The 49,305-nt window shown below is 67.5% G+C and carries 50 protein-coding genes, 1 tRNA gene and 1 pseudogene; 16 read left to right on the top strand and 36 right to left on the bottom strand.

Annotation, left to right across the window (positions count from 1 at the left end):
* Positions 1–75, bottom strand: a pseudogene (locus ACFWP0_RS28460) (type VI secretion system tube protein Hcp); the annotation flags it as partial.
* A 594-nt stretch (positions 76–669) separates the two neighbouring features.
* Here ACFWP0_RS28460 and ACFWP0_RS28465 point away from each other — a divergent pair.
* The 4 genes from ACFWP0_RS28465 to ACFWP0_RS28480 all read left to right on the top strand — a co-directional run bounded on the left by ACFWP0_RS28465 (position 670) and on the right by ACFWP0_RS28480 (position 5,280).
* Entirely contained in the window at positions 670–2,685 is a 2,016-nt protein-coding gene (locus tag ACFWP0_RS28465; protein WP_377848051.1) for a TonB-dependent receptor domain-containing protein, read from the top strand.
* Positions 2,686–2,768: 83 nt separating this feature from the next.
* A complete protein-coding gene (gene otnI, locus ACFWP0_RS28470; RefSeq protein ID WP_377847974.1) occupies positions 2,769–3,554 on the top strand; it encodes a 2-oxo-tetronate isomerase in 786 nt (261 codons plus the stop codon).
* Positions 3,555–3,612: 58 nt separating this feature from the next.
* Entirely contained in the window at positions 3,613–4,590 is a 978-nt protein-coding gene (locus tag ACFWP0_RS28475) for a Bug family tripartite tricarboxylate transporter substrate binding protein (protein ID WP_377847976.1), read from the top strand.
* A 114-nt stretch (positions 4,591–4,704) separates the two neighbouring features.
* Positions 4,705–5,280, top strand: a complete 576-nt coding sequence (locus ACFWP0_RS28480; protein WP_377847978.1) for a hypothetical protein — start codon at positions 4,705–4,707, stop codon at positions 5,278–5,280.
* A gap of 52 nt (positions 5,281–5,332) precedes the next feature.
* Here the strand turns inward: ACFWP0_RS28480 and ACFWP0_RS28485 are convergent, their stop codons facing one another.
* Positions 5,333–6,232, bottom strand: coding sequence for an EamA family transporter (locus ACFWP0_RS28485; protein ID WP_377847980.1), 900 nt, complete (start codon positions 6,230–6,232; stop codon positions 5,333–5,335).
* 64 nt (positions 6,233–6,296) lie between these two features.
* On the bottom strand, positions 6,297–6,941 hold the full coding sequence (locus ACFWP0_RS28490; RefSeq protein WP_377847981.1) for a LysE family translocator: 645 nt from the start codon (positions 6,939–6,941) through the stop codon (positions 6,297–6,299).
* A 192-nt stretch (positions 6,942–7,133) separates the two neighbouring features.
* On the opposite strand from ACFWP0_RS28490, the gene ACFWP0_RS28495 reads away from it, so the two are divergent.
* Entirely contained in the window at positions 7,134–7,604 is a 471-nt protein-coding gene (locus tag ACFWP0_RS28495) for an Lrp/AsnC family transcriptional regulator (protein ID WP_377847983.1), read from the top strand.
* Positions 7,605–7,655: 51 nt separating this feature from the next.
* On the opposite strand, the gene ACFWP0_RS28500 is transcribed toward ACFWP0_RS28495, so the two are convergent.
* Together ACFWP0_RS28500 and ACFWP0_RS28505 are read right to left on the bottom strand one after the other, a co-directional pair.
* The gene (locus tag ACFWP0_RS28500) at positions 7,656–10,097 is read right to left on the bottom strand and encodes a mechanosensitive ion channel domain-containing protein (RefSeq protein WP_377847984.1); all 2,442 of its coding nucleotides are present in this window, start codon (positions 10,095–10,097) and stop codon (positions 7,656–7,658) included.
* Between the two features lie 277 nt (positions 10,098–10,374).
* Positions 10,375–10,450: transfer RNA gene (locus ACFWP0_RS28505), tRNA-Phe, on the bottom strand.
* A 328-nt stretch (positions 10,451–10,778) separates the two neighbouring features.
* Between ACFWP0_RS28505 and hemA the strand changes: the two genes are divergently transcribed.
* The 5 genes from hemA to ACFWP0_RS28530 all read left to right on the top strand — a co-directional run bounded on the left by hemA (position 10,779) and on the right by ACFWP0_RS28530 (position 15,224).
* Entirely contained in the window at positions 10,779–12,053 is a 1,275-nt protein-coding gene (gene hemA / locus ACFWP0_RS28510) for a glutamyl-tRNA reductase (protein ID WP_377847986.1), read from the top strand.
* A gap of 85 nt (positions 12,054–12,138) precedes the next feature.
* Positions 12,139–13,221 carry a peptide chain release factor 1 gene (gene prfA / locus ACFWP0_RS28515; RefSeq protein WP_377847987.1) on the top strand — a complete coding sequence of 361 codons (1,083 nt, stop codon included), beginning with the start codon at positions 12,139–12,141 and terminating at the stop codon, positions 13,219–13,221.
* A 16-nt stretch (positions 13,222–13,237) separates the two neighbouring features.
* The gene (prmC, locus tag ACFWP0_RS28520; RefSeq protein WP_377848053.1) at positions 13,238–14,053 is read left to right on the top strand and encodes a peptide chain release factor N(5)-glutamine methyltransferase; all 816 of its coding nucleotides are present in this window, start codon (positions 13,238–13,240) and stop codon (positions 14,051–14,053) included.
* A 276-nt stretch (positions 14,054–14,329) separates the two neighbouring features.
* Complete coding sequence (grxD, locus tag ACFWP0_RS28525) at positions 14,330–14,656, top strand: Grx4 family monothiol glutaredoxin (RefSeq protein WP_006391696.1); 327 nt, start codon at positions 14,330–14,332, stop codon at positions 14,654–14,656.
* A gap of 7 nt (positions 14,657–14,663) precedes the next feature.
* A complete protein-coding gene (locus tag ACFWP0_RS28530) occupies positions 14,664–15,224 on the top strand; it encodes a UbiX family flavin prenyltransferase (RefSeq protein WP_377847989.1) in 561 nt (186 codons plus the stop codon).
* 56 nt (positions 15,225–15,280) lie between these two features.
* On the opposite strand, the gene ACFWP0_RS28535 is transcribed toward ACFWP0_RS28530, so the two are convergent.
* A complete protein-coding gene (locus ACFWP0_RS28535) occupies positions 15,281–16,354 on the bottom strand; it encodes a DUF6817 domain-containing protein (RefSeq protein WP_377847991.1) in 1,074 nt (357 codons plus the stop codon).
* A gap of 177 nt (positions 16,355–16,531) precedes the next feature.
* On the opposite strand from ACFWP0_RS28535, the gene ACFWP0_RS28540 reads away from it, so the two are divergent.
* Entirely contained in the window at positions 16,532–17,326 is a 795-nt protein-coding gene (locus tag ACFWP0_RS28540) for a MetQ/NlpA family ABC transporter substrate-binding protein (protein ID WP_377847993.1), read from the top strand.
* Between the two features lie 12 nt (positions 17,327–17,338).
* Here the strand turns inward: ACFWP0_RS28540 and ACFWP0_RS28545 are convergent, their stop codons facing one another.
* From ACFWP0_RS28545 to ACFWP0_RS28560, 4 genes are read right to left on the bottom strand one after another with little or no spacing between them, the layout of a single operon-like run.
* Positions 17,339–18,145, bottom strand: coding sequence for an SDR family NAD(P)-dependent oxidoreductase (locus ACFWP0_RS28545; RefSeq protein ID WP_377847994.1), 807 nt, complete (start codon positions 18,143–18,145; stop codon positions 17,339–17,341).
* Positions 18,142–18,927: a citryl-CoA lyase gene (locus ACFWP0_RS28550; protein WP_377847996.1), complete on the bottom strand. Its 786-nt coding sequence runs from the start codon at positions 18,925–18,927 to the stop codon at positions 18,142–18,144. The genes ACFWP0_RS28545 and ACFWP0_RS28550 overlap by 4 nt, the downstream gene beginning before the upstream one ends.
* Positions 18,924–20,429: a class I adenylate-forming enzyme family protein gene (locus ACFWP0_RS28555; RefSeq protein WP_377847998.1), complete on the bottom strand. Its 1,506-nt coding sequence runs from the start codon at positions 20,427–20,429 to the stop codon at positions 18,924–18,926. Before ACFWP0_RS28555 ends, ACFWP0_RS28550 begins: the two co-directional genes overlap by 4 nt.
* A gap of 11 nt (positions 20,430–20,440) precedes the next feature.
* Complete coding sequence (locus ACFWP0_RS28560) at positions 20,441–21,430, bottom strand: Bug family tripartite tricarboxylate transporter substrate binding protein (protein WP_377848000.1); 990 nt, start codon at positions 21,428–21,430, stop codon at positions 20,441–20,443.
* 103 nt (positions 21,431–21,533) lie between these two features.
* On the opposite strand from ACFWP0_RS28560, the gene ACFWP0_RS28565 reads away from it, so the two are divergent.
* Positions 21,534–22,331 carry an IclR family transcriptional regulator gene (locus ACFWP0_RS28565; RefSeq protein WP_377848001.1) on the top strand — a complete coding sequence of 266 codons (798 nt, stop codon included), beginning with the start codon at positions 21,534–21,536 and terminating at the stop codon, positions 22,329–22,331.
* Here the strand turns inward: ACFWP0_RS28565 and ACFWP0_RS28570 are convergent.
* The 4 genes from ACFWP0_RS28570 to ACFWP0_RS28585 all read right to left on the bottom strand — a co-directional run bounded on the left by ACFWP0_RS28570 (position 22,328) and on the right by ACFWP0_RS28585 (position 26,061).
* A complete protein-coding gene (locus tag ACFWP0_RS28570) occupies positions 22,328–22,873 on the bottom strand; it encodes a DUF934 domain-containing protein (RefSeq protein ID WP_377848003.1) in 546 nt (181 codons plus the stop codon). The genes ACFWP0_RS28565 and ACFWP0_RS28570 overlap by 4 nt on opposite strands.
* Entirely contained in the window at positions 22,866–24,608 is a 1,743-nt protein-coding gene (locus tag ACFWP0_RS28575; RefSeq protein WP_377848004.1) for a nitrite/sulfite reductase, read from the bottom strand. The genes ACFWP0_RS28570 and ACFWP0_RS28575 overlap by 8 nt, the downstream gene beginning before the upstream one ends.
* Positions 24,609–24,858: 250 nt before the next feature.
* Entirely contained in the window at positions 24,859–25,050 is a 192-nt protein-coding gene (locus tag ACFWP0_RS28580) for a DUF2970 domain-containing protein (protein WP_377848006.1), read from the bottom strand.
* Between the two features lie 75 nt (positions 25,051–25,125).
* Positions 25,126–26,061: a LysR family transcriptional regulator gene (locus ACFWP0_RS28585; protein ID WP_377848008.1), complete on the bottom strand. Its 936-nt coding sequence runs from the start codon at positions 26,059–26,061 to the stop codon at positions 25,126–25,128.
* A gap of 306 nt (positions 26,062–26,367) precedes the next feature.
* Here ACFWP0_RS28585 and ACFWP0_RS28590 point away from each other — a divergent pair, with 306 nt between their 5' ends.
* The gene (locus ACFWP0_RS28590; RefSeq protein ID WP_377848009.1) at positions 26,368–27,705 is read left to right on the top strand and encodes a DUF3100 domain-containing protein; all 1,338 of its coding nucleotides are present in this window, start codon (positions 26,368–26,370) and stop codon (positions 27,703–27,705) included.
* Between the two features lie 60 nt (positions 27,706–27,765).
* On the opposite strand, the gene ACFWP0_RS28595 is transcribed toward ACFWP0_RS28590, so the two are convergent.
* The 11 genes from ACFWP0_RS28595 to ACFWP0_RS28645 form a co-directional block, all read right to left on the bottom strand.
* Positions 27,766–28,350 (bottom strand): hypothetical protein, encoded by a 585-nt coding sequence (locus tag ACFWP0_RS28595; protein WP_377848011.1) that lies wholly within the window; start codon positions 28,348–28,350, stop codon positions 27,766–27,768.
* Between the two features lie 347 nt (positions 28,351–28,697).
* Complete coding sequence (locus ACFWP0_RS28600) at positions 28,698–29,297, bottom strand: glutathione S-transferase (RefSeq protein WP_377848013.1); 600 nt, start codon at positions 29,295–29,297, stop codon at positions 28,698–28,700.
* 26 nt (positions 29,298–29,323) lie between these two features.
* A complete protein-coding gene (locus tag ACFWP0_RS28605) occupies positions 29,324–31,030 on the bottom strand; it encodes an FAD-binding protein (RefSeq protein WP_377848015.1) in 1,707 nt (568 codons plus the stop codon).
* A 5-nt stretch (positions 31,031–31,035) separates the two neighbouring features.
* Entirely contained in the window at positions 31,036–31,764 is a 729-nt protein-coding gene (locus ACFWP0_RS28610) for an SDR family NAD(P)-dependent oxidoreductase (protein ID WP_377848016.1), read from the bottom strand.
* Between the two features lie 9 nt (positions 31,765–31,773).
* Positions 31,774–32,526 (bottom strand): SDR family NAD(P)-dependent oxidoreductase, encoded by a 753-nt coding sequence (locus ACFWP0_RS28615; RefSeq protein ID WP_377848018.1) that lies wholly within the window; start codon positions 32,524–32,526, stop codon positions 31,774–31,776.
* Between the two features lie 19 nt (positions 32,527–32,545).
* Positions 32,546–33,265: an ABC transporter ATP-binding protein gene (locus ACFWP0_RS28620; RefSeq protein ID WP_377848020.1), complete on the bottom strand. Its 720-nt coding sequence runs from the start codon at positions 33,263–33,265 to the stop codon at positions 32,546–32,548.
* Entirely contained in the window at positions 33,258–34,022 is a 765-nt protein-coding gene (locus ACFWP0_RS28625; RefSeq protein ID WP_377848022.1) for an ABC transporter ATP-binding protein, read from the bottom strand. Before ACFWP0_RS28625 ends, ACFWP0_RS28620 begins: the two co-directional genes overlap by 8 nt.
* Positions 34,019–35,023: a branched-chain amino acid ABC transporter permease gene (locus tag ACFWP0_RS28630; RefSeq protein WP_377848023.1), complete on the bottom strand. Its 1,005-nt coding sequence runs from the start codon at positions 35,021–35,023 to the stop codon at positions 34,019–34,021. The genes ACFWP0_RS28625 and ACFWP0_RS28630 overlap by 4 nt, the downstream gene beginning before the upstream one ends.
* The gene (locus ACFWP0_RS28635) at positions 35,020–35,922 is read right to left on the bottom strand and encodes a branched-chain amino acid ABC transporter permease (protein WP_377848025.1); all 903 of its coding nucleotides are present in this window, start codon (positions 35,920–35,922) and stop codon (positions 35,020–35,022) included. Before ACFWP0_RS28635 ends, ACFWP0_RS28630 begins: the two co-directional genes overlap by 4 nt.
* Before the next feature lie 67 nt (positions 35,923–35,989).
* Entirely contained in the window at positions 35,990–37,204 is a 1,215-nt protein-coding gene (locus tag ACFWP0_RS28640; RefSeq protein WP_377848026.1) for an ABC transporter substrate-binding protein, read from the bottom strand.
* A gap of 79 nt (positions 37,205–37,283) precedes the next feature.
* The gene (locus tag ACFWP0_RS28645; protein WP_377848028.1) at positions 37,284–38,078 is read right to left on the bottom strand and encodes an SDR family NAD(P)-dependent oxidoreductase; all 795 of its coding nucleotides are present in this window, start codon (positions 38,076–38,078) and stop codon (positions 37,284–37,286) included.
* Positions 38,079–38,284: 206 nt separating this feature from the next.
* Between ACFWP0_RS28645 and ACFWP0_RS28650 the strand changes: the two genes are divergently transcribed.
* Positions 38,285–38,962, top strand: a complete 678-nt coding sequence (locus tag ACFWP0_RS28650; RefSeq protein ID WP_377848030.1) for a GntR family transcriptional regulator — start codon at positions 38,285–38,287, stop codon at positions 38,960–38,962.
* Between the two features lie 21 nt (positions 38,963–38,983).
* Here the strand turns inward: ACFWP0_RS28650 and ACFWP0_RS28655 are convergent, their stop codons facing one another.
* Together ACFWP0_RS28655 and ACFWP0_RS28660 are read right to left on the bottom strand one after the other, a co-directional pair.
* Entirely contained in the window at positions 38,984–39,634 is a 651-nt protein-coding gene (locus tag ACFWP0_RS28655) for a carbonic anhydrase (protein WP_377848032.1), read from the bottom strand.
* 185 nt (positions 39,635–39,819) lie between these two features.
* On the bottom strand, positions 39,820–40,161 hold the full coding sequence (locus ACFWP0_RS28660) for an FxLYD domain-containing protein (protein WP_377848033.1): 342 nt from the start codon (positions 40,159–40,161) through the stop codon (positions 39,820–39,822).
* Between the two features lie 269 nt (positions 40,162–40,430).
* On the opposite strand from ACFWP0_RS28660, the gene ACFWP0_RS28665 reads away from it, so the two are divergent.
* Positions 40,431–40,757 carry a PsiF family protein gene (locus tag ACFWP0_RS28665; protein WP_377848035.1) on the top strand — a complete coding sequence of 109 codons (327 nt, stop codon included), beginning with the start codon at positions 40,431–40,433 and terminating at the stop codon, positions 40,755–40,757.
* Between the two features lie 64 nt (positions 40,758–40,821).
* Here ACFWP0_RS28665 and ACFWP0_RS28670 read toward each other — a convergent pair whose 3' ends face one another.
* The 6 genes from ACFWP0_RS28670 to ACFWP0_RS28695 are packed head-to-tail and all read right to left on the bottom strand — an operon-like array spanning position 40,822 to position 44,673.
* Positions 40,822–41,862: a cyclase family protein gene (locus ACFWP0_RS28670; RefSeq protein WP_377848036.1), complete on the bottom strand. Its 1,041-nt coding sequence runs from the start codon at positions 41,860–41,862 to the stop codon at positions 40,822–40,824.
* Positions 41,863–41,867: 5 nt separating this feature from the next.
* On the bottom strand, positions 41,868–42,647 hold the full coding sequence (pcaD, locus tag ACFWP0_RS28675) for a 3-oxoadipate enol-lactonase (RefSeq protein WP_377848038.1): 780 nt from the start codon (positions 42,645–42,647) through the stop codon (positions 41,868–41,870).
* Positions 42,648–42,699: 52 nt separating this feature from the next.
* Positions 42,700–42,996: a YciI family protein gene (locus ACFWP0_RS28680; RefSeq protein ID WP_377848040.1), complete on the bottom strand. Its 297-nt coding sequence runs from the start codon at positions 42,994–42,996 to the stop codon at positions 42,700–42,702.
* Positions 42,997–43,008: 12 nt separating this feature from the next.
* Positions 43,009–43,284, bottom strand: a complete 276-nt coding sequence (catC, locus tag ACFWP0_RS28685) for a muconolactone Delta-isomerase (RefSeq protein ID WP_171667756.1) — start codon at positions 43,282–43,284, stop codon at positions 43,009–43,011.
* Positions 43,285–43,342: 58 nt separating this feature from the next.
* On the bottom strand, positions 43,343–43,987 hold the full coding sequence (locus ACFWP0_RS28690; RefSeq protein WP_377848041.1) for a 3-oxoacid CoA-transferase subunit B: 645 nt from the start codon (positions 43,985–43,987) through the stop codon (positions 43,343–43,345).
* Positions 43,984–44,673 carry a 3-oxoacid CoA-transferase subunit A gene (locus ACFWP0_RS28695; protein WP_171667754.1) on the bottom strand — a complete coding sequence of 230 codons (690 nt, stop codon included), beginning with the start codon at positions 44,671–44,673 and terminating at the stop codon, positions 43,984–43,986. Before ACFWP0_RS28695 ends, ACFWP0_RS28690 begins: the two co-directional genes overlap by 4 nt.
* 194 nt (positions 44,674–44,867) lie before the next feature.
* Here ACFWP0_RS28695 and ACFWP0_RS28700 point away from each other — a divergent pair, with 194 nt between their 5' ends.
* Positions 44,868–45,650 (top strand): IclR family transcriptional regulator, encoded by a 783-nt coding sequence (locus ACFWP0_RS28700; RefSeq protein ID WP_377848043.1) that lies wholly within the window; start codon positions 44,868–44,870, stop codon positions 45,648–45,650.
* A 53-nt stretch (positions 45,651–45,703) separates the two neighbouring features.
* Here ACFWP0_RS28700 and ACFWP0_RS28705 read toward each other — a convergent pair whose 3' ends face one another.
* The 3 genes from ACFWP0_RS28705 to ACFWP0_RS28715 all read right to left on the bottom strand — a co-directional run bounded on the left by ACFWP0_RS28705 (position 45,704) and on the right by ACFWP0_RS28715 (position 48,933).
* Entirely contained in the window at positions 45,704–46,432 is a 729-nt protein-coding gene (locus ACFWP0_RS28705; RefSeq protein WP_377848045.1) for an SDR family NAD(P)-dependent oxidoreductase, read from the bottom strand.
* Between the two features lie 37 nt (positions 46,433–46,469).
* The gene (locus ACFWP0_RS28710; protein WP_377848047.1) at positions 46,470–47,810 is read right to left on the bottom strand and encodes a short-chain fatty acid transporter; all 1,341 of its coding nucleotides are present in this window, start codon (positions 47,808–47,810) and stop codon (positions 46,470–46,472) included.
* Between the two features lie 187 nt (positions 47,811–47,997).
* The gene (locus tag ACFWP0_RS28715; RefSeq protein WP_377848049.1) at positions 47,998–48,933 is read right to left on the bottom strand and encodes a 3-hydroxyacyl-CoA dehydrogenase family protein; all 936 of its coding nucleotides are present in this window, start codon (positions 48,931–48,933) and stop codon (positions 47,998–48,000) included.
* Between the last annotated feature and the right edge of the window lie 372 nt (positions 48,934–49,305).

The following is a 49,305-nucleotide window of genomic DNA, read 5'->3' on the forward strand; positions in this document are numbered from 1 at the left end:
GTCGGCGGTGAAGGCGCCCTGGGTGATGTTGCCCTGGGTTTTACCGGTGATGCTGATGTAGGCGGGGGTAGGCATGACGGACTCCGTTGTCGTCGAAATGGCCCCGAAGGGCCGGAAAGCTTCCCGAAGGAGGCGATGCGACGACATATGCAAAATCCATGCCAAGTTAATGAATAAAAAATAACTCCATTAAAATCAATGGCTTAAACACCATCAAACGGATTTCTAGTTTCTTATCAAAACCAGAGCATCAAAAAACCCGAGATTTTCACGAAAAATCGGGCCAAATTTGACCCGCTTTTTTCTAAGTGCTTGATAAATAAGGAATCACATCGGGTCAAAATTGGCCCGGGCGGGTCAAATTTGGCCCGCTCTATCTTTTGGAACGATCTGGACGGCGAATTGCGCATCGCTATATTGCGACGCCCCGCCGTGGCGTCAGGCCTGTGGAAGCGGGCCAGAAACCTTGCCGCCGGTCGCGCCGCGTGGCCTCGGACCTCCTTGCGCTAGTTATGAAATGTTATATCATTCGTGAATTGTTTGTAATGATATAACATCCAAGAGGGCAAGATGAAAGGCAAGAAGCAGGGGATCAACAGGGAAAGCGGCAAGTCAATTTCCTGGCGGGCGAGCCGCCGGGCCACATTGAAGCCTCTGGTGTGCTCGCTGATGCTGATGGCGCCCGTCGCGCAGGCGGAGACCGAGGCGGATGCCCCGCGCGCCAGGACGCTGGCGCCGATCACGGTGTCCGCCAATCCTCTCGGCCTGGACCTGAACAGCACCACGCAGCCGGCCTCGGTGCTGGAGGGCGATGCGCTGATCGAGCAGCGCAGCGGCACGCTGGGCGAGACGCTGAAGAACCTCCCCGGCGTCAATAGCGACACCTTTGGCGGCGGCGCCAGCCGTCCGGTGATACGCGGCCAGACCGCTCCGCGCGTGAAGGTGCTGTCCGACGGCTCCGAAGTGATGGACGCCTCGGGCATCTCCCCCGACCATGCGGTGACCGTCGAACCGCTGCTGGCCGAGCGCATCGAGGTGCTGCGCGGTCCGGCCACCCTGCTGTACGGCGGCGGCGCGATCGGCGGCGTCGTGAACGTGGTGGACAAGAAGATCCCGACCGAGGTGCCCGAGAAAGGCATTGCCGCCGAGGCCGAGCTGCGCGGCGCGACGGGCACGCGGGAGCGCGCCGGCGCGGTCGGCATCACGGCGGGCGAAGGCCAGTTCGCGGTGCGCGTGGAAGGCATGAAGCGCCGCACCAGCGATTACGACGTGCCCGACTGGCCGGGCGGCAAGCTCGAAGGCTCATACAGCGAATCGTCGCAGGGCTCGGTCGGCATGTCGTGGATCACGCCGCGCGGCTACGTCGGCCTGGCGTTCACGCATCTGGAAAGCGAGTACGGCCTGCCGGGGCACAATCACGAATACGAAGGCTGCCACCCCCACGGCACCCACCTGCATTGCGGCGGTCACGATCATGGCGACGAAGGCGAGGAGGGGCACGATCACGACCATGAGCACGAGCATGGCGGCGTGCCCTATGTGAAGCTGCGCAGCAACCGCCTGGACCTGCGCGCCGAATATCAGGATCCGTTCGCCGGGTTCGAGAAGATCCGCGTGCGCGGCGGCCTGACCGACTACCAGCATGATGAGATCGAGGGTGGCGAGGTCGGCACCCGCTTCAAGAACAAGGGCTACGACCTGCGGGTGGAGCTGCAGCACAAGCCCATCGCCGGCTGGCGCGGCGTGGTGGGCCTGCAGAATGCCTACAGCGACTTCCGCGCCGATGGCGAAGAGGCCTTTTTGCCGCGCAGCAAGACGCGCGCAAACGGCCTGTTCGTGCTTGAGGAATACCAGTTGAACGACTGGCGCTTCGAGCTGGGCGCGCGCCAGGACTGGCAGCGCATCTCGCCTTCGGGCGGCGCGTCGCGCAGCAGCCTGTCGGGCACCTCCTTGTCGGCCGCGGCCATCTGGGACTTCGCGCCGCAGTACTCGGTGGCCCTGTCGCTGTCGCGCTCGCAGCGTCTGCCGACCGCCCAGGAGCTGTATGCCGATGGCGTCCACCTGGCCACCAATACGTATGAACTGGGCAATTCGGACCTGACCCGCGAAACGTCGCACAACATCGACCTGACGCTGCGCAAGCACTCGGGCGACACGACGTTCTCCGCCAGCGTGTTCCACAACCGCGTGAAGAACTATATCTATGCCAACACGCTGGACCGCTACGAGAACTTCCGCCTGATCGAGTACACGCAGCGCGATGCGGAATTCACTGGCGTGGAAGGGGAGATCCGGCACCAGTTCACGCCGGTGTTCTCGGCGGCCGTGTTCGGCGACTACGTGCGCGGCAAGCTGACCGGCGGCGACGGCAATCTGCCGCGCATCCCGGCCGCCCGGGCGGGCTTGCGGGGCAACGTGAAGTGGGACCAGTGGTCGGGCGGCGTCGAATACGCCCGCGTGTTCGCGCAGAAGGACATTGCCGCCTATGAGGAAAGCACGCCGGGCTACAACATGGTCAACGCCGTGGTGGCCTATCGCGGCCAGTACGGCGAGACGGGCTATGAGGTCTACCTGCGGGGCACCAATCTGCTGAACAAGCTGGCGTACAACCACGCCTCGTTCATCTCGTCGGTGGCGCCCTTGCCGGGGCGCAGCGTGATGCTGGGCGTGCGCATGACGTATTGATCCTGGTTGGGGGGCGGCGCCGGGCTGTGATATTTTCCCCGGAGGCCGCCGTGGGCGGCGGCTGAATGCGCCAGGAGCCCGCCATGCTGAAGTTCGCCGCCAATCTGTCGATGATGTACACGGAACATGCGTTCCTGGACCGCTATGCGGCGGCCGCCGCGGACGGCTATGCGGGGGTGGAATGCATGTTTCCCTACGAGGCGCCCGCCGCCTTCGTGCGCGAGCGCATGGACGCGGCCGGCGTCGCGCAGGTGCTCTTCAATGCGCCGCCCGGCGTCACCGCGCGCGGCGAGCGCGGCCTGGCCGCCTTGCCGGGCCGGCAGGCGGAATTCCAGGCGGGCATCGAGCAGGCGCTGTGCTACGCGACGGCGCTGTCCTGCGCCAATGTCCATGTGATGGCGGGCCTGGTCCCGGCGGGCGCTTCGCGCCAGGCCATGCTGGACTGCTACCAGGACAACCTGGACTGGGCGGCCCGCGAGGCCCGCTCGGCCGGCGTCACCCTGCTGATCGAGCCCATCAATACGCGAGACATCCCCGGCTACTTCCTGAACCGCCAGGACGAAGCGCATGCGGTCGTGCAGGCGGTCAACGCGCCCAACCTGAAAGTGCAGATGGACCTGTACCACTGCCAGATCGTGGAGGGCGATGTCACCATGAAGCTCCGGCAGTATCTGCCCACCGGGCGGGTCGGCCATCTGCAGATCGCCGGGGTGCCCCTGCGGCAGGAACCCGATCGCGGCGAACTGGACTACGGCTGGGTGTTCGGGGTGCTGCGCGAATTGCAGTATGGCGGATGGATCGGCTGCGAGTACCGGCCGGCGGGTTCGACCTCCGCCGGCCTGCGCTGGCTGGGCGCCGCCCGCGCCTGAGCGCCGCCGATATATAGTCTGCATCTCAATTACATCGAGTAGGGCAGGAGACAACATCATGTTCACAGGCATGCGGCGCGCGCTGTTGGCGGTGGCGTTGACCGGCGCGGCCGCCGCTCCGTTCGCCTCGCCGGCCGCCGGCTATCCCGACCACCCCATACGCTGGCTGGTGCCGTTCAGCGCGGGCGGGGGCAGCGACATTGCCACCCGCATCGTCGCCAAGCATGTGGGCGAGACCCTGGGGCAGCCGGTGGTGGTCGAGAACCGGCCGGGCGCCGCCACCATTGTTGCGGCGCAGGAAACCGCCCGGGCCGCCCCTGACGGGTACACGCTGCTGACGGCGGGCATGAGCACGCTGGCGCTCAACCCCTGGCTGTACAGCAAGCTGCCCTACGATCCGCAAAAGAGCCTGACGCCGGTTTCCACCCTGGTGGCCCTGCCCATCGTCCTGGTCGTCGCCCCGGATTCCGGGCTGCACAGCCTGGCGGACGTGACCGCCTACCTGAAGCGCGACAAGCCGGGCAGCTATGCGTCCCTGGGCGTCGGCAGCCCGCATCATCTGGCGATGGAACTGTTCCTGGAAACCATCAAGGGCCAAGCCATGGCCATTCCCTACAAGGGCACGCCGCCCGCCTTGCAGGATGTGGCCGCCGGCGTGTTGCCGATGATGATGGCCGACCTGGCCGCCGCCCGTCCGCTGATCCAGGCGGGCAAGCTGCGCGCCATTGCCGTGCCGGCGGCGCGGCGTTCGGAACAGCTGCCCGACGTGCCGACCTTCGCCCAGGCGGGCGGTCCGGCCTTCGAAGCGGCGGCGTGGCAGGGCGTGGTGGCGCCGGCCGGCACGCCGGCTCCCATCGTCGAAAAACTGAGCCAGGCGATCGTGCAGGCGCTGCAATCGCCCGACGTGGTCAAGCAACTGACCTTGCAGGGCATGGAGCCCACCGGCAGCACGCCCGAGGCATTCGCCGCCTATGCCCGCCAGGAGCACGAGCGCTGGGGCGCGGTCATCCGCCACAAGGGCATTTCGGCGGAGTGAACCCGGCGGCGGTAACAGCCGCCGCAAGGTGTAACCGGCGCTGCCTTGCACGCGAGGCGGGCGTACGATAAAGCCATGTCGATCCTGCCCGGATGCCCGGGCGAGGAGATTGCCATGTCTCTGATCGTAGCAGCCCGATTCGAGGGCTTCGAGGCGGCGCAGGGCGCGGTCCAGCGCCTGGGCCTCAGCGGCTTTCCCGACTGGGATATCCATACCTTCTACGTGAATCCCGCCGGCGAGCACGGCCGCTACCCCTTTGGGGGCGACCGCCGTTCCGATCCGGACTCGGGGCGCGCCGACATGGGCGCGTACCTGGGCGCGGGCGGGGTAGGCGCGGTGTTTGCCGTCGTGGGCGGTTTCGTGGCGTCGGAGTTCAGCGATTCGATCGCCGCGATCCTGGCAGCCGCGGGTGTGGGGGCCTATCTGGGATCGCTTTTTGGCGCGCTCTGGGTGACGGGCCACGGCAGCACTCAGCACGGCCACTTCAACCCGGATGCCCATGCCGAAATCCGCCAGGCGGGCGTGATGGTCGCCGTGCGGACCCGCCCGCAACGCGAAATGCTGGCTTGCCGCATCCTGCGCGATGCAGGCGGCGCGGACGTGGAACACGCCAACGGCCGATGGCGCAACAACCACTGGGAAGACTTCGATGCGCTGGCGCCGCCGCAGCGCGAGCCCGGCTTTGGTTGAACGCGTAAAGCGCTAGTGGCGTGCCTGGCGGCGCCGGACGCCGCCAGAACGGCTAGCCGGCCGCCGGACGCTTGCGGCCGCGCTGCGCCGTCGCCGCGCAACCCGCGGAGGCGACGATGATGCCGCCGATGGCCAGCCACTGCGTCTGGGTCAGGTGTTCGTTCAGCACGATCACGCCGGCCAGCGCGCCCATGGCGGGTTCCATGCTGAGCAGCACGCCGAAGGTCTTTTGCGGCAGGCGGCGCAGCGCCACCATTTCCAGCGAGTAGGGCAGCGCGCTGGACAGCACGCCGACGGCAATGCCGGCCAGGATCAGCTTGGGGTCAAGCAGCGCCATGCCCGCGTGGGCCGCGCCCACGGGCAGGACGACCATGGTGGCCGCCAGCAGCCCCAGCGACGTCGCCTGTCCGCCATGGACATGGCCCGCCATCTTGCCGAAGATGATGTAGAGCGCCCAGCAGACGGCGGCGCCCAGCGCATAGGCGATGCCCTCCGGATCCAGGTCGTGGATGGATTGGCCGGTCGGAATCATCAGCACCAGCCCGGCCAGCGCGCAGGCGATCCAGACAAAGTCGATTGCGCGCCGCGACAGCACGACGGCCAGCGTCAGCGGCCCGGTGAACTCGATGGCGATGGCCACGCCCAGCGGCAGGGTGCGCAGCGCCATGTAGAACAGCAGGTTCATGCAGGCCAGGGTGACGCCGTACAGGGCGATCCTGGCCGCGTTGCCGCGCGTCAGCGGAAAGCGCCACGGGCGCCAGAAGGCCAGCAGGATGATGGCGCCGATGACGATGCGATAGGCCGTCGTGCCCTGCGCGCCCACTTCGGGAAACAGCGACTTGGCGAACGAGGTGCCGATGCACAGGGATGCCATCGCGCCGATCAGCGACAGCGTGGGAAGCAGCATGGAGGACGAGGCGTTGTGCCTGTTGTTCAAGGTCGCGGCGGTCATGAGGACGGGGTGTGGCTCGATGCGTGGGGCGGTTCGGGAAAAGCGACGGAGGCGCCGGCGGGGCTCAAGGCGCCGGATTGACGGCCGTGGAGTAGAGCACATACAGCGCCAGCCCGAGCATGATGGCGCCCAGCAGGCCTTGCTGCATGCGCAAGAACCACGGGTTTCGCCCGACCCAGCCGCGGATGCGCGACGCGCCGTAGGCGAAGAAGCTGCCATAGGGCAGGCTGAGCGCTTTCATGGTGATGCCCAGCACCAGCATCTGGACCCAGACCGGCCCGTTGTCCGGACTGGTGAACTGCGGCAGGAAGGCGATCATGAACAGCAGCACCTTCGGGTTCAGCAGGTTCGTCGTGAAGCCTTGCCAGAAGGCATCGCGGGCGTCGCCCGGGCGGGCCGCCAGCGACACGTCGGCGGACTGCGCGCAGCGGATCATCGCCTTGATGCCCAGGTAGCCCAGGTACAGGCCGCCCGCCGCCTTGATGCCGACGAACAGCGTCGGAAAGGTGCGCAGCACGGACGCCAGACCCAGCACCACGGCGGGCACCTGGATGAAGCCGGCCGCCACATTGCCCAGCACGCTATGGAAGGCGGGCCGGAATCCCTGTGTCATGCCCCGCGACAGCGTCAGCGCCATGTCCGGGCCGGGCGTGAGCTTGAGCGCCGCGTCGGCGGCAAGAAATAGCAGGAAAAGCTGGAGCGAGGGCATTGCGCGATACGGCGGAGGGTCCCGCGGCGCGGGGTGAAGGCTCCCAGTGTAAGCAAGCGGCCTGAATATTTCCTGCGTCGGGGGCGGCCGAAATGAAGTTTCCAGTCGAAATGGGGCCGGATTCCGTCGCGGCCGAGATTAGAATCTGCCGATAGCCGTGCCGCCCCGATCCCCAAGCGTTCCGAGACCTCCATGGAACTAGACGATTTCGACCTCCAGATCCTGCAAAGCCTGCAGGAAGACAACCAGCGCACCAGCCAGGAAGTCGCTCAGCGCGTGAACCTGTCGCCCGTGTCCTGCCTGCGCCGCATGAAGCGGCTGCGCGAGGCCAAGGTGGTGACGGCGGACGTGTCGGTGGTGGATCCCGCCGCCCTGGGGCGGGGAATCACGATGGTGGTGCTGGTGACGCTGGAGAGCGAGCGGGCCGACAAACTGGACCAGTTCAAGCGCGCCATGCTGGGCGCGCCCGAGATCATGCAATGCCTGTCGGTCACGGGCGAGGTCGATTTCGTGTTGACCCTGACCATGCGCGACATGGCCGAATACGAGGTATTCGCCCAGCGCCATTTCTGGGGCAATCCCAACGTCAAGCGCTTCTCCACGCTGGTGGTGATGAACCGGGTGAAGTACGGGATGGCGGTGCCGGTGACCACATCGGCTTGAGCGGCGCGGGGCCGTCTTCGGCCCGTTGCAGCCGCCGCGCCGGCATGCCGGTCAGCCGGGCTCGGGCGGGGCCGGGCGAGAGGGCTGGCTTGCGGCCAGCGCATGGCTTGCTTCCTCCGAAATGCTGCGCAAGTGCAGGTCCCGCTGCGGGAAGGGGATCTCGATGCCAGCCTCCCTCAGCGCGTCGTACATCCGCGTCAGCAGGTCGCTGCGGATGTCGATCCAGCGGTCGAAGTCATACGTCCAGGCGCGCACGCTGAAATCCAGCGTGCCGGGGCCGAAGCCCATGAACAGCACCGCCGGCGCGGGCTCGGTCACGATGCCCGCCGTCTGCCGCGCCAAGCCGTCCAGCAGTTCGATCACCTGCCGGGGTTCCGTGCCGTAGGCCAGGCCGATGCTGATCTCGATGCGGCGGCTGCGGTCCAGCATCGTCCAGTTCGTCAGCTTGTCCGACAGCAGGGTGCCATTGGGTACGATCACGTCCGCGCCCTCGAAGGTCTTGATCCGGGTGGCGCGCATCCCGATGTCGCGCACTTGCCCCGAGGTGCCGCCGATGTCCACCACGTCGCCCGGCTGGATGGGACGCTCGAACATCAGAATCAGGCCGGACACGAAATTGTTCACCACGTTCTGCAGGCCGAAGCCGATGCCCACGCCCAGGGCGCCGAACACGATGGTCAGCTGGCTGGTCTGGAAGCCGGCCGCCGACAGGGCGACCGCCAGGCCGAGCAGCAGCACCAGGTAGTACGTCAGCGAGGCGATGCTGTTGCCCACGCCGCGCGGCAGCGACATGCGGGTCATGACCTCGTCGCGCAGGATCAGGCGTATGGTGCGCGCGGCCCAGAACGCGATCACCACCGAGATCACGAACACCAGAATATTGCCCAGGCTGATCGAGATCTGGCCGAAGGCCAGTGTGTAGGACAGCACCTGCGCCGCGAATGCGTAGGTCGAGCGCAGCACGCGGAAGCGGTCCATCGCGTAGACGGCCCAGCCGACAACGGCGGCGGCCGTCAGCAGGCGGATCAGCAGCTGCACCAGGGGCGGCGCGTGTTCGCGCGCCAGGCGGAAGCGCGAAATACCCTGGCGCGCCAGCAGCAACTGCAGCAAGGTGATGATGACCGTCACGCCGGCATACAGCACCAGCCCGAAGTACCCGCTGCCGATGACGCCGCTGGTCAGCATCTCGGACAGGGAGACGTTGCCGAACAGATTGGCGACCAGCGACACGCACAGCAGGACGACCGCGGCCCACGCCACGGCGCGCAGCGCCCGGACCAGCCGCGCGGACGCGACGGGGTGCTCCTGGCGCCTGCCGCGGGCCAGGAGCCAGAGGATGGCGGTCAGGGCCAGCGCAGCCAGGGCGACGGTGGAAAGCCGGTAGAACAGGGTATTGGCCAGGAAGAGGAACCCCAGCCGCTCCGCCAGGAACAGGCCGGTGATGGCATGGGGCCACTGGTCGAGCTGCCGGCGGCTGGACGGCGGAAGCAGGCGCAGCACGGGGATGGCCGCCAGCACCAGCGCGACCTGCTGCACCATCAGCGGAGCATCCGGCTCCAGGGCCAGGACGCCCAGCATGGACAGCAGCAGCCAGGTGGAAATGGGCCGCCCCAGCACGCCCGCGGCCGTCTCGCTCATGACGCCCGCGCGGATCGCGTGGCGGCTCTTGTGGGCCAGCCAAAGCAGCAGCGGCAGCAGCAGCACCTGCAGCGCGTGCAGGGCGCGCTGGTTGCCGCTGTCGGCCGCGCCATACTCCCGCGCGAAGCGGACTTCGATGTCCAGCCCGGTGCGCAGCAGGGTCAGCGTGTCTTCGCCGGAGCCGGCCGCCTGTCCCAGCGCCCACAGCGGCGGCGAATCCACGCGCAGCAGGCGCGCGTCGACATAGTTGATCGCCTCGGCCACCGAGCGCTCGCCGGCCCTGATCTGCTCCTCGATGGCGCTGGCGCGCTGCTCGAGTTCAACCTGGCGGGACAGCGGGCCGGACAGGGCCTCGCCCGCGGCCGTCAGTTGCGCCACCACCGCGTTCACCCGGTCGGCCAGGGCGGGCGGCAGGCCGACGGCGCCGGGCGCGTCCTTGATCGCCTGCCATGCCGTGCGCCGCCGCAGCAGCTCCGCCGCGTCGCTGGCGTACCAGGCGGTCGCCTGCCGCATGTCGGCGTGCCAGTGCGCCAGCCGACGGGCGTCGAAGAGCCAATGCCGCTCCAGGCTTTCCAGCCGCATGATGGGCAGGTTGCGAAGCTGGGCCGGCTGGAATTCATATAGCTTTTCGTCGGCGGACTTGGCGATCGCGTCAAGGGTGGGCGTGAACGCGGCCGCGGGATCGGCCGTGGCGGCGCGCTGGAGCACCCCTTCGGCATAGCGCAAGTCGGTGTCCGCCCGCAGGGGAATGTCCGCCATCTGTATGGCCGGGATCGGCTGCTCCGTGGGCGCGGCAGGCGTGGGCGTGTCCGCCGCGTGCGCCAGGCGCGCCAACCCCAGGGCCATCGCAAGCATGCAGAAGAGAACTCGTGCGCGAACGCGCATATCGCGACTCCGTGAGGGGTACGGACGGGCTACGGGCTACGGACTGCGGCTAAGGACTTGCTGCTGGGGACAGGGACGGACCGCAGCGGCGGCATCTCACAATATCGCGAAATGCTGCGCGCTTGAAGGGGGATGGAAAACGGCAGGCGCGTGCCGATGCGGCATTGCGCGAAGAGGAAGGCGCGTTCGTTGCGCCGCAAAGCAAAAAGCCCAGCCGTATTTTGTACGGGCTGGGCTTTTTTAATTCTGGTGGCCTGGGGCGGAATCGAACCACCGACACAAGGATTTTCAATCCTCTGCTCTACCGACTGAGCTACCAGGCCAACGAAGTCCGCAACTATACACAGTTTTTCAGACTTGCGCCAGCCGGCGCGAAAAAAGTTGAATATTTTTCGCATCGGATCCGAAGAGCGCCGGCAGCAGATCGTCGGCCGGACTGTTGGCTGCGCGGCACGAAAGGTGCGGCGCAAGGTCGCGGTTGGGGGCCGGATTGGTCTGGGGATAACCCGCAGGGGTATAATCAAAAGCGGTCTGCTGTTACGGCTTGACGGTGGCGCGCCCTTGATGCGCGACAAGCCAGCCGTAGCGCGTTGTTCTTATAGTGGCAGTTCTTAACGCTTAGCCGCGGGTGGCTCCAGCCCCCCCTCTCACATGTCGGTAGCTGTCCTTGCCTTCGGTCTGAATCACACGTCCGCGCCGGTATCGGTCCGCGAACGCGTGTCCATGCCCGTTGATCTGGTCAAGCCCGCGCTTGAAGGCCTGCGTTCGGCGTTCGGCGGTTCTGTCCGCGAAGCCGCCATCCTGTCCACCTGTAACCGCACCGAGATCTACTGCGCGGCCGACGGCCACGTGGCCGATCAGTTGCCCGCCTGGCTGGCTGAACACAACCGCCTGGACGCCGGCACGCTGCGCCCGCACCTTTATCGCCATCACCAGGACGACGCCGTCCGCCACGCCTTCCGTGTGGCCAGCGGCCTGGATTCCATGGTGCTGGGCGAAACCCAGATCGTGGGCCAGATGAAGGACGCCGTGCGCGCCGCCGGCGAAGCCGGGTCGCTCGGCACCCTGTTGCATCAGATGTTCCAGCGCACCTTCTCGGTGGCCAAGGAAGTGCGGTCGCAGACCGCCATCGGCGCGCAGTCGGTGTCCATGGCCGCCGCCGCCGTGCGCCTGGCCGAACGCGTGTTCGGCAACCTGGACCAGGCCCGCACGCTGTTCATCGGCGCGGGCGAAATGATCGAATTGTGCGCCACGCACTTTGCCGCGCAGCGCCCGCGCAGCATGGTGGTGGCCAACCGCACGGCCGAACGCGCCGAGATCCTGGCCAACCGCTACTCGGCCAGCACCATGAAGCTGTCGGACCTGACGGACCGCCTGTCCGAGTTCGACGTCATCGTCTCCTGTACGGCAAGCTCCCTGCCCATCCTCGGCCTGGGGATGGTGGAGCGGGCCACGCGCCTGCGCCGCCACCGCCCGATGGTCATGATCGACCTGGCCGTGCCGCGCGACATCGAACCCGAAGTCGGCCGCCTGGACGACGTCTATCTGTACTCGGTGGACGACCTGGGCCGCCTGGTGCAGACCGGCACCGATGCGCGCCGCGCCGCGGTGGTGCAGGCCGAAGCCATCATCGAAACCCGCGTCCAGGGCTTCATGCACTGGATGCAGTCCCGCGAAGTGGTGCCCGTCATCCGCGACCTGCACCAGGCCGCCGAAGACGTCCGCGCCGCCGAGCTGGAGCGCGCCCGCCGCCTGCTGGCGCGGGGCGAATCGCCCGAGGCCGTGCTTGAACAACTGGCTCACGGCCTGACTCAAAAATACCTGCATGGTCCGCTTGCGGCGCTGAACCGCAGCGAAGGCGACGATCGCAAGCAGTTGCTTGCCTGGATGCCGCGCCTCTTCCCCGGCCGCGACTCCCGCCGTTAGCGGCGCTGTCCCACGTCCCGCCTCCTGGCGGGCGTTCGTTCTTGTGGACGCCCGCTGCTCCTGTTTCCTCTTTGGTCATTCCCCCATGAAATCTTCCATGCGCAGCAGGCTGGAGCATCTGTGTCATCGCCTGATCGAGGTTGACGCGCTGCTCGCCGAACCGGAAACCGCGTCCGATATGGACCGCTTCCGCAAGCTCTCGCGCGAACGCGCCGAGCTGGAGCCCGTGGTCGAGGCGTTCACCGCCTTCGCGCGCACCGAGGAAGACCTGGCGACCGCGCAGGAAATGCTGTCCGATCCCGACATGAAGTCCATGGCCGAGGACGAGATCAAGGCCGGCCGCGGCAAGCTGGAATCGCTGGAAGCCGCGCTGCAGCTGTTGCTGCTGCCGCGCGACCCCAATGACGGGCGCAGCGTGTTCCTGGAAATCCGCGCGGGCACGGGCGGCGACGAAAGCGCGCTGTTCTCCGGCGATCTGCTGCGCATGTACACGCGCTACGCGGAACAGCGCGGCTGGCGCGTGGAGCTGATGTCGGAAAGCGCGTCGGAGCTGGGCGGCTACAAGGAAGTGATTGCGCGCATCGACGGCGACGGGGCCTATGGCCGCCTGAAGTTCGAATCGGGGGCGCACCGCGTGCAGCGCGTGCCCGCCACCGAGGCGCAGGGGCGCATCCACACGTCGGCCTGCACCGTGGCCATCATGGCGGAAGCCGACGCGATGTCGGAAATCGTCATCAACACGAACGATCTGCGCATCGACACCTTCCGCGCCAGCGGCGCGGGCGGCCAGCACATCAACAAGACCGACTCGGCCGTGCGCATCACCCACTTGCCGACCGGCCTGGTGGTGGAGTGCCAGGACGACCGCTCGCAGCACCGCAACAAGGACAAGGCCATGCAGGTGCTGGCCGCGCGGCTGAAGGACAAGGAAACACGCGAGCGCCAGAGCAAGGAAGCCGCCGAGCGCAAGAGCCTGATCGGCACGGGCGACCGGTCCGAGCGCATCCGCACCTATAACTACCCGCAGGGTCGCGTGACCGACCACCGCATCAACCTGACGCTGTACAAGCTGCAGCAGATCATGGAAGGCGATCTGGAAGAGCTGACGGGCGCGTTGATCGCCGAGCACCAGGCCGAGCAGCTCGCAGCCCTGGGCGACGACATCTGAGGCGGGCGCAATGACTATGCCCCAGCTCAACAGCCTGCTGCTCGACGCCCGCCTGCCGCGCCTGGAAGTGCGCATGCTGCTGGAGCACGTGCTGGGCAAGCCGCGAGCCTGGCTGCTGGCGCATGACACCGATACGCTGAGCCCCGAAGTGGCGGCGGCCTATGAGGCCCTGGCGCTGCGGCGCATCGCCGGCGAGCCCATGGCCTATCTGCTGGGCCAGCGCGAATTCATGGGCCATGTGTTCCGGGTGACGCCCGACGTGCTGATCCCGCGCCCGGACACCGAGGTGCTGGTGGAGACCGCGCTGGAGTGCGTGGCCGGCGTGGCGGGGCCCGCCGTGCTGGACCTGGGCACGGGCAGCGGGGCGATCGCGATTTCGATCGCGCTGGCGCGCCGCGATGCGCGGGTGATGGCGTCCGACGTCAGCGCCGCCGCGCTCGCCGTGGCGGCCGCCAACGCCTGGGACCTGGCCGCGTCGGTGCGGTTCGTGGAAGGCAACTGGTACGAGGCCGTGCCCGCGGGCGAAGGCTTCGACCTGATCGTGTCCAACCCGCCCTATGTGGCCAGCGACGACCCGCACCTGGACCAGGGCGACCTGCGCTTCGAGCCGCGTGGCGCGCTGACCGACGGGGCGGGCGGGCTGGAAGACCTGGCCCGCATCGTGCAGGGCGCCGGCCGGCACCTGAAGCCGGGCGGGGCGCTGTGGATGGAACATGGCTGGGACCAGGCGCAGGCGGTGCGTGGCTTGCTGGCGGCGGCCGGGTTTGAAGACGTGCACAGCCGCCAGGACCTGGCCGGGATCGAGCGGATCTCCGGCGGCCGGCGATCCTGATGGGTGTCTCCTGATGGGTGTCTGACACCCTTGGATCTGATGGGTGTCTGACACCCTTGGGTCACCCGTGCAAGCTGAAGTCTGTCTCCGGCGGGTGTCGGACACCTGGTCCGGGTGTCAGACACCTGGTCTGCGGCTGCTGAGGCGACCGGCCTGTTACAGGCCGCCAACCCCTGATTTTCCGGATAAACCGGCGGGGCCCCGGGGTAATCCGGGCGGTTTTCCCCGCTGTACCTATAATTGGCGTATTCCGTTATGCCTGTCCAAGAGACCACCATGAGCGACGTTCAAGAATTCATCCGCGAAACCGTGACCCAGCACCCCGTCGTGCTGTTCATGAAGGGCACCGCCCAGTTCCCGCAATGCGGCTTTTCCGGCAAGGCCATTCAGATCCTGAAGGGCTGTGGCGTGAAGAAGCTGGTTACCGTCAATGTGCTGGAGGACGACGAAGTCCGCCAGGGCATCAAGGAATTCTCCAACTGGCCCACCATTCCGCAGCTGTACGTGGCCGGCGAGTTCATCGGCGGCTCGGACATCATGAATGAAATGAACGAGTCCGGCGAACTGAAGACGCTGCTGGAGCAATCCGGCGCAACGGCTTAAGGCCTCCATGCGGCGACTGGTCATCGGCATCACGGGCGCCACCGGCGCGCTCTACGCGGTGCGCATGCTGCAGGCGCTGCGCGGCGTGGACGATGTCGAGACGCATCTGGTGGTGTCGGCCTCCGGCGTGCTGAACATCAAGCACGAGCTGGATGTCAGCCGCCACGACGTCTACGCGCTGGCGGATCACGTCCACAGCGTGCGCGATGTGGGCGCCACGCTTGCCAGCGGCGCGTTCCAGACCGCGGGCATGGTGATCGTGCCGTGCTCCATGCGCACGCTGGCGGCGGTGGCCCACGGCCTGTCGGATAACCTCATCACCCGCGCCGCCGACGTCACGCTCAAGGAACGCCGGCGCCTGGTGCTGATGGTGCGCGAGACGCCCTTCAACCTGGCTCACCTGCGCAACATGACGGCGGTGACCGAGATGGGCGGCATTGTGTTTCCGCCGCTGCCGGCGTTCTATCACCGGCCCGCGTCCATCGAAGAGATGGTGGACCACACCGTGGCGCGCGTGCTGGAGCTTTTCGACATCGCCGTGCCCGGCCCGCACTGGGAAGGCACGTAGCAACGGCTGCAAGCAAACGGCCCCGCAAGCGGGGCTGCTTTCATTCCGGCGGGAGCTTACTGCACCAGCCCCAGCCCGTTCAGCGCGCCCAGGTTTTCCGGCCACTGCCGCGCGCGCGCGTTTTGCAGCTCGATGCGCGCCCAGGCCATCCAGCCGGCCCATTCGATGCGCTTGTCCCATGCCGTGCCCCAGGCCTGCAGCGCGGCCAGTCCGGCGGCGGCGTGCCGTTCGGCGGCCTCGAAGTCGCCCGCCGTCAGCGCCAGTTGCGCCAGCAGCAGGCGCGGCTCGCCTACCCACGGATTGTGTTCCACCGCCGCCTCCAGCATGTGGCGCGCGCTGTCCATTTCCGTCAGCGGGTGCATGCGGGTGATGACCTGCCAGTACAGCGCGCTGGCGGCGGCCTCGTCGCGCGGGCTGAGGGTGGCGCGGCAATGGCCGAACGCGGGCGGGATGGGGATGCCGGTGTCTTCGGGCATGCGCGACAGCGGCGCCAGCAGGTGCGACAGCATCGACAGGATGTTTGACGGCGGCTTGAGCGGGCCGGGCCACAAGGACGACGCCCAGTTTGTCTTCAGGTCGCGGCGCTGCTGCTGCGGATAGCCCGCGAAAATCTCGTCCTGCCAGCTATGCCATTGCTCGCCGATGTCGGCGGCGGACACCACGGTGAAGGCGGCGACCTGGCGCGGCGTGAAGGTGTATGTCTGGCCGTCCGCGCCTTCCAGCGCGAGGCCTTCGGCGCCCGCGCCCTGGCCTTGCAGGATGGCTTGCACGAACTTCGTGCGCGGCATGGCGCAAAAGAGGCTGACCCATTCCTCGGCTTCGGCGTCCAGAACCTCGCGCAGCGCGTCGCGCTCGCGTTCGCGGTCAAAGAGGGTGAGGTCCACGTACTCGTTGCCGTAGACGCTGTGGAACAGGCCCAGCAGGCGCACTTCGCGAGGCTGGTTCCAGAGCGTCAGCGTGCGGTAGACGCCCAGCAGGTGGTGCTTGAACGTGCCGGCCTTGTGCCAGTCTTCGCCGGCGCTGCGGGCGAACAGCAGGTCCAGCAGGACGGGCAGGTCGGCATCCACGGCGGCATAGTGGTCGGCCAGCAGCGCGCGCGCGTGCGGATGGAGTTCGGTGGTGGTGGACATGGAGTACGGGCGTGGAGAATGAAAGCAGGCTCTATTGTGTCTGGATGCGGCGGTGCTGTCATCGCCATGGGCTTATATGGAAATGCTCATATCAATATGAGTATTCATCGCTTCCGGTTTTGAAGGACGGTCACTAGAATCCGGGGTCATTCTTTTTCTTACCAGTAGAGACTTCCCATGCGCCTTCGCCATACCCTGGCCGTTTTTGCCACCCTGATCGGTTTTGCCAATACTCAGGCCATGGCGCAGGATGCCGAACTGAAGGTGGGCGTGACCGTCGGTCCGCACGCGCAGATCGGCGAAGTGGTGCAGCAGGTCGCCGCCAAGGAAGGCCTGAAAGTGAAGCTGATTGAATTTAGCGACTTCATCCAGCCGAACGCCGCGCTGGACGCCAAGGAGCTGGACCTGAACATCTATCAGCACAAGCCCTTCCTGGAGTCGCAGAACAAGGCGCGCGGCTACAAGCTGGCGCCGGTGGCGACCGCCGTGGTGCAGCAGATGGGCATCTATTCCAAGCGCGTGAAGTCGCTGGACGCCTTGCCACAGGGCGGCAAGGTGGCCATTCCGAACGATCCGACCAACGGCGCGCGCGCCCTGCTGGTGCTGCAGGCCGCCAAGCTGATCACGCTGAAGGACGGCGTGACCGTGACGGCTTCGCTGTTCGACATCGTCGAGAACCCCAAGGGCCTGAAGTTCGTCGAGATCGAAGCCGCGCAGCTGCCGCATTCGCTCAAGGACGTGGACGCCGCCGCGGTGAATTCCGCCTACGCGATTCCGGCGGGCCTGTCGCCCGCCAAGGACGCGCTGGCGCTGGAAAGCAAGGAAGCGCCGTTTGCGGCGGTGGTGATCGCCGCGCGCGAAGACAACAAGAACGATCCGCGCATCGCCCGCTTCATCAAGGCTTATCAGTCGGATGAGGTCAAGGCTTTCGTCGCCAAGCAGTTCCCGGGCGCCTACACCACGTCCTGGTAAGCCGGCGGCCGCCTACGCGTACTTGCCGGTCAGGCCGCCGTCCACGACGAGCTCCGTGCCGGTGATGTACGACGCCTCGTCCGAGGCCAGGAACGCTACCGCGCTGGCGACTTCCCATGGCGTGCCCATGCGCCCCATAGGCACCTGTTTGTCGCGCGCCGCGCGCGCGGCTTCCAGATCGTTCGCGTCGAACATGCGAGCCACATTGGCCGCGACGCGCGGCGTGTCGATCAGGCCGGGAATCACCGTATTCACGCGGATCCGGTCGGCGGCGTATTGCTGCGCGGCCATGCGCGCGAAATGGATGACGGCCGCCTTGCTGACGCTATAGGCCAGGTGGGGATAGCCCGTGTATCGGATCCCCGCGATTGAAGAGACGGCGACGATGGCGCCGCCGCCCTGCGCGCGCATGATGGGCGCGAGCAGCCGCGTGGCGATCAGCAGGCTGGTCACGTTCACTTGCTGGATGCGGTCCCAGTCTTCCAGCGAGATGTCCTCGGGCCCGCCCACCTTGCCGATGCCGGCGTTGGCCTGCAGGATGTCGATGCGGCCGTAGCGGCGCATCGCGGCCTGGACCGCCGCCTGCATGGCGTCAGGGTCGGCGACGTCCGCCTGCACCGGCAGCGCGCTGCCGCCCGCCAGCCCGACTTCGTGCGCGGCGTCTTCGGCCGCGGCCAGGCTGGCGTCCAGCGCGACGATGGACGCGCCCTGCCGCGCCAGCGTCACGCAGCTGGCTTTGCCGATGCTCCAGCCGGCGGCCGACGCGCCGGCCCCGGCCACCAGGGCGACCTTGCCCGCCAGGCGCGTGTCCAGCGTCATGATTGGCCGCCGTCCTGATGGGTCTTGCCCTTGCCGACGTAGGGAATGGCGTGATCGATGGTTTCCCAGATATAGCGTCCGGAGGGGCTTTGCTGCTCTTCGGCCACATGGGACACCAGGCCGGCGGCGCGGGAGATGACGGCGAAGCCGCGCATCAGGTCGGTCGGCACGCCGATCTCGCTGAGCAGGGCGGCCACGGCGCCGGTGGCGTTGATGGTGATGTGCTTGCCGTAGGTCTCGTCCACCGCGGCGGCCAGCAGGCGCAGCGCCTTGATGGATTCGCCGCCCAGCTCGCTTTCGGCCTCGGCCAGGGCCAGGAGCTTGATCGAGCGCGGATCGTCCGGCTTGTGCAGATGGTGGCCGAAGCCGGGCAGCGCGCTTCGGGCGGCGCGGAATTCGCGCGCGATCGCCAGCGCCTCGGCCTGTCCGTCGGCCGCCTGCCGGATGCGGTCCAGCAGGCGCGAGCAGTTTTCCATGGTGCCGACGAACTGGCTGCCCACGGCCATCAGGCCCGAGGCCACGGCGCCTTGCAGGTTCTCCGGCGCGCTCATGTAGATCAGCCGCGTGGCGATGGCGCTGGGCGTCATGCCGTGCTCCATCAGCGTGACCAGCACGGCGTCGACGATGCGCAGGTCCACGGGGCGCGCGTCGCGTCCCAGGATCTGCATGATCATGACTTCGGTGAACGTCTTCTTGCCGATCAGGTCTTCCACCAGATCGACGTCCCGATAGGACATGCCGGCAAGGTGGTGCGCGCAGAGGCGGGTTTCGGGCGTATTCATGAGGTCTCCTTTTGTGCCGCGTCTCGCACGGCGTTCTTCAGCACCTTGCCCACGCTGGAGCGCGGCAGGCTGTCGTGGATGTGGATCTGCTTGGGCGTGGCCACCGGGCCAAGCAGCGCGCGCACGTGGGCCTTGAGCTCGTCGGCGCCGGCCTGCGCGCCGGGATGGAATTGCACCGCGGCGTGGACGGCCTCGCCCCATTTGTCGTCGGGCAGCCCGAACACCGAACACTCGTAGACGGCCGGATGCGCGGACAACGCGTTCTCGACGTCCACCGGATAGATGTTGAAGCCGCCGGTGATGATGACGTCGCGCAAGCGGTCTTTCAGGAACAGATAGCCGCGCGCGTCGATCAGGCCGGTGTCGCCGGTGTGCAGCCAGCCATCCACCACGGTCTCGGCGGTCTTTTCCGGCAGTCGCCAGTAGCCCGTCATCACCAGGTCGCCCTGCACCACGACCTCGCCGATTTCGCCGCGGGGCAGCAGCCTGCCTTCCGGATCCATGACCGCCACGTCGGACAGATGCGTGACGCGTCCGACCGAGGCGCGGTTCCCGGGCGCTTCCAGGTCGGCGGGACGCAACACCGTGACGATCTGCGGCGCCTCGGTCTGGCCGTAGGTGGTGCCCAGCACCGGGCCAAAAAAGGCGCGCGCCTGTTCGATCTTTTCGACGGGCATGGGCGCGCCGCCGTAGATCAGGTTGCGCAGGCACGGGAAGTTGGCGCGCGATACGCCCGGCTGCGCCATGATCATGTAGATCAGCGTCGGCGGCATGAAGCTGAGCGTGCCGCCGCGCTCGCGGAACGCGGCGGTGATGGTGGCGGGCGTGACGCTGTCGAGCAGCAGGTGCGCGCCGCCCTGGGCCAGTACGGGCAGCAGATAGGTGCCCGTGCCATGGGTGATGGGGGCGGACACCACATAGCGGTCCTCGGCGGTGAGGCCCCAGCTGGCGATCTGGTTGATGATGCCGGCGTTCCAGGCGCGGTACGGCTGCATCACGCCCTTGGGCAGGCCGGTGGTGCCGCCGGTGAACTTGATGGCCTGCGTGGCGTCGCGCGGCAGCGCATGGCGCAGCGGCTCGCGGCCCGCGCCGCGCGCCAGCAGGGAGTTCAACGCCAGCTCCGCCGAACCGTCCGCCAGGTCGATGCGCCGGGCCGCGCAGGCCGGCACCAGCGGCGCGCCCACGTCGTCCACGATCACGATGGACGGCGCGGTGGCGTCCAGGATGCGGCCGATCTCCCGCTCCGTGCTGCGGTAATTGAGCGGCACCCAGACCTTGCCGCTGGCCAGCACGGCCAGCAGCGCCAGGATGTGGCGCGCCGAATTGCCGGCGCAGATGGCCACGCGCGTCTGCGGCTCGGGGTCCAGGTCCTGCAGGACGGACGCCAGCGCGCGGGTGTCGGCGGCCAGCCGCGCATACGTGACCTGCCCGTCGGGGCCGTCCAGCGCCACGCGCTCCGGGTGCTGCTCGGCGGCGCGGAAGAAGAAATCTATCGGGTACACCCTGTGCTCCTCTAGTTGGCTTTGAGGTTGGCGTTCTTGACGACCGCGCCCCATTTGTCGATCTCGCTGGCGATCTTCGCGCCGAAGGTCTCGGGGGTGTTGGGCGATTGCGGCGGGAAGAACCCGGACTGCTTGTAGGAGGCTTGCAGGGCCGGACTGGCCAGCGCCTTGTTCATGGCCTGGTTCAGGCGGTCGATGACCGGCTTGGGGGTGCCGGCCGGGACCACCACGCCGAACCAGGATTCCACGTCGAAGCCCGGCAGGCCGGATTCGGCCAGCGTGGGCGCATCGGGCGTGGCGGGCAGCCGTTCCGGCGAGGTGACGCCGATGGCGCGCAGCTTGCCGGCCTGCACATGAGGCAGGGACGAGGGCAGGTTGTCGAACATGGAGTCCACCTGTCCGCTCAGCAGGTCGGCCACCGCCGGGCCGCTGCCGCGATAGGGCACGTGCAGGATGTCCGTGCCGGTCTTCATCTTGAACAGCTCGCAGGACAGGTGGATGGACGATCCGCTGCCGGACGAGGCGCAGGTCAGCTTGCCGGGGTGCGCCTTGGCGTAGGCGATGTATTCCTGCACCGTCTTGACCGGCAGCTTGGGATTGACGACCAGGATGTTCGGGATGGTCGCCAACAGGCCGACGGGCTCGAAGCCCTTCACGAAGTCATAGTTGAGCTGGCTGTACAGCGTGCGGTTGATGGTGTTGGCGATGGAGCCGACATACAGGGTGTAGCCGTCGGGCGCCGCGCGCGAGACGATTTCCGCGCCGATGTTGCTGTTGGCGCCGGTCTTGTTCTCGACCACGACGGTCTGGCCCAGTTCTTCCGAGAGCGACTTCGCCATGAGGCGCGCCACGATGTCGGTGGCCCCGCCGGCCGCGTAGCCGACGACGAGCGTCACGGGGCGTTCGGGGTAGGGCTTGGCGGCCCAGGCCGGCGCGGCGGCCAGCAGCCCGCCGCTCAAGGCCAACGCCGCGGCGGTCCACCGCTTGCTGTGTGTCTTCATTGTTGTCTCCGTCCTGTTTTGTCTAATATTTGGACAGATCTTTGTCTGTCCGTCTTCATATTGGGCTCTGATGGGGGCCTCATCAACGCGGGGTGTCCAAAAATTGAACAAGCCGGATTCCGAGGGTTCCGGGCCGCGCGTGCTGCGCCGCGGATTGCGCGTGCTGGGCGTCCTGCGCCAGGCGGGCGCGGCGGGCATGCATGTGGTGGACATCGCGCAGGCGGCGGGCATGCAGCGTTCCACCGCGTATCGCTACCTGGACGTGCTGGTGGAGGAGGGGTATGCGCTGCGCGAGTCGCAAGCCCCGCGCTGGCGCGTGGCCGAGCTGGGCGTCATGATGGCCGGCGACCCGCATGCGCAGGCGGTGCGCAGCCTGCGGCCGGTGCTGCGCCAGATCAGCGATGTGAGCGGGGATTCCGCCTTCCTCATTTGCCGCGCCGCAAACGACTCCCTGTGCCTGCACCGCGAGGTGGGCAACTACCCCGTGCAGGTGCTGGCGGTGACGGTCGGGCATCGCCAGCCGCTGGGCGTGGGTGCGGCCGGGCTGGCGCTGCTGGGCGCCTTGCCGCCGGACGAGGCCGAGGAGGTGATGGCGCAGAACGAACAGGCGCTGCGGGCCTACGGCGGCATGACGGTCGCGCAGATGCGGCGGCTGGTGGAGAACACGCGCGACCGGGGCTGGGCCGTCGTGGGCAACGCCGCGGTGCCGGGGGTGCTGGGGGTGGGGGTGGCGCTATGCGACGCGGGCGGCTATCCGCGCCTGGCGGTCAGCGTGTCCAGCCTGATCAGCCGCATGCAGGCGCCGCGCCAGCGCAGCATCGCCGACCTGATCCGCGCGCAGCTGGCGCAGGATGAGCCCGGGATGCCGCGCTGGGCCTTGCCCGGCGCGCAGGGCGGCTAGGTAGCCGCCGGGGCCGGCACGCGGTACGTCTTCTGGTAATGCACCGTGAACGTCTTGAACGCGTCCAGCGCCTTGCGCGGGTCGTGTCCGGGCTTGACCAGGAAGCTGTCGAAGCCCACGCGCGCCTGGTAGTGGATGGTGTCGATCATCACGTCGCCCACCGCGCGCAGCTCGCCCTGCCACTGATAGCGGGTGCGCAGCAGCTGCGCCAGCGAGTACCCGCGGCCGTCGGTGTAGACGGGGAAGTCCACGGCGATGAAGGCGATGCCGGCGGGGTCCAGCGCGCCGTCGGCGTCGGCCAGGTCGGCCAGGTCGGCGTCAGGGTCGAGCAGCACGGCGACCGGGTGCTTATGGCGGCGCAAGGCGGCGCGCGATGTCTTCCAGACGGAAAGCGGCACGATCCAGCCGGGCTCGTCGCCGGGCACCTGGCCTTCGGCCGGCACTTCGGGTTCGGGCGTGAAGGGGCGCGAGGTGTCGGCTTCCAGCTTGCCGTTGCGGATCAGGTGCGGGCCGGGGGCGTCGTGGGCGTAGATCTCAGACATGGGCGGCCTCCGCGACCTGGGCGGGCTTGGCGAAGGCGGGGTCCGCGTAGACGTCCTGCTTGAAGGGATCGATGCCGACGCGGTCCACCACGTCGATAAAGCGTTCCGCCTCGCTGTCGCGCAGGCCCAGGTAGGTGCGGATCAGGCGGTCGACCACGCCGGGCACCTGGTCGCGGGCGAACGAGGGGCCGATGATGCGGCCGACGGCGGCGCCGCCTCCGCGCGTGGACTCCAGGTCGGGCAAGGGCTTGGCGGCGCCGTTCTGGCGGCCGCCCAGCGTCACCTGATACCACTCTTCGCCGGCCTTATCGACGCCCAGGATGCCGATGTGTCCGACGTGATGGTGGCCGCAGGAGTTGATGCAGCCCGAGATGTTCAGGTCCAGCTCGCCGATCTCGAACAGGTAGTCCAGGTCGTCGAACTGGCGCTGGATGGCTTCGGCCACGGGGATGGAAACAGCGTTGGCCAGCGCGCAGAAGTCCCCGCCCGGACAGGCGATGATGTTGGTGAGCAGGCCGATGTTGGGCGTGGCCAGGTTCAGCGCTTCCAGCTTCTGCCAGAGTTCATGTAGGCGCGCGCGGCGCACGTCGGCCAGGATCAGGTTCTGTTCGTGCGAGACGCGCAGTTCTCCGAATCCATAGGCGTCGGCCAGGTCGGCCACGGCGTCCATCTGGTCCGCGGTGATGTCGCCCGGCGGCACGCCGGTGGGCTTGAGCGAGACGGTGACGGCGGCGTAGCCGGCGACCTTGTGCGCGTGCACGTTGGTGCGCAGCCAGCGCGCAAAGCGCGGATCGGCGGCGGCCAGCGCGGCCGTATTGTCGGTGTCGGAAGCGGCGGCGGCATCGTACTGGGGCCAGATGAAGCGAGCCTTGATGCTGTCGACGAATTCCTGGGTGATGGTGTCGGGGCCGCCCTTGATGAGCTGCCACTGTTCGTCGACCTGCTGCGCATAGACTTCGGGCGTCAGGTCCTTGACCAGGATCTTGATGCGGGCCTTGTACTTGTTGTCGCGGCGGCCGTGCAGGTTGTAGACCCGCAGCGCGGCCTGCATGTAGGTCAGCAGGTCCTGCCATTCGACGAAGGGATTGATCAGCTTGCCGACGATGGGCGTGCGGCCCATGCCGCCGCCCACCCAGACGCGAAAGCCCAGCTTGCCGTCGCGCTCGACGGCCTGCAGGCCGATGTCATGCACGCCCACGGCCGCGCGGTCTTGCACGGCGCCGCTGACGGCGATCTTGAATTTGCGCGGCAGGAAGGCGAATTCCGGATGCAGCGTGGACCACTGGCGGATGATCTCGCACCAGACCAGCGGATCCACGAGCTCGTCCGGCGCGACGCCGGCGAAGTGGTCGGTGGTGGTGTTGCGGATGCAGTTGCCGCTGGTCTGGATGGCGTGCATCTGGACCGTGGCCAGTTCGGCCAGGATGTCCGGCACGTCTTCGAGCTTGGGCCAGTTGTACTGGATGTTCTGGCGGGTGCTGAAGTGGCCGTAGCCGCGGTCCCACTTGCGCGCGATGTGCGCCAGGGTGCGCAGCTGGCGCGACGCCAGGATGCCGTAGGGGATGGCCACGCGCAGCATGGGCGCATGGCGCTGGATGTACAAGCCGTTCTGCAAGCGCAGGACGCGGAATTCATCTTCGGTGAGCTGGCCGTCGAGGAAGCGGCGCGTCTGGTCGGCGAATTGCGCCACACGCTGCTCGACAAGCTGCTGGTCGACGGGGTCATACACGTACATGTCTACTGCCCTTGAAGTCTTCTCGGTCTGAGCCCCTTGGATACGCCCGGCGCAACGCGCGGGCAAAAGGGGGATTCATAACCGTAACAGGCAGCCGTCGGCAGCGTCTAAGTCATTCTGGTAATAAGGTCATAAGGCCCCGGCGGTGCGCGCGCTACGCGTGCTTTCTGTCCCGCGAGGAGGCTACCCCGCCTTGGGGCGGCCCGGCGGCGGGGCGGCTATTTTTGCGCAGGGTTTGCGCTGCGCGCGCTTACAGCGCTGCGTTTACCGCCCAGCGCGCGACGAAGACCAGGATGATCACCAGGCACGCGGCCATCAGCAGGCCGGTGGCGATGAGCGGGCCGGGCTTGTTGTGGGCGATGTCGGCGTCGTAGCCGCGGCCGCGTCGGACGCCGAAAAAGCCCCAGAGCACGGAACGGACCGTGCGCAGGAAACTAAGCATATGCGCCTCCTGGCGGATTCGTGGACAGGACCACTGTAGACGCTGCGGCGGCGGACAAACAGATGCAGATCGGCCTCAGCCGACCGTATCAGTTGGCGGCGGGGCCGGCGTGCCGATGCCGCGCACGATGTGGTCCAGCAATTCGCGGGCGGCGGGCGAGATATGGCGTCCCGCGCGGCTGAGCACGTGCAGGCTGCCCTGGTTCAGGATGGGGTTGGCCAGCGGCAGGCTGGCCAGCCGCTGGGCGCGCATGTCGGCCGTGACCGCGATGGGGGGCGTGAGCGCGTAGCCGATGCCGGCGGCGGCAAATTGCCACAGTGCCTTGAAGGACGAGGTGGTCAGCACGTTGCGCAGCCGCACCTGTTCGCTGATCTCGGCGGCCTGGATGTGCTGGCGCACGCCAAAGCCTTCCTGCATGGACGCGCCGGGATAGTCGGCCAGGTCCGTCAGCAGCAGGGGGCGGCGCAGCCGCGTCAGCGGATGGTCCTGGCCGACGATGGCGCGGATGGGCTCGGGCCGCGAGTAGTGCGTGCGCAGGCGGGCGTCGTTGGGCGGCTGGAACACCAATCCTATATAGGCGCGGTCGTCCACGATGCGCTGCACGATCTCGGAGGTGCGGGCGACCTCGATGTCCAGCGTGACCTCCGGGTGGCTGCGCCAGTAGCCGGGCAGCACGCGGTCGAACATGAGTTCGACGAAACCCTCGCCCAGCACCAGGTCGATGTGGCCGCGCTCGGCCTTGCGCAGGCTGTCGATCTCGGAGAAGAAGCTCTCCTGGATGTTCTGCTGGCGCTTCACGTAGCGGGCCAGGATGTGGCCGGCGTCGGTAGGCACCACGCCGCGTCCCCGGCGCTCGAACAGCGCCATGCCGCAGTCGCGCTCCAGCGCGGCGATGGCCCGGCTGACGGCGGAAGGGTCCATGTCCAGCACTTCGGCGGCGCCGCGCACCGAGCCGCGGCTCATGACCTGCATGAAGTAGTGGGTGCGGCGGGCGTCGAGTTTTTCGTCCATGACGGGGGCTCCGTGACGGGATTGCGGCGGGAGATCCACAGAATGATCCTAGGGTTTACCCCTAAAACTATCGATACCGTGCAAAAATTTCCCAGGAAAAGGCTGCGTGTTGCATTTTACGCAACGCTAATGCCCTGGCGGTGTCATGGTTGCCCGCCGGACCCCCGGGCGAAAATCGCCCTTGCTGCCCGCGCCGCCGCCGCTTTGCGCTGCCGATCCGCTTTTTTTGCGCGAACGGCCCGCGCCCGCCGGCCCGGCTTGAGGCAAGCCGCCACGAATACTATTCACGTTCATCAGGGGAATCCGATGTCTCACGCCAGCGCCAGCCTGGCCGCGCCCACCATGCCGCTATCCGGCCGCATTCGCATGCTTGCCGCCATCTTGCTGGTGGTGGTCATTTCCGAAGCGATCGGCAGCGTCACCTTCGCGGTGGGCCCGGGCAAGATCATTCTGCAACCGATGCTGTGGGCCATCTTCATCGGCGCCATCGTGGCCGCCTTCGGCCAGCGCCTGCCTGTGGGCACGGGCATCGACAAGGCGATGCAGACCCGCATCAGCGGCTATCTGCAATACGCGCTGCTGCCGTTCCTGGCCAAGCTGGGCCTGATGGTGGGCGGCGCCCTGCCGCAGGTGCGCGAAGCCGGCTGGGCGCTCGTGTTCCAGGAATTCGGCCACTTCTTCGGCACCATGGCCATCGGCCTGCCGCTGGCGCTGCTGCTGGGCATCAAGCGCGAGGCCATCGGCGCCACCTTCTCGGTGGGCCGCGAGCCCAGCCTGGCCATCATCGGCGAGCGCTACGGCATGAATTCGCCGGAAGGCCGCGGCGTGATGGCCGAATACATCACGGGCACCGTGATCGGCGCGCTGTTCGTGGCGCTGATGGCCGGCTTCATCACCAGCCTGAACATCTTCGATCCGCGTTCGCTCGCCATGGGCGCAGGCGTCGGTTCGGGCAGCATGATGGCCGCCGGCGTGGGCGCCATCGCGTCCCAGCAAACGCCTGAAATGGCGCATCAGGTCGCCGCCCTGGCCGCCGCCGCCAACCTGCTGACGACCGTCGTGGGCGTGTACTTCACGCTGTTCATCTCGCTGCCGACGACCATCTTCCTGTACGGCAAGCTGGAGCCCGTGCTGGGCCGCTTCTCGCGCGGCAAGGCCGACGACGCCGTCGTGGACAACAGCGTGTCGGAGGACGTGCCCGCGCACAGCGCCAAGATGGGCTTTGGCGACCGCCTGACGGCCTACGTCATCTGCGGCCTGTTCGCGCTGGTGGGCAACCGCCTGGGCTACAACGTGCCGTTCGCGGACGCGCTGCCGGGCATGGGCATCATCATCCTGCTGGTCGTCATCACCGACCTGATCCTGCGCGTGGTGCCCAAGCTGCCGGCCGTGTTCGTACTGTCGCTGATCGCCATGACGGCGGGCTGCCCCGGCGTGCTGCCGTACTCGGACCAGATCATCGCGCTGGTCGGCAAGGTGAATTTCCTGCCGTTCACGACGGTGATCCTCGCCATGGCCGGCCTGTCGATCCTGAAGGACCTGCCCGCCTTCCGCAAGCTGGGCTGGAAGATCGTGGTGGTGTCGCTGGCCGCCAACGCCGGCACCTTCCTGGGCGCCACGATGATCGCGGAATTCTTCCACTGATCCGGCTGCGCCCGACGACAATGCCACCCGTGCTTCGGGTGGCTTTTTTTTGGGCCATGGTCAGGGCGTGTTGCCGGGCCGGTAGCGCGCGTTGTCGGTGACGTTTTCCGTGGCGCCGATGTTGGCGACCTTGGGAATGCCGAGGCCGGCGGCCTTCATGGCGACGGCGGCCTGCAGTTCCTGGACCTGCGGATTGCCCATCGCGACGCGGTAGGGCTGCAGCGGAAGCAGGCCTTCGATGGTGCCCAGGTCATTGGCGCTGCCGGCGCGCTGCGCGACCGGGTCGGGTTGCGCGGAAAAGTCCTCGACGGCGCGCCGCAAGCGGAAGTCGGCGTACTGGTAGCGCAGTTCGTCGACGTCGGGGGCCGTGGCGGCGATCGCCAGCGGCGTGTGCGCGGCGAGGTCGCGGTGGTGGCCGGGCGCCGTAGCGTGCGCGGGCAAGGCCGCCTTGGCGGCCTGGGCGCGGGCGATGCGCTGGGCTTCCCAGGCGTCTTGGGCCTGCGCGCTGCGCTGGGCCTGGCGCGCGGCGTAACTCTGCGCGGCACGTTCGGTTTCCCAGGCGGGGCGGGTGTCGTCCAGCATCGGGATGTGCGCCGGGTAGGGCGCGGCAACGCGGGGAATCGCGGAGATCGCAGCGACGTTCATGCGGGGCTCCCTGTCGTGGTTGGCCTGTAGGTTGGTCCGTCCAGCGAGTTACAAGTTCACTGTAACAGATGGAGCCCCCACGCCGCGCACGCTGCGCGTGCTTGCTGCCCCCCGAGGGGGCGCTTTTGCCTTGGGGCGGCCCGGCGGAAAAAGATGCCCCCACGCCGCGCACGCTGTGCGTGCTTGCTGCCCCCCGAGGGGGCGCTTTTGCCTTGGGGCGGCCCGGCGGCAAAAGATGCCCCCACGCCGCGCACGCTGTGCGTGCTTGCTGCCCCCCGAGGGGGCGCTTTTGCCTTGGGGCGGCCCGGCGGCAAAAGAGCCCCTACGCCGCCGCGCCCCATAGCCGCTCAGGGCTTGGTGGCCAGCATGGACGGGCGCTGGCTGAAGGTCTCGTACCACGCGGCGGCGGCCGGGTGGGAGGCGCGCCAGTCCAGGTCGGGGAAGCGGAAATCCAGGTAGCCCAGCGCGCAGCCGATGGTGATGGTGCCGATGTCGAACCGGCCTTCCAGCGAGGCGGCGTTCTTCTCGATGAGGGCGAGGCCGTCGCGGACCTTGCCGAGCTGGCCTTCGATCCAGTCGCCCCAGCGCAGCGCTTCGGGGCGCAGCGCGCGCTCGTAGCGGGCAAGCAGCGCGGCGCCCAGCATGCCGTCGGCCATCGATTGCTCCGTCAGCACCTGCCAGCGCGTCTTGCCGGTGGGAAACAGCGCGCCGCCGCCCAGGTCGTTCAGGTATTCGCAGACCACGCGGCTGTCGAACAGGGCCTGGCCGTCGTCGGTGATGAAGGTCGGCACCTGGCCCAGCGGGTTGGTGGGGATGATGGTCTGGTCGCGCGCGACGGGGCCGGCGGCGCTGGGCAGTTTTTCGATGCGGTCGGCCAGGCCGAGCTCATGTGCGATGACCATGCATTTGCGCACAAAGGGCGAAGCGGGCGAGAAGTAGATTTTCATTGGTGGTCCTTGTCGGTGGAGAGGCGTCAGTGTTGCGCATGGGCCAGGTGCTGTCCAGCCACCCAGCCAAAGGTCAGCGCGGGGCCGAGCGTGATGCCGGGAGCGGGATACGCGCCGCCCATCACGGACTGCATGTCGTTGCCGGCGACGTACAGGCCGGGGATAGGCGCGCCTGCCGTGTCCAGGGCCTGGGCGTTCGCATTGGCCGCGATGCCGCAGGCGGTGCCGATGTCGCCGGGGTAGACCTTGACGGCGTAGTAGGGGCCGCCCGCGAGCGGCGCCAGGCAGGGGTTGGGCTGGTGGTCCGGGTCGCCCAGGTAGCGGTTGTAGGCGGTGCCGCCCTTGCCGAAGTCGGGGTCCATGCCTTGCGCGGCGTGGCCGTTGTAGCGTTGCACCGAGGCCTCCAGCGCATCGGCGGGAATTCCCAGGCGGCCGGCCAGCGCCGACAGCGTGGGAGCCTGCACCAGGTAGCCCTGGTCGATCAGGTGCTGGCGCGGACGTCCGCCGGGCAGCGCCAGGCCGAGGCCCCAGGTGTCGATGAAGCGCTGATCGCAGATCAGGAAAGCCGGGATGCTGGGCGTGCTCTCGTTGCTCCGGCGCATGGCCATCACGAACTCGTGGTACGAGGTCGATTCGTTCACGAAGCGCTTGCCCGCGCCGTTCACGGCGATGAGGCCGGGCTTGGCGCGGTCCCACACGAGGTGCGGATAATGCAGGCGCTTGCCGTCCTTGGATTCCAGGATGGAGACGGGCGCCCAGAACGCGGGGCTGGCGTAATCGCGCCCCAGGGCGGCGCCCGCCTGCTCCGACATCCGGATGCCGTCGCCCGTGCTCTCCCGCGGCGACATCGACCAGTTTCCGGCCGGCTGGGGATAAGTCCGGGCGCGGCGTTCGGTATCCCATGGGAAGCCGCCGGCCGCCATCACCACGCCGCGCCGGGCGCGGATGTTCAGGGTCTTGCCCGCGCGCGACACGGCGGCGCCGACCACGCGCCCGGAAACATCGCGATGCAGGGCATGCGCAGGCGCATCCAGCCAGTATTCGACGTCGCGCGCCAGCAGGCCGTGAAAGAGCTGGGCCGCCAGCGCGTTGCCCAGCAGCAGCCGCGTGCCGCGGTGGTAGCCGCGCGCGCGGTCGATGGCATAGCGCAGCAGCAGTCTCATGCCGTGCCGCCAGGCCGTGAACGAACGCGTGGCGCGCAGCAGGTGGCGCACGTCGGTGATGTTGACCATCATGCCGCCCAGCACGGTGAATTCCTTGAGCGGATCGCGCAGGGTCCGGAAGCGGCGGCCCAGCTTGCGGCCGTCGAACTCCACCGGATCCAGCGACCGGCCTCCCATCGCCGCGCCGGGGCGGTCGGGGTAATAGTCGGGCGAGGCGGTGCGCGCGGCCACGTCCAGGAACCCGCGCGAGACCAGGTAATCCATCATGCGCGGGCCGGCGTCGAGGTACGCGCGCTTCATGTCGTCGGATGCCGCCGCTCCGACCGTGTGTTCCAGATAAGTCCAGACCTTGTCCAGGCTGTCCGGGTGTCCGGCCGCCGCCGTTTGCGCATTCAGCGGAATCCACAGCGCCCCGCCGGAGATCGCGGTCGAGCCGCCGATGCGATCGGTCTTCTCCACCAGCAGCACGTCCAGCCCTTCCTCATGCGCGGTCAGCGCGGCGGCCATGCCGCCCGCGCCCGAGCCGACAATCAGCGCGTCGACTTCCTTGTCCCACTTGATGCTGTCCATGCTGCCTATGCTCCCGACCCGCCCAGCGACTTTCCGCCGTCCACGAAGATGACCTGCCCGGTGATGAAGTCCATGTGCGGCGCGGCCAGGAACGACACGGCATTGGCGATGTCCCGCGGCTGCCCGGCGCGGCCGGTGGGCTGCAGGGCAAGCTGCGCGGCCACGCGCTCGGGCGTCAGGTTGCGCAGGAGCGGGGTGTCGATGAGGCCGGGAGCAATGGCGTTGACCAGGATGCCGCGCGCGGCAAGCTCCATGGCCGAGGCGCGGGTGTAGCCCACCAGCGCCGCCTTCGAGGCCACGTAATGCGGATGGTTCTTTGCGCCCAGATAGGCGCGCGACGCGATGTTCACGATCTTTGCGCCCGGCTGCATTTCCCGGGCCGCCTCCTGCGTCAGTGTCGCCACCGCCAGCAGGTTCACGTCGAAGACGCGGCGATAGTCGTCGCTGCTCACGTCAAAGAACTTGCGCTCGTCGAAGAGGCCCGCGTTGTTGACGAGCGCGGCCAGCGGCGCCAATGAACGCGCCAGCGCGCGCGTGGCGGCCTCGTCGGCCAGGTCCACGACGCGGGGCTCCACCGCCAGCCCCTGCGCCTGCAGCGCCCGCGATTCCCTTTCCGCCAGCTCCGCGTTGCGGTCCGCCATCACGACGCGAAAGCCGTCGCGGGCCAGGCGTTCCACGATAGCCAGGCCCATGCCGCTTGCGCCGCCGGTGACCAGTGCCGTACCCAGATTCATGATCTCTCCTTATACGGCCAGGTAGCCGCCGTCGACGGGCAGCACCACGCCATTGACATAGCTGGCCATGTCGGACGCCAGGAACAGCACCGGGCCGACGATCTCGTCCGCCCGTCCGGCTCGCGCCATGGGTGCGCGCCGCATGTACCAGTCGGCGCCGCTTTCCTGGGCGCGCTGGCCCGCCGTCATCTCGGTTTCCATCAGCCCCGGCGCCACCGCGTTCACGCGCACGCCATGCGGGGCGAGGTCGCGCGCCAGCACTTCGGTGAACGAGCGCACGCCGCCCTTGGATACGACATAGCCCGCCGTCGAGATGCCGCAGCCGTACGCCACGATGGAGCAGAGGTTCACGATGGCGCCGCGCGCGGCCTTCAGCTGTTCGACGAAAGCGTGGGTGACGTTGAACGTGCCTTGCAGGTTCACGCCCATCACGCGATTCCAGATCTCCGGCGTTTGTGGGTCGTCGAAAGGCGCGCGCGCGGAGATGCCCGCGTTGTTGACCAGGACGTCCAGGCAGCCGTTGCGCGCGGCGGATTGCGCGGCAAAGGCGCGGACGGCGTCGGCGTCGGCAACATCCAGCACGGCGTCGACGGCCCGGCCGCCCGCGTCGAGGATGGCCTGCGCGGAAGCGGCGGCCAGCGCGGCGTCCACGTCCGCCACGATGACCATGGCGCCTTGCCGGGCGAAGCCCTGCGCGATGGCGGCGCCCAGGCCGCGCCCGGCGCCCGTGACGAGTACCCGCTTGTCTTGCATCAGTGTCATGGTTTTTCCTTTTGGCGCGCTAGGCGCCCAGGTAGGCGCGCTGCACGCCTTCGTCGCTGGCGAGCCCGGCGGATTCGCCTTCCAGCGCGATCTCGCCGTTCTCCAGGATGTAGGCGTAGCTGGACACCGACAGCGCCAGCTTCACGTTCTGCTCCACCAGCAGGATGGTGATGCCCTGCTCGCGGTTGAGCCGCAGCACGATCTCGAAGATCTGTTCGACCACCAGCGGCGACAGCCCCATCGAGGGCTCGTCCAGCAAGATCATGCGCGGGCGCGCCATCATGGCGCGGCCCGTCGCCAGCATCTGCTGCTCGCCGCCGGAGAGGGTCGCGGCCTTCTGTTCGAAGCGCTCGCGCAGGCGCGGGAAGGTGTCGCACACCATGTCCAGGTCCTGCCTGACCGCGGCGCGGTCGTGTCGCAGATAGGCGCCCATTTCCAGGTTTTCGCGCACGCTCATCTCGCGAAAGATCTCGCGGCCTTCCGGCACCTGCACGATGCCGCGGCCGACGACGGCGTCGGCGGGCAGGCGGTGGATGGGCTCGCCCGCGAAGCGCACGCTGCCGGCCGTGGGCGCCACCAGGCGCGAGATGACGTTGAGCGTGGTGGACTTGCCCGCGCCGTTGGCCCCCAGCAGCGCCACGATGGCGCCTTGCGGGACCTTCAGCGAAACGTCCTGCAGGGCGCGGATGTTGCCGTAGGCGGCCGACACCGCATCGACTTCAAGCAGAATTTCAGCCACCGGCGGCTCCCTTGCCCAGATAGGCCTCGATAACGCGGGGGTTGCCGCGCACTTGCGCGGGCGTGCCTTCGGCGATCTTCTCGCCGAACGACATGACGGTGATGCGATCCGAGATCGACATCACCAGCTGCATTACGTGTTCGACCAGCAGGACCGTGATGCCGTCGCGCTCGCACAGCTCGGTCAGGAGGCGGTCCAGCGTTTCGATCTCGCGGTTGCGCAGACCCGCCGCCGGTTCGTCCAGCAACAGCAGCTTCGGCGATATGGCGAGGGCCCGCGCGAGCTCCAGCATCTTCTGGCGGCCGAAGTCCAGGCTGCACGCCGGCGTGTCCAGGAAGTCGGCCAGGCCCACGCGCTCCAGCAGGTGCTCGACGCGGTCGCGGGTTTCGGCGGCCGCCGGGCGCAGCAGCTTGCCGGCGGCGTTGGCGCCGTGCGCATACGTGCCCAGCAAAGCGTTCTCGCGCACGCTCAGCGCGCTGAAAAGCTCCAGGTTCTGGAACGTGCGCGCCACGCCCAGCGCCGCCATTTCATGCGGCTTCTTCTTCGTGATATCGACGCCGTCGTACACAATGCTGCCGCTGCTGGGGCGGTAGTAGCGGGAAATGCAATTGAAGGTGGTGGACTTGCCGGCCCCATTGGGGCCGATCAGCGCGTGGATGCGGCCGCGCTCCACCTGCATGGACAGGCCGTTGATGGCGGTGAGGCCGCCGAACTTGACGGTCAGGCCCCGCACGTCCAGGTAAGGAGGGTTGCTCATGCCGCGCTCCTTTGCGCCGGTTTCGTGGCGGCCGCGGCGGTCCGCGGGTTCGTGGGCAAGGGCGCGGCCGGCGGCGGAGCGCGGCGGCGCGCGGCGCGGCCGGCGAACAGGCCCTTGGGCGCGAACATCATGAAGCCCATCAGGATGACGCCGTAGATGATTTCCTGGAACGACAGCGCCTGGCGCAGCAGTTCGGAGATCAGGCCGAAGGCCAGCGCGCCGGCGATGGCGCCGCGCACCGACCCGATGCCCCCGACCACCACCATGGTGAGGATCAGGATGGTGGTCTGGAAGCCCAGGCTTTCCGGGTGGATGAAGGACGCGAATGTGGTGTACATGCCGCCCGCGATCCCGGCATAGGCGGCCGACAGCGTAAACGCGGTGCGCTTGATGGCATTGACGTTCACGCCCATGGCTTGCGCCGCCACGTCGCTTTCCCGCACGGCGCGAAAGGCCGAGCCCAGCTGAGACCGGGACAGGGCGACGGTGGCCCACAGCAGGAGCGCGGCGATCAGCACGACGAAGGGATAGGCCTTCACGTCCGACACCAGTTCGTAGCCGAACAGCGTGGCCGGCGAGATCCGGAATCCGTTCGAGCCGTTGGTGACGGACTGCCAGTTCAGGAACACCCATTGCATGGCCTCGCCGAAGGCGAAGGTGGAAAGGGCAAGATAGATGTCCCGCATGCGCAGGGCCAGCGCTCCGATCAGGTAGCCCAGCGCGGCGGCCAGCAGGCCGCCCGCGACGATGGATATGAAGAACGGCGGATGCCAGAGGTTGTTGATGAGGCCCGCGGTGTAGATGCCCACGCCATAGAAAGCGGCGTGCGACAGCGCGAACTGCCCGGTCTCGCCGATGACCAGGTGCAGGCCCAGCGCCAGCACCACGAAGACCATCAGCAGGTTGACGACATAGATGACATAGCCGCTGGCCAGAAAGGGCAGGACCGCCAGCGCTGCGGCCATGAGCGCCAGCAGCGCGCGATCGATCTTGTTCTTCATACTTTCTTCACCTGCAGTTTGCCGCCCAGCAGCCCTTGCGGACGCAGCAGCAGCACGACCATGATGGCCACGAACGGCGCGACCACGATGGCGTTGGTCGAAATGAACAATCCCACCAGGTTCTCGGCCACGCCGATCACGAATCCCCCCACCACCGCGCCGGGCAGGCTGGTGATGCCGCCCACGATGGCGGCGGCGTAGGCCAGGATGGCGATGTGGCCGATGTCCGGGGTGATCAGGATCTTGGGCGTGATGAGCAGCGCCGCCACGGCCGAGATCAGGCCGGACAGCGCCCACACCATCATGCGGATGCGGGTCAGGTTCACGCCCGAGAGGCGCGCGGCCTTCGGGTTCATGCCCACGGCGCGCATGGCCCGGCCGACGCGCGTGTAGGCGAACATGGCGAAGAGCAGCAGCATGACGCCCACGGCCACCGCGAAGATCACCAGGTCCAGCGTGGTCAGCACCGCATCGCCGATGATGATGGCGTCGGTGGGGGCGAGCGGCGGCAGGGAGCGCGGCGTGTCGCCCAGGCCCGTCTGGCGCACCAGTCCCTTCAACGCGTAGGCCAGCCCCAGCGTGGCGATCACCATCTGCACTCCCACGCCCTTGGAGGCGATGACGCGCTCCATCACCACCCGCTGGAACAGGCCGGACAGCAGGGCGACCGCGGCCAGCGTGACAGGGATGGCGGCCAGGTAGGGCCAGCCCGTCACCAGCGTCAGGAACAAGGCGATGTAGCCGCCGACCATGAAGATCTCGCCCTGGGCGAAATTGGGCACGTCGGTGGTCTTGAAAATAATCACGACGGCAACCGCCAGCAGCGCGTATACGCTGCCCGTCACCAGTCCCGACAGCACCCCCTGCTGCAGGAACAACCAGATATCGGCAAAGCTCATGATGTTCTCCGGCGGCCCGCGCGATGCTGCGCCATCGCGCGGGCTCGGCCTGTGACAGGACGCAGGTTTACTTCTGGTACTGCCAGGTGCTCTTGAAGGCGCCGGGCACGAGCGACATGTTGGCGCCGTCGAACTTGATGTAGATGGCGGCCTCTTGCGCGGCGCGGTCGTTCGGGCCGAACTCGATGGGGCCGGCCATGACGCCCGAGTCGAACCTCATAGTCGCAAGCGCCTCCAGCACCTTCTCGCGGGTGGGCTGCGGGCCGGCGGCCTTCAGCGCGTTCACCACCGCCATGGCGGGCGGCAGGCCATAAGGCATGTAGCTCTGCGGATACCCCGGCTTGGCGGCCAGGTCGGGGTAGGACTGCTTGTACATGTCGTATACCCAGGTCAGCTTCGGGCCGCCCGGCAGGTCGGACAGCACGTCCTGGATGTAGACGTTCCTGAAGGCGTCCTTGTTGCCCACGTTTTCCACCAGCTGCTTGAGGTCGGCGGTGCCGTTGACCGCCAGCACGATGGGCTTGTTCCAGCCCAGCTCGTGCGCCTTCTTGATGATGAGCGCGGCGGGGCGGGCGTAGGTGGTCAGCAGCAGCACGTCGGGGTTGGCCGCGCGGATCTTCAGCATGGGCGCGGTCACGTCGGTGATGTTCGGGTTTACCGATTGCACCTGCAGCGCCAGGTCGCCGAGCTGCCTGGCCTGCGACTGCGCGGCTTCCAGGTTCCAGCCCCCGTAGGCGTCGTCATGGTTGATGTAGCCGATCTTCCTGGCCTTCAGGTGTTCCGAAGCGAACTGCACCATCGAGCCCCCCACCGCGTGCTGCGAAATGGAGAAGGCGCCGTAGATGTACTTGGACGGCGGGTAGAGCGCGCCGTCGCCCGAGGCGTTGAGCATGACGAGCGGCACCTTTTCGCGTTCGACATACTCGCGCGATGCGACGACCGCGGCGGAGCACGAGCCGCCGTTCAGCAGGAACACCTTGTCCTGCTCGTTCAGCTTCTTCACGGCGGCGACCAGATCGTTGGCGTTGCAGCGGTCGTCTTCCACGACCAGCTCGATCTGCCGGCCATTCACGCCGCCTTCCTTGTTGACCTTGGCGTACCACATCTTGGCGGCGTTCATCACGTCAAAGCCATAGGCCATGCCGCTGCCCGACAGCGGCGCGAAGACGCCGATCTTGATGGTCTTGTCCGTGATGCCCGGCTCTTGCTGCGCCTGCGCGCCCGTCGATAGGGCCCAGGCGCACAGCGCGGCGGCGGCTGTGTAGCGGCTACGTTGATTCATGTCTTGTCTCCCGGTTTCTTGAATGCGCGCCGTTGTTGTCGACGCTTTGCCGTGCCGGCGGCCGCGCCGCCGGAACCTCTTACTGCATGCGGTATCCGCCGTTCACGTCGATGACGCTGCCCGTGATGTAGCCGGCGTCTTCCGACGCCAGGAAGCGCACCGCCGCGGCCACGTCGTCCACGGTGCCGATGCGCCCGAGCGGAATCGCCTGCGCGGCCGCCGCGAGGGCGCCGCTGCTGGTGACGGTGCTGCGCAGCATGTCGGTGTCGATCAGGCCCGGCGCGACGCCGTTGACGGTGATGCCCAGATGCGCGGATTCGCGCGCCATGGCCTTGGTCAGGCCCAGCACGGCGGACTTGGCCGCGATGTACGAGGCGCTGGAGCGGTAGCCGCCGAGTTGCGCGGCCACCGAGGTGAAGGTGACGATGCGGCCGTGCGCCAGCGGCGCGGCTTCGCGCCGCCGCAGATAGGCGCGGCCGCACAGGAAGACGCCGCGCGCATTGACGGCGAAGCTGCGTTCCCAGATGTCCAGCGAGGTGTCCTTGATGAGCGGGCGCTCGCCGTTGGCCTGGAACAGCAGCAGCCCGGCGGCGCTGACAAGTACGGCGATGGGGCCGTGCTGTTTTTCGATCTGGTCGAACGCGCCGTCGACCGCGGCCTCGTCGCTGACGTCGAAGGCGTGCGCGGCGTGCGGGGCGCCCAGCTCGTCCGCCACGCGGCGGGCGCGCTGCGCGTCCACGTCCGATACCACCACGCGGAATCCGGCGCGGGCCAGTTCCTGGCAGATGGTGGCGCCGATGCCGCCGCCGCCGCCGGTGACCAGCGCAAGGCGGGAGGCCGGGCCGCAAGCGGCTGGCGTGGATACATTGGACATGCTGTCTCCTGTTTGGCGTGCCGTCGGCCCTGGGGCAAGGCAAGGCCGCGAATTCGAATTTTTTGCGATTATGTATACATGAAGTGGCCGCAGGTATAGGGGCTTACCCTGAACATCGTTTGATTTAAGGAGGAAGGACTAAGGAAATCCCTATTCGGCGCGAGAGGTAGGTGGGTGCATGTATTCTTCATGTATACAATGCGGTCATGGACACGCTATCTCAACACGTTACCGACACGCTGCGGGACTGGGTGCTGCATGGCAAATTCAGCCCGGGCGCCCGTCTTGAAGAAATCCCGCTGGCCGAGAAACTGGGGGTGTCGCGCACGCCGGTGCGCGCCGCGCTGGCGACGCTGGGCAACGAAGGCTTGCTGGAGCATCTGCCCAAGCGCGGCTACACCGTGCGCGCCTACGACATCGGGGAGATCGTGGCGGCCTACGAGGTGCGCGCCGCGCTGGAGGGGCTGGCCTGCCGGCAGGCGGCGCTGCGCGGGCTATCGAACGATGCGGTGGCGGTGCTGAAGAATTGCCTGGACGAGGGCGACCGGATCCTGGCGAAGGGCGTGTTGCTGCCGGAAGACCACCTGCCGTATCAGCAGGTGAACATCACGCTGCACAACGGCATCCTGGAGGCGGCGGGCAACCCGTGGGTAAAGCGCTTTGCGACGCAGGCGCAGGCCATTCCCTACGCGTCGGACCGGATCATCCTTTGGGAGGACCACGGCATCATCCTGCGCTCGCACGACGACCATCACCGGATCGTCAGCGCGATCATCGCCCGCGATGGGACGCGGGCGGAAGACCTGATGCGCGAGCACGTGTATTACGCGGGCATCATCCTGAAGAACAACTACGAGAGGCTGGCGCAGGCGTACCGCGTGTGAGAAGCCGCCGCGCGCCGCCGTTTATCCCGTGATGCCGGTTTCCAGGCAGGGGTTGAATTCGCCGGTGTCGGGGTCGCGCAGGAACAGGACGCCCGTGGCCACGCCGAAGTAGGTGCCGTGCAGTTCCAGGTCGCCGTTTTCGACACGGCGGCGGATGGACGGGAAGGTCATCAGGTTGTTCAGGCTGTGCTCTACCGTTGCCAGCTCAAGGCGCTTCAGGTTGGCCTGGCGGTCGCCGGTGCCGGGGCCCAGGCGCGCGGCCACGGGCTCGATCTGCGACATCCACTTGCCGATGAAGTCGCCCTTGGTGAGCGGCTTGGCGTCGTCGAAGAAGGAGCGGATGCCGCCGCAGGACGCGTGGCCCAGCACGACGATGTGCTTGACGTTCAAGCCGTTGACCGCGAATTCGATGGCGGCGCTGGTGCCGTGGTACGACGATTCCGAGTCGGGCTCGCAGGGCGGCACGAGGTTGGCGACGTTGCGCACCACGAACATCTCGCCGGGGCCCGCGTCGAAGATGACTTCGGGCGACACGCGCGAGTCGCAACAGCCGATGATCAGGATTTCCGGGCTTTGCCCAGTTTCAGCCAGCTTTTGGTAGCGGCTGCTTTCCGCGTGGAAACGGCCGTCCAGGAACGATTGGTAGCCTTCGGTGAGTCTTTTGGGAAACATGATCTTCACTTCCTAGTAACGTGGCCAGGCTTGCTGGCGCGCCGACATACGCAAGAAGGGGCTTCGTGTGGAAGCCCCTTTTATCGAGTCAACAAGCTGGATTTTCCCATAACTGACCCTACATCCCCCTGTCTAGACCCTGACGTAAAAAGGGTTTTTTCGCGCCCGGACCGGGGCGGGGGAGCCTAGCGGGCGGTTACGTCCTCTGCCGTGACCCGGGTGAATTGCAGCGGCGTCACCGCCTTGACGACCTTGATCTGGCCCGGCGCCAGGGGGCCGATGACGTCTTCCCGCACCCGGCCCACCTCCCGGTTCTGCGCGTCGTACAGCACGTAGGTCAAGAGGACGCTGTTGACGGGACGCGCGGACTGGTTGGCGAGGTAGCCGGTGATGGTGGACAGGTTCTGGTTGGTGTCGCGCACGGCCTGGACGTTGCCCAACGTGATGCCGTAGGCCAGGCTTTGCGCGCCGGCCGCGCCGGACAGGCCGGCAAGCAGGACGAGCGTGGCAAGGGCGGGCGTCTTCATGTTGGTCTCCTGGAATTCCGGCGCGTGAGGGGCGCCTTGGTGTCCGCGCCTTGGGTCTTCGCCGCCCCGCGTCTCGGGGTACGCCTATCTCACACCTTTCCCGCGCCGCGCACAACGGGCCAGACGGATGAATGGGTAACAGGTTGCGCGGGTTGTTGCGAAGCTGCGTGGTTTGTTCGATGATGACCGGGCCGGCGCCTTGGCCGGCGGATCGTGCCGCCCGACATTGCGCGCGCAAGCGCGCCAGCGGGCGCTCAAGGGAGGAACTCATGCTTTCCCGTACCAGCCAGTTGGCCTCGGCCATCCTGTTGTCCGCATGTTTTGCCGGGGCCTACGCCCAGACCCCCTCCGCTCCCGCGCCCGCCAAGACGCCAACGCCGCAGCAGCAGCGCATGGCGGACTGCAACAAGTCCGCGGAAGGCAAGAAGGGCGACGAGCGCAAGACATACATGAGCAGTTGCCTGAAGGGCGAGGAGCCCGCCAAGCAATTGACCCCGCAGCAGCAGAGGATGAAGGACTGCAATGCCAAGGCAGCGGAACAGAAGCTGACCGGCGACACGCGCAAGACGTTCATGAGCACCTGCCTGAAGAACTGACCGTTCCTGCATGAAAAAAGCGCCAGACGGATGTCTGGCGCTTTTTGTTGGCCGTTGCCCAGCCTCAGGCGGTGGCGATCGGCGTGACCGGCGAGCCGATGGCATGCGGCAGCCGCAGGGGCGGAGCGGTCAGCATGAAGTGGTGGCGGCCGTTCGCGTGCAGGAAGTCGGCCAGGTCCTTCAGGTACCAGAGTTCGGCCAGCGGCAGGCCCAGCTTGAACAGGCAGTGGTGGTGCAGCGGCAGCATGGCGCGCGGGCCGGTCTTCTCGCGGGCGGGATAGGCCTCCACCGCGTAGTTGTCGGCGCAGATGGCGGCGATGCCGCTGTCGGTAATCCATTGCAGCAGGGCCGCGTCGGTGCCGTCCAGCGCGGCGCCGTAGGTGTGGAGCACCTCGGGGTCGGGCGTGCCGTTCATGGCGACGACGGCTTCGGCGTAGCCGGTGCGCAGCACCAGCATGTCGCCGGGTTCGACCGTGATCTTGTCGGTTTCCAGCACATGCATCAGTTCGGCGTGACCGATCAGGGTGCGGCCCGCGCCGTAGTGGCGGAACAGGTCCACCAGCACGCCGCGGCCCTGCATGCCCTTCTGCGCCAGGTTTTCCACGCCCAGCTTCAGCGCGGCCGAGGGGCCGCCGCTGTTGCAGCCGCAGCCGGTGTGGTCGCCGTCGGCCGGGCCCACCACGTCGACGCCGGCCTGGAAGCCGTTGTAGTAGCGCAGCTCGGGCTTGCCGTCGCCGTCGGCGTCGAACAGGGCGCCCACGTGCGCCAGCGCGTCCCACTGCGTGGAGTACTGCATGGACAGCAGCACCTGGTCGTCGCTCAGCACGTCCACCGCATCCGGGTTGACGTTTTTCAGCGGGAAGTTCAGGTAGGGCGTGTCCTTGAGCTTCGTGGGGCTCAGTTGCGGCGGATGGCGGCGCGGGTTGAGCACGTTGCCGCCGGGCAGGTCCAGCGGCAGCGACAGGCAGAAGGTCTTGCCGGCGCGGATCTCGCGCGCGCCCTTCAGGACCTGCTCTTCGGTGATGAGATTCAGGCGGCCGAGTTGGTCGTCGGGCCCGAAGTCGCCCCAGTTGGAGCCTTCGGGCCGGTGCTTCCAGCGTTGCATGCGGGTCACTCCGTCAGGAAGTCGACGACCGCGCGGGTGTAGGCTTCCGGTTGCTCCCAGTTCGAGATGTGGGAGGTGTTCAGTTCGACATAGCGCGCGCCGGGAATGGCGGCGGCCAGTTCGCGGCCTTGCGCGGGCGTGGCGGCCAGGTCGTGTGTGCTGCCGATGACCAGCGTGGGCGCCTTGATGGACGACACCTGTTCGCGGAAATCGGCGTCGCGCAGCGCGGCGCAGTTGCCCGAGTACCCGGCGTCCGGCGTGCGGCGCAGCATATCGATCAGCACTTGGGTCAGGCCCGGCTCGGCGGCGCGGTAGCCGTCGGTCAGCCAGCGCTCGACCAGCGTGGGCGCCATCTTTTCCAGGGTCTGGTCGGCCACGGCGGCGATGCGCGTGCTCCAGCCTTCGGCCGAGCCGATGCGCGCGGCGGTATTGCACAGGACCAGCTTGCCGATCAGTTCGGGGCGGGCAAGCGCCAGCCACAGGCCCGTCGGGCCGCCCATCGACAGGCCGCAGAAGTGCGCGCGCTTGATGTCCAGGTGCGCCAGCAGTTCGGCCACGTCGTTGCCGAGCTGCTCGAAGCTGTACTCGCCCTCGGGGATCGAGGACTTGCCGTGGCCGCGGGTGTCGTAGCGCAGGACGCGGAAATGCTTGGCCAGTTCGGGGATCTGGCGGGCCCACATGTCGGAGCAGGTGCCCAGCGAATTGGAGAGCACGAGCACCGGCGCGTCGGCGGGGCCATCGATGACGTAGTACAGCCGTGCCTGGCTGAGATCGGCATAAGACATGTGGGATTCCTCGGATGTGGCAGCGGCCGCGCAAACGGCGGCCGCGTCGGTATTACAGGTGGCAGGCGCCGTCGAGATAGGCCTTGCGCCAGCGCGTGATGGTCACGCGGTCAAACAGATTGGCGACGGAGAACGGATCGGCGTCGATGAACTGCTGCGCGGCTTCGCGCGTGTCCAGGTCAACGATGTACAGGCCGCCGCCGGCGTCCTTGCCGTCGTCCTGCAGCTTGGCGCCGCAGGCCAGCAGCAGCTGCTTGTTGGCGTCCAGGTACTGCAGGTGCGCGGCGCGGTGCTGCTGGCGCACTTCCTGGTGGTCGGGCTTGTCGAAGGTTTCGATGATGTAGGGCATGCGATGCTCCTGTCAGATCGCCGAGGGATGGCGCGCCAGCGCGGTGACTTCGATATCCATGTACGGAAACAGCGGCAGGGACGACAGCAGCGTGTGCAGTTCGTCGTTGCTTTCCACGTCGAAGATGCTGACGTTGGCGTAGCGGCCGACGACGCGCCACAGGCTCTTCCACTTGCCGTCGCGCTGCAGCTGCTGCGCCAGGGCCTTTTCGTCGGCCTTCAGCTTGTCGGCGCGGTCGGCGGGCATGTCGACGGGCAGATTGACTTGCATTTGAACCATGAACAACATGATGGACTCTCCATGATGCCGCCCCGGCGCGCGCCGGGGGGCGTATCGGCAAAAAAACTCAGCGGGAAAACTTCAGCGGCAGGCCGGTCAGGCGCAGCAGCTCGTCGGCGGTGATGTCGCCGAACATGTCGGTGACCGTCACGCCGTCGGCGCGGATGTCGAACACGGCCACGTCCGTGTACACGCGCGACACGCAGCGCACGCCGGTCAAGGGGTAGGTGCAGGCCTGGACCAGCTTGCTCTGGCCCTCGCGGGTCTGCAGTTCCATCATCACGAAAACGTCTTTCGCGCCGATGGCCAGGTCCATCGCGCCGCCCACGGCGGGGATCGCGTCGGGCGCGCCGGTGTGCCAGTTGGCCAGGTCGCCTTGCTGCGAGACCTGGAAGGCGCCCAGCACGCAGATGTCCAGGTGGCCGCCGCGCATCATGGCGAACGAGTCGGCGTGATGGAAGAACGAGCAGCCGGGAAGTTCGGTCACGGGCTGCTTGCCGGCGTTGATCAGGTCGTAGTCTTCCTGGCCCTTGGCGGGAGCCGGGCCCATGCCCAGCATGCCGTTCTCGGTGTGCAGGATGACTTCGCGGTCGGCCGGCAGATGGTTGGCCACGAGCGTGGGCAGGCCGATGCCCAGGTTGACGTAGGCGCCTTCGGGAATGTCCTGCGCGACGCGGGCGGCGATCTGGTCGCGGGTCAGTTTGGTGCTCATTGCTGCTCCTTGGCGGCCGGGGTGGCTTCGATCTGCACCACGCGCTTGACGAAGATGCCGGGGGTGACGACGGTTTCGGGATCCAGCTCGCCCAGCTCCACGACTTCACGCACCTGCGCCACGGCGACGCGCGCGGCGCTGGCCATGATGGGGCCGAAGTTGCGGGCGGTCTTGCGATAGACCAGGTTGCCCCAGCGGTCGCCGCGCTCGGCCTTGATGAGCGCGTAGTCGGCGTGCAGCGGATACTCCAGCACGTACTGGCGGCCGTTGATTTCGCGGGTTTCCTTGCCGTCGGCCAGCGGGGTGCCGTAGCCGGTGGGCGTAAAGAAGGCGCCGATGCCGGCGCCGGCGGCGCGGATGCGCTCGGCCAGGTTGCCCTGGGGCACCAGTTCCAGCTCCAGCTTGCCGCTGCGGTACAGGCCGTCGAAGATCTGCGAGTCCGCCTGGCGCGGGAACGAGCAGATGATCTTGCGGACACGATTGGCGCCCAGCAGGGCGGCCAGGCCGGTGGTGCCGTTGCCGGCGTTGTTGTTGATGATGACCAGGTCCTTGGCGCCCTGCTCCAGCAGGGCGTCGATCAGTTCCATGGGCTGGCCGGCGGTGCCGAAGCCGCCGATCATGACGGTGGCGCCGTCGGGTACGTCCGCCAGGGCGGCCGCCGCGCTTGCAACAAGCTTAGAGATCATGATGTTCGCTCATAGGTGGCGTGTCATAATTTGTTCTTCATTAGAACTTTCGTTCTTCTGAAGAACATCGTTTCATGGGGACCGCAGGGCGTCAAGGCAAGCCCGCGCGCTGCAATCTCCATCGTTCGGCGTTGCCCGAAAGGGGCAACGGACGGCTCGCCAGCGGCGAGCTTTTTACTCTTGGGCACAGACGGATGGCCGAGCAAGATCCCCAGCAACCCAGCGACAGCTACGTGCAATCCTTCGCCCGCGGCCTGTCCGTGATCCGGGCCTTCGGCCCCGACCGTTCGCAGATGACGCTGTCCGAGGTCGCCGCGGTGACGGGGCTGACCCGCGCCGGCGCGCGCCGCATCCTGCTGACGCTGGAACACCTGGGCTACGTCACCGTCCTGGACCGCAAATTCGCGCTGACGCCGCGCATCCTGGAGCTGGGCTACGCCTACCTGTCGGGCACGCCGCTGTGGAACCTGGCGCTGCCCTACATGGAAGAGGTGGCCGAGCAGACGCGCGAGTCGTGCTCGGTGTCCGTGCTGGAAGGCGCGGACATCGTCTACATCCTGCGCCTGTCCACCCACAAGGTGATGACGATCAACCTGGCCGTGGGCAGCCGCCTGCCGGCGTGGGTGACGTCGATGGGACGGGTGCTGCTGGCCGGCTTGCCCGAAGCGGAGCTGGACCGGGTGCTGGCGATGAGCCAGATCCAGGCCTACACCGCGGAGACCGTCACCGACATCGCCGAGATCAAGCGTGTGCTGGCCGGCGTGCGCGCCGACGGCTACGCCTGCGTGGCGCAGGAACTGGAACCGGGCCTGCAGTCCGTGGCCGTGCCCATCATCGACCGCAGCGGCCGGGTGATCGCCGCGATGAACGTCAGCGGGCATGCCAACCGCTTTTCGCGCGAGGCCATGCTGGCGGCATTCCTGCCGCCCTTGCGCCGCGCGGCCGACCAGATCAACCACGCGCTGCTGCGCCGCTAGGCGCAGCCTGCGGACGAGCGCGGGATCGGGCTGGACGGACATGGCGGCCGGGCTCAGATGGGGGCGACGCCCAGCGTCGTGCCGCCGCACACATACAGCATCTGGCCGGTGACGAAACCGTTGTCGGGCGACAGGAAGAACATGGCGGCGCGCGCCACGTCCTCGGGCGTGCCCAGGCGCTTGACGACGATGCTGTTGATGATGCGTTCGGTCTGCGGAGCGCCCGCCGGGTTGCTCTTGGTGAAGAGGTCGGTGGCGATGGGGCCGGGGCCGATTGCGTTGACGGTGATGCCGTCGCCGCCCAGCTCCATGGCCAGCGTGCGGGTCAGGCCCACCAGGCCGGCCTTGGTGGCCGAATAGACCACGCGGTCAGGCTTGCCCAGCGCGGCGCGCGACGACATGTTGACGATGCGGCCGAAGCCGGCTTCGCGCATGGCCGGCAACGCCGCCTGCACCAGGATCAGCGCGGTGCGCAGATGCAGGTTCACCACATAATCCAGATCCGCCAGCGTGGCCGTGTCGGCCGTGCCGGGGCGGGTCGCGCCCGCGTTGTTCACGAGGCCCACGATGTTGTAGGCGCCGGTCACTTCGCGGGCGACTTCCTTGGTGCGCGCTTCGTCGGTCAGGTCGGCCTGATACGAGACCAGCCCGGCCGGCGGATTCTCGGGCAGCTTGTAGTCGATGTTGACGACTTGATAGCCCGCATCCAGCAGCATGCGGATGATGGCTGCGCCGATCCCGGCGCTGCCGCCGGTGACGAGATATGCGGTCGGTTTGCTCATATCAGTTTCCGTTCGATGTAGAAGAAGGCGCTTCGGATCAGTGGGTCAGGTAGCCCCAGGCCAGTACGGCGGTGATGTGGATCACGCCGACCCACAGCATCATGATGACGGTATAGCCCATCACGTCGCGCAGCTTCAGCTTGGACAGGGCCAGCGCCGGCAGGATCCAGAAGGGCTGCACCAGGTCGTTCCAGGCGTTGCCCAGCATGACGGCCATGGTGGTCTGGTTCAGCGCGCTGCCGATTTCCTTGGCGGCGTCGATCATGAACGGGCCCTGGATGACCCAGTGGCCGCCAGCGGACGGCGCGAAGAAGTTGATGACGAACGAGCTGATCAGGCCCCAGAACGGCAGCGTTTCGGGCGTGGCGACGTCGACGAAAACTTTCGAGATCGTCGTGACCAGGCCGGAGGCGGCCATGATGGCCATGATGCCGGCGTAGAACGGGTACTGAAGAATGATCCCGGAGATCGTCTTGATGCCTTCGGTCAGCTTGGCGACGTAGGCGGCCGGCGTGCCCAAAAGGATGATGCCCAGGAACAGGATGATGAAGTTGATCAGGTTCAGGTCCAGCGAACCGCCGTCCACGAAGTGGAAGACGACGTAGGCCACGCCCAGCGCGCCGATCAGCAGGCTCAGGAGGCGGCTGTTGTTCAGCTTGGAGGCGATGGTGCCCTTTTCCAGCAGGTCTTCGGCGGCGCTCGACGCATTGGCGTCGCGGTCGATGGCCGGGTCCACTTCGACGATCTTCTCGCCGTTCTTCGGGTGCAGCCAGGCGTTGAGCAGCGGCAGCGTGACGATGATGACCAGGCTGGTGAGCAGCATGGGAATCGAGAAGATGGTTTGCGACAGCGGGATGGTGCCCATCTGGCTGGCGGTCGGGTGGCCGGGGGTGGCCACCAGCACGGGGATGCTGGCCGACAGGCCCAGGCCGTACATGGTGAAGCCGCTATAGGCCGCGGCGATGATCAGGGGGTAGTGCACGCCCTTGACCTTCAGGGCCAGCTTCTTGGCGACGATGCCGCCGATGACGAGGCCAAAGCCCCAGTTCAGGTAGCTGCCCACGCCGCCGACGAGCGTCGCCACGATGATGGCGGTGTGCGGCTTGTGGACGTGGCTGACGATGCGGTTGAGCAGGCGGTCGGTGAGCGGCGCGGTGGCCAGCACGTAGCCCATCGCCAGGATCACGGCCATCTGGGTCGTGAAGGCCAGGAGGCCCCAGAAGCCCTTGCCCCAGGCGCGGGTGACGTCGCCGATGCCCTGGCCTTCGATGCCCATGGCCAGCAGGACGGTGAGCAGGGTGAGCGCGATCGCGAACACGAAGGGATCGGGCAGATACTTGCGCATCAGCTCGGTAAAGAATGAAGCTAGTTTATTCATGGTGCCTCCAACAAACTCCGTAGGCTGGTTCTCTGGTGTCTTGCGCGGCCCGCCATCGGGTGACGACGCGGGCAGGTGGGACGATTGGTTTTCTTTGCGTGGTTGGGCTCGTGGCCCGATGGCGCGGTCGGCCTTGGCCCCCGCGCCTTATCTTTTGTGAATGCGGTCTTTGGAGCAGGCCCCGGGATCAGGAGTCGCCGGCCTTGCTGTTGAGCCAGGCGGCCAGTTCGCCCAGCGTGGCGCTTTTTTCGCGCAGCACGCGTTCGCGGCGTTCGGGGCTCCAGGTGTAGAAGCCCTGGCCGCTCTTGGCGCCGATCTGGCCGCTGTCGACTTTGCTTTTCAGCAGGTCGGACGGTTCGGTGCGGTTTTCCAGGTCTTTGTAGAGGTAGCTGGCGATGGCGTAGTGCACGTCGATGCCGTTCATGTCGCGCTGTTCCAGCGGGCCGGACAGGGCGAGGCGGATGCCCAGGCTCCACTTGACGACTTCGTCGATGTCTTCGGCGCTGGCGACGCCCTTTTCCAGGAGCGAGATGGCCTCGCGGGCAAGGGCGTGCTGGATGCGGTTGGCGATGAAGCCGGGGATGTCCTGGCGCACGAGCACGGGGCGCTTGCCGGCAAAGCGCAGGGTGGCCATGACCTGGGCGACGGTGTCTTCGGAGGTGTCGTCGTTGCGGACGACTTCGACCAGGGGGATGACGTCGGCGGGGGTGAAGAAGTGGGTGCCCACGAAGCGGTCGCGGCGCAGGACGGCGCTGGCGATGGCGTTGATGGACAGGCCGGAGGTGTTGGTGGCGAAGAGGGTGTGCGCGGGGCACAGGGAGTCGAGCTTGGCGAAGATGCCGCGCTTGAGGTCCAGGTTTTCCGGGACGGCTTCGATGACGAGGTCGCTCGCGGCGGCGGCTTCCAGGCCGGGCTCCAGGCGGATACGCTGGATGGCTTCCTGGACGTTGCCGGGGGCGTAGACGTTCAACTGGCGGTCGATGGTCTTCAAGGCTCGCTCAAGGGCGCCTTCCATCGGGTCGATCAGGACGACGTTGAGTCCTTTCGAGGCGAACAGCGCGGCGATGCCGCTGCCCATGGCGCCTGCGCCGATGATGGCGAGATTCTTGAGGGGAGTGTCCATGATGGCTCGCTTGGTGCTTGCGGCGGTTGCCTTGCAGGCGGGCACCGGGAACCAGGGTGATCTCTGTCTCTTCCAGGGGCGCCTTTCTGTGCGGCTTGGCCAGAAAAATCGGTTTTGTTCTATATGCGAACATTTGTGCGTATATAGAATTTATGAAGAAGATAGTACTAAAAGTCGCGGGGGGTGGACAAATGGGGGATTTGGGGTGTTCGTGGGGTGGACGGTCGGGGGGCGGATTTGACGCGACGGTCGCGGAGGCTGGCGCAGGGTGAGTTCTTGAGGAGCCCGGCGTGGCGGGGGCCTGGGGTGCGCGGGGCTGCGATTGCGGTCCGGAGCCTTCGCTCCGGACTCCCCCTTCGTCATCTTCGTCAC

Source organism: Achromobacter sp. NPDC058515, assembly GCF_042721735.1.
Lineage (GTDB): Bacteria > Pseudomonadota > Gammaproteobacteria > Burkholderiales > Burkholderiaceae_B > Achromobacter.

Excerpts from the sequence above, each read along its gene's own strand:
- ACFWP0_RS28645 (WP_377848028.1), bottom strand. The coding sequence starts at position 38,078 with ATGTCCAATGTATCCACGCCAGCCGCTTGCGGCCCGGCCTCCCGCCTT.
- ACFWP0_RS28680 (WP_377848040.1), bottom strand. The coding sequence starts at position 42,996 with ATGCCCTACATCATCGAAACCTTCGACAAGCCCGACCACCAGGAAGTG.
- prfA (WP_377847987.1), top strand. The coding sequence starts at position 12,139 with ATGAAATCTTCCATGCGCAGCAGGCTGGAGCATCTGTGTCATCGCCTG.
- ACFWP0_RS28580 (WP_377848006.1), bottom strand. The coding sequence starts at position 25,050 with ATGCTTAGTTTCCTGCGCACGGTCCGTTCCGTGCTCTGGGGCTTTTTC.
- pcaD (WP_377848038.1), bottom strand. The coding sequence starts at position 42,647 with ATGTCTTATGCCGATCTCAGCCAGGCACGGCTGTACTACGTCATCGAT.
- ACFWP0_RS28550 (WP_377847996.1), bottom strand. The coding sequence starts at position 18,927 with ATGAATACGCCCGAAACCCGCCTCTGCGCGCACCACCTTGCCGGCATG.
- ACFWP0_RS28500 (WP_377847984.1), bottom strand. The coding sequence starts at position 10,097 with ATGCTTGCGATGGCCCTGGGGTTGGCGCGCCTGGCGCACGCGGCGGAC.
- ACFWP0_RS28485 (WP_377847980.1), bottom strand. The coding sequence starts at position 6,232 with ATGACCGCCGCGACCTTGAACAACAGGCACAACGCCTCGTCCTCCATG.
- ACFWP0_RS28600 (WP_377848013.1), bottom strand. The coding sequence starts at position 29,297 with ATGAAAATCTACTTCTCGCCCGCTTCGCCCTTTGTGCGCAAATGCATG.
- ACFWP0_RS28630 (WP_377848023.1), bottom strand. The coding sequence starts at position 35,023 with ATGAAGAACAAGATCGATCGCGCGCTGCTGGCGCTCATGGCCGCAGCG.
- ACFWP0_RS28490 (WP_377847981.1), bottom strand. The coding sequence starts at position 6,941 with ATGCCCTCGCTCCAGCTTTTCCTGCTATTTCTTGCCGCCGACGCGGCG.
- hemA (WP_377847986.1), top strand. The coding sequence starts at position 10,779 with ATGTCGGTAGCTGTCCTTGCCTTCGGTCTGAATCACACGTCCGCGCCG.
- grxD (WP_006391696.1), top strand. The coding sequence starts at position 14,330 with ATGAGCGACGTTCAAGAATTCATCCGCGAAACCGTGACCCAGCACCCC.
- ACFWP0_RS28545 (WP_377847994.1), bottom strand. The coding sequence starts at position 18,145 with ATGACGCTGGACACGCGCCTGGCGGGCAAGGTCGCCCTGGTGGCCGGG.
- ACFWP0_RS28570 (WP_377848003.1), bottom strand. The coding sequence starts at position 22,873 with ATGTCTGAGATCTACGCCCACGACGCCCCCGGCCCGCACCTGATCCGC.
- ACFWP0_RS28660 (WP_377848033.1), bottom strand. The coding sequence starts at position 40,161 with ATGAAGACGCCCGCCCTTGCCACGCTCGTCCTGCTTGCCGGCCTGTCC.
- ACFWP0_RS28590 (WP_377848009.1), top strand. The coding sequence starts at position 26,368 with ATGTCTCACGCCAGCGCCAGCCTGGCCGCGCCCACCATGCCGCTATCC.
- ACFWP0_RS28480 (WP_377847978.1), top strand. The coding sequence starts at position 4,705 with ATGTCTCTGATCGTAGCAGCCCGATTCGAGGGCTTCGAGGCGGCGCAG.
- ACFWP0_RS28715 (WP_377848049.1), bottom strand. The coding sequence starts at position 48,933 with ATGGACACTCCCCTCAAGAATCTCGCCATCATCGGCGCAGGCGCCATG.
- ACFWP0_RS28695 (WP_171667754.1), bottom strand. The coding sequence starts at position 44,673 with ATGATCTCTAAGCTTGTTGCAAGCGCGGCGGCCGCCCTGGCGGACGTA.
- ACFWP0_RS28625 (WP_377848022.1), bottom strand. The coding sequence starts at position 34,022 with ATGAGCAACCCTCCTTACCTGGACGTGCGGGGCCTGACCGTCAAGTTC.
- ACFWP0_RS28475 (WP_377847976.1), top strand. The coding sequence starts at position 3,613 with ATGTTCACAGGCATGCGGCGCGCGCTGTTGGCGGTGGCGTTGACCGGC.
- ACFWP0_RS28560 (WP_377848000.1), bottom strand. The coding sequence starts at position 21,430 with ATGAAGACACACAGCAAGCGGTGGACCGCCGCGGCGTTGGCCTTGAGC.
- ACFWP0_RS28690 (WP_377848041.1), bottom strand. The coding sequence starts at position 43,987 with ATGAGCACCAAACTGACCCGCGACCAGATCGCCGCCCGCGTCGCGCAG.
- ACFWP0_RS28585 (WP_377848008.1), bottom strand. The coding sequence starts at position 26,061 with ATGGACGAAAAACTCGACGCCCGCCGCACCCACTACTTCATGCAGGTC.
- ACFWP0_RS28700 (WP_377848043.1), top strand. The coding sequence starts at position 44,868 with ATGGCCGAGCAAGATCCCCAGCAACCCAGCGACAGCTACGTGCAATCC.
- ACFWP0_RS28650 (WP_377848030.1), top strand. The coding sequence starts at position 38,285 with ATGGACACGCTATCTCAACACGTTACCGACACGCTGCGGGACTGGGTG.
- ACFWP0_RS28595 (WP_377848011.1), bottom strand. The coding sequence starts at position 28,350 with ATGAACGTCGCTGCGATCTCCGCGATTCCCCGCGTTGCCGCGCCCTAC.
- ACFWP0_RS28540 (WP_377847993.1), top strand. The coding sequence starts at position 16,532 with ATGCGCCTTCGCCATACCCTGGCCGTTTTTGCCACCCTGATCGGTTTT.
- catC (WP_171667756.1), bottom strand. The coding sequence starts at position 43,284 with ATGTTGTTCATGGTTCAAATGCAAGTCAATCTGCCCGTCGACATGCCC.
- ACFWP0_RS28530 (WP_377847989.1), top strand. The coding sequence starts at position 14,664 with ATGCGGCGACTGGTCATCGGCATCACGGGCGCCACCGGCGCGCTCTAC.
- ACFWP0_RS28465 (WP_377848051.1), top strand. The coding sequence starts at position 670 with ATGCTGATGGCGCCCGTCGCGCAGGCGGAGACCGAGGCGGATGCCCCG.
- ACFWP0_RS28665 (WP_377848035.1), top strand. The coding sequence starts at position 40,431 with ATGCTTTCCCGTACCAGCCAGTTGGCCTCGGCCATCCTGTTGTCCGCA.
- ACFWP0_RS28655 (WP_377848032.1), bottom strand. The coding sequence starts at position 39,634 with ATGTTTCCCAAAAGACTCACCGAAGGCTACCAATCGTTCCTGGACGGC.
- prmC (WP_377848053.1), top strand. The coding sequence starts at position 13,238 with ATGCCCCAGCTCAACAGCCTGCTGCTCGACGCCCGCCTGCCGCGCCTG.
- otnI (WP_377847974.1), top strand. The coding sequence starts at position 2,769 with ATGCTGAAGTTCGCCGCCAATCTGTCGATGATGTACACGGAACATGCG.
- ACFWP0_RS28705 (WP_377848045.1), bottom strand. The coding sequence starts at position 46,432 with ATGAGCAAACCGACCGCATATCTCGTCACCGGCGGCAGCGCCGGGATC.
- ACFWP0_RS28670 (WP_377848036.1), bottom strand. The coding sequence starts at position 41,862 with ATGCAACGCTGGAAGCACCGGCCCGAAGGCTCCAACTGGGGCGACTTC.
- ACFWP0_RS28635 (WP_377848025.1), bottom strand. The coding sequence starts at position 35,922 with ATGAGCTTTGCCGATATCTGGTTGTTCCTGCAGCAGGGGGTGCTGTCG.
- ACFWP0_RS28710 (WP_377848047.1), bottom strand. The coding sequence starts at position 47,810 with ATGAATAAACTAGCTTCATTCTTTACCGAGCTGATGCGCAAGTATCTG.
- ACFWP0_RS28495 (WP_377847983.1), top strand. The coding sequence starts at position 7,134 with ATGGAACTAGACGATTTCGACCTCCAGATCCTGCAAAGCCTGCAGGAA.
- ACFWP0_RS28610 (WP_377848016.1), bottom strand. The coding sequence starts at position 31,764 with ATGAATCTGGGTACGGCACTGGTCACCGGCGGCGCAAGCGGCATGGGC.
- ACFWP0_RS28615 (WP_377848018.1), bottom strand. The coding sequence starts at position 32,526 with ATGACACTGATGCAAGACAAGCGGGTACTCGTCACGGGCGCCGGGCGC.
- ACFWP0_RS28575 (WP_377848004.1), bottom strand. The coding sequence starts at position 24,608 with ATGTACGTGTATGACCCCGTCGACCAGCAGCTTGTCGAGCAGCGTGTG.
- ACFWP0_RS28605 (WP_377848015.1), bottom strand. The coding sequence starts at position 31,030 with ATGGACAGCATCAAGTGGGACAAGGAAGTCGACGCGCTGATTGTCGGC.
- ACFWP0_RS28535 (WP_377847991.1), bottom strand. The coding sequence starts at position 16,354 with ATGTCCACCACCACCGAACTCCATCCGCACGCGCGCGCGCTGCTGGCC.
- ACFWP0_RS28640 (WP_377848026.1), bottom strand. The coding sequence starts at position 37,204 with ATGAATCAACGTAGCCGCTACACAGCCGCCGCCGCGCTGTGCGCCTGG.